53 protein-coding genes and 1 CRISPR repeat array (2 of these 54 only partly in view) are annotated in these 57,671 nt (G+C 34.8%); of the genes, 10 read left to right on the top strand and 43 right to left on the bottom strand.

Annotated features, from left to right (window positions below; genetic code table 11):
* The 3 genes in view from JNUCC72_RS02820 to carB are tightly spaced (at most 13 nt apart) and all read left to right on the top strand, a layout consistent with a single transcriptional unit that may run on beyond the window.
* Positions 1–825 carry the 3' portion of a uracil-xanthine permease family protein gene (locus JNUCC72_RS02820; RefSeq protein ID WP_454144654.1) on the top strand. Its footprint begins 441 nt before the window's first position, so only the last 825 of its 1,266 coding nucleotides appear in the window; its start codon lies beyond the left edge, outside the window; the stop codon is at positions 823–825.
* A gap of 13 nt (positions 826–838) precedes the next feature.
* Positions 839–1,921, top strand: a complete 1,083-nt coding sequence (locus JNUCC72_RS02825) for a carbamoyl phosphate synthase small subunit (RefSeq protein ID WP_454144656.1) — start codon at positions 839–841, stop codon at positions 1,919–1,921.
* Positions 1,914–5,090 (top strand): carbamoyl-phosphate synthase large subunit, encoded by a 3,177-nt coding sequence (carB, locus tag JNUCC72_RS02830; protein ID WP_454144658.1) that lies wholly within the window; start codon positions 1,914–1,916, stop codon positions 5,088–5,090. The genes JNUCC72_RS02825 and carB overlap by 8 nt, the downstream gene beginning before the upstream one ends.
* Positions 5,091–5,105: 15 nt before the next feature.
* Here the strand turns inward: carB and JNUCC72_RS02835 are convergent, their stop codons facing one another.
* Positions 5,106–6,899, bottom strand: coding sequence for a putative glycosyltransferase family protein (locus tag JNUCC72_RS02835; protein ID WP_454144660.1), 1,794 nt, complete (start codon positions 6,897–6,899; stop codon positions 5,106–5,108).
* A gap of 88 nt (positions 6,900–6,987) precedes the next feature.
* On the bottom strand, positions 6,988–8,676 hold the full coding sequence (locus JNUCC72_RS02840; RefSeq protein ID WP_454144662.1) for an Rqc2 family fibronectin-binding protein: 1,689 nt from the start codon (positions 8,674–8,676) through the stop codon (positions 6,988–6,990).
* Positions 8,677–8,815: 139 nt separating this feature from the next.
* Here JNUCC72_RS02840 and JNUCC72_RS02845 point away from each other — a divergent pair, with 139 nt between their 5' ends.
* Positions 8,816–9,712: a DegV family protein gene (locus JNUCC72_RS02845; protein WP_454144664.1), complete on the top strand. Its 897-nt coding sequence runs from the start codon at positions 8,816–8,818 to the stop codon at positions 9,710–9,712.
* A 314-nt stretch (positions 9,713–10,026) separates the two neighbouring features.
* Here the strand turns inward: JNUCC72_RS02845 and JNUCC72_RS02850 are convergent, their stop codons facing one another.
* The 12 genes from JNUCC72_RS02850 to parE all read right to left on the bottom strand — a co-directional run bounded on the left by JNUCC72_RS02850 (position 10,027) and on the right by parE (position 23,539).
* On the bottom strand, positions 10,027–13,128 hold the full coding sequence (locus JNUCC72_RS02850; RefSeq protein ID WP_454144666.1) for a putative mucin/carbohydrate-binding domain-containing protein: 3,102 nt from the start codon (positions 13,126–13,128) through the stop codon (positions 10,027–10,029).
* A gap of 178 nt (positions 13,129–13,306) precedes the next feature.
* Positions 13,307–14,161 (bottom strand): SPFH domain-containing protein, encoded by an 855-nt coding sequence (locus tag JNUCC72_RS02855; protein ID WP_454142709.1) that lies wholly within the window; start codon positions 14,159–14,161, stop codon positions 13,307–13,309.
* Positions 14,162–14,182: 21 nt separating this feature from the next.
* The gene (locus tag JNUCC72_RS02860) at positions 14,183–14,509 is read right to left on the bottom strand and encodes a toxin-antitoxin system HicB family antitoxin (protein ID WP_454142711.1); all 327 of its coding nucleotides are present in this window, start codon (positions 14,507–14,509) and stop codon (positions 14,183–14,185) included.
* A 75-nt stretch (positions 14,510–14,584) separates the two neighbouring features.
* Positions 14,585–15,037 (bottom strand): hypothetical protein, encoded by a 453-nt coding sequence (locus JNUCC72_RS02865; RefSeq protein WP_454142713.1) that lies wholly within the window; start codon positions 15,035–15,037, stop codon positions 14,585–14,587.
* A 27-nt stretch (positions 15,038–15,064) separates the two neighbouring features.
* Positions 15,065–15,466, bottom strand: a complete 402-nt coding sequence (locus tag JNUCC72_RS02870; RefSeq protein ID WP_454142715.1) for a hypothetical protein — start codon at positions 15,464–15,466, stop codon at positions 15,065–15,067.
* Between the two features lie 80 nt (positions 15,467–15,546).
* The gene (locus JNUCC72_RS02875) at positions 15,547–16,008 is read right to left on the bottom strand and encodes a hypothetical protein (protein ID WP_454142717.1); all 462 of its coding nucleotides are present in this window, start codon (positions 16,006–16,008) and stop codon (positions 15,547–15,549) included.
* 35 nt (positions 16,009–16,043) lie between these two features.
* Positions 16,044–16,490 carry a hypothetical protein gene (locus JNUCC72_RS02880; protein ID WP_454142719.1) on the bottom strand — a complete coding sequence of 149 codons (447 nt, stop codon included), beginning with the start codon at positions 16,488–16,490 and terminating at the stop codon, positions 16,044–16,046.
* 21 nt (positions 16,491–16,511) lie between these two features.
* On the bottom strand, positions 16,512–16,949 hold the full coding sequence (locus JNUCC72_RS02885; protein WP_454142721.1) for a hypothetical protein: 438 nt from the start codon (positions 16,947–16,949) through the stop codon (positions 16,512–16,514).
* Positions 16,950–17,053: 104 nt separating this feature from the next.
* Positions 17,054–17,989 (bottom strand): manganese-dependent inorganic pyrophosphatase, encoded by a 936-nt coding sequence (locus tag JNUCC72_RS02890; protein WP_454142723.1) that lies wholly within the window; start codon positions 17,987–17,989, stop codon positions 17,054–17,056.
* 19 nt (positions 17,990–18,008) lie between these two features.
* On the bottom strand, positions 18,009–18,974 hold the full coding sequence (locus tag JNUCC72_RS02895) for a LysR family transcriptional regulator (RefSeq protein WP_454142725.1): 966 nt from the start codon (positions 18,972–18,974) through the stop codon (positions 18,009–18,011).
* A 118-nt stretch (positions 18,975–19,092) separates the two neighbouring features.
* Positions 19,093–21,576 carry a DNA topoisomerase IV subunit A gene (gene parC, locus JNUCC72_RS02900; RefSeq protein WP_454142727.1) on the bottom strand — a complete coding sequence of 828 codons (2,484 nt, stop codon included), beginning with the start codon at positions 21,574–21,576 and terminating at the stop codon, positions 19,093–19,095.
* Between the two features lie 28 nt (positions 21,577–21,604).
* Positions 21,605–23,539 (bottom strand): DNA topoisomerase IV subunit B, encoded by a 1,935-nt coding sequence (gene parE / locus JNUCC72_RS02905; RefSeq protein ID WP_454142729.1) that lies wholly within the window; start codon positions 23,537–23,539, stop codon positions 21,605–21,607.
* A gap of 110 nt (positions 23,540–23,649) precedes the next feature.
* Between parE and plsY the strand changes: the two genes are divergently transcribed.
* A complete protein-coding gene (gene plsY / locus JNUCC72_RS02910) occupies positions 23,650–24,261 on the top strand; it encodes a glycerol-3-phosphate 1-O-acyltransferase PlsY (protein WP_454142731.1) in 612 nt (203 codons plus the stop codon).
* 29 nt (positions 24,262–24,290) lie between these two features.
* On the opposite strand, the gene hslU is transcribed toward plsY, so the two are convergent.
* From hslU to JNUCC72_RS02955, 9 genes are all read right to left on the bottom strand, one after another.
* Positions 24,291–25,700, bottom strand: coding sequence for an ATP-dependent protease ATPase subunit HslU (hslU, locus tag JNUCC72_RS02915; protein ID WP_454142733.1), 1,410 nt, complete (start codon positions 25,698–25,700; stop codon positions 24,291–24,293).
* 13 nt (positions 25,701–25,713) lie between these two features.
* Positions 25,714–26,238, bottom strand: a complete 525-nt coding sequence (hslV, locus tag JNUCC72_RS02920; RefSeq protein WP_454142735.1) for an ATP-dependent protease subunit HslV — start codon at positions 26,236–26,238, stop codon at positions 25,714–25,716.
* The gene (gene xerC, locus JNUCC72_RS02925; RefSeq protein ID WP_454142737.1) at positions 26,225–27,151 is read right to left on the bottom strand and encodes a tyrosine recombinase XerC; all 927 of its coding nucleotides are present in this window, start codon (positions 27,149–27,151) and stop codon (positions 26,225–26,227) included. Before xerC ends, hslV begins: the two co-directional genes overlap by 14 nt.
* 11 nt (positions 27,152–27,162) lie before the next feature.
* Positions 27,163–29,235, bottom strand: a complete 2,073-nt coding sequence (gene topA / locus JNUCC72_RS02930) for a type I DNA topoisomerase (RefSeq protein WP_454142739.1) — start codon at positions 29,233–29,235, stop codon at positions 27,163–27,165.
* 87 nt (positions 29,236–29,322) lie between these two features.
* A complete protein-coding gene (dprA, locus tag JNUCC72_RS02935; protein WP_454142741.1) occupies positions 29,323–30,174 on the bottom strand; it encodes a DNA-processing protein DprA in 852 nt (283 codons plus the stop codon).
* Positions 30,175–30,208: 34 nt separating this feature from the next.
* Positions 30,209–30,964 carry a ribonuclease HII gene (gene rnhB / locus JNUCC72_RS02940; protein WP_454142743.1) on the bottom strand — a complete coding sequence of 252 codons (756 nt, stop codon included), beginning with the start codon at positions 30,962–30,964 and terminating at the stop codon, positions 30,209–30,211.
* On the bottom strand, positions 30,954–31,805 hold the full coding sequence (gene ylqF / locus JNUCC72_RS02945) for a ribosome biogenesis GTPase YlqF (protein WP_454142745.1): 852 nt from the start codon (positions 31,803–31,805) through the stop codon (positions 30,954–30,956). Before ylqF ends, rnhB begins: the two co-directional genes overlap by 11 nt.
* Before the next feature lie 55 nt (positions 31,806–31,860).
* Positions 31,861–32,088 (bottom strand): YozE family protein, encoded by a 228-nt coding sequence (locus JNUCC72_RS02950; protein WP_454142747.1) that lies wholly within the window; start codon positions 32,086–32,088, stop codon positions 31,861–31,863.
* A 12-nt stretch (positions 32,089–32,100) separates the two neighbouring features.
* A complete protein-coding gene (locus tag JNUCC72_RS02955; protein ID WP_454142749.1) occupies positions 32,101–32,946 on the bottom strand; it encodes a DegV family protein in 846 nt (281 codons plus the stop codon).
* A gap of 126 nt (positions 32,947–33,072) precedes the next feature.
* On the opposite strand from JNUCC72_RS02955, the gene trhA reads away from it, so the two are divergent.
* Complete coding sequence (gene trhA, locus JNUCC72_RS02960; protein WP_056974998.1) at positions 33,073–33,738, top strand: PAQR family membrane homeostasis protein TrhA; 666 nt, start codon at positions 33,073–33,075, stop codon at positions 33,736–33,738.
* Between the two features lie 39 nt (positions 33,739–33,777).
* Here trhA and JNUCC72_RS02965 read toward each other — a convergent pair whose 3' ends face one another.
* The 13 genes from JNUCC72_RS02965 to JNUCC72_RS03025 all read right to left on the bottom strand — a co-directional run bounded on the left by JNUCC72_RS02965 (position 33,778) and on the right by JNUCC72_RS03025 (position 49,464).
* On the bottom strand, positions 33,778–34,329 hold the full coding sequence (locus JNUCC72_RS02965) for a hypothetical protein (protein WP_454142751.1): 552 nt from the start codon (positions 34,327–34,329) through the stop codon (positions 33,778–33,780).
* 64 nt (positions 34,330–34,393) lie between these two features.
* Positions 34,394–34,762 carry a hypothetical protein gene (locus tag JNUCC72_RS02970; RefSeq protein WP_454142753.1) on the bottom strand — a complete coding sequence of 123 codons (369 nt, stop codon included), beginning with the start codon at positions 34,760–34,762 and terminating at the stop codon, positions 34,394–34,396.
* A 102-nt stretch (positions 34,763–34,864) separates the two neighbouring features.
* A CRISPR array of direct repeats spans positions 34,865–37,028; the repeat unit is 28 nt; unit sequence GGATCACTCTCGCGTGTGCGAGAAAAAG.
* A 20-nt stretch (positions 37,029–37,048) separates the two neighbouring features.
* Entirely contained in the window at positions 37,049–37,957 is a 909-nt protein-coding gene (gene cas2e / locus JNUCC72_RS02975) for a type I-E CRISPR-associated endoribonuclease Cas2e (protein WP_056974995.1), read from the bottom strand.
* A gap of 13 nt (positions 37,958–37,970) precedes the next feature.
* Complete coding sequence (cas1e, locus tag JNUCC72_RS02980; RefSeq protein ID WP_056974994.1) at positions 37,971–38,924, bottom strand: type I-E CRISPR-associated endonuclease Cas1e; 954 nt, start codon at positions 38,922–38,924, stop codon at positions 37,971–37,973.
* Positions 38,925–38,927: 3 nt separating this feature from the next.
* A complete protein-coding gene (gene cas6e / locus JNUCC72_RS02985) occupies positions 38,928–39,560 on the bottom strand; it encodes a type I-E CRISPR-associated protein Cas6/Cse3/CasE (RefSeq protein ID WP_454142756.1) in 633 nt (210 codons plus the stop codon).
* Between the two features lie 4 nt (positions 39,561–39,564).
* Positions 39,565–40,296, bottom strand: a complete 732-nt coding sequence (cas5e, locus tag JNUCC72_RS02990) for a type I-E CRISPR-associated protein Cas5/CasD (RefSeq protein WP_454142758.1) — start codon at positions 40,294–40,296, stop codon at positions 39,565–39,567.
* A gap of 11 nt (positions 40,297–40,307) precedes the next feature.
* Positions 40,308–41,396, bottom strand: coding sequence for a type I-E CRISPR-associated protein Cas7/Cse4/CasC (cas7e, locus tag JNUCC72_RS02995; protein ID WP_454142760.1), 1,089 nt, complete (start codon positions 41,394–41,396; stop codon positions 40,308–40,310).
* Positions 41,386–42,147 carry a type I-E CRISPR-associated protein Cse2/CasB gene (gene casB, locus JNUCC72_RS03000; RefSeq protein ID WP_454142762.1) on the bottom strand — a complete coding sequence of 254 codons (762 nt, stop codon included), beginning with the start codon at positions 42,145–42,147 and terminating at the stop codon, positions 41,386–41,388. Before casB ends, cas7e begins: the two co-directional genes overlap by 11 nt.
* A 6-nt stretch (positions 42,148–42,153) precedes the next feature.
* Positions 42,154–43,776: a type I-E CRISPR-associated protein Cse1/CasA gene (gene casA, locus JNUCC72_RS03005; protein WP_454142764.1), complete on the bottom strand. Its 1,623-nt coding sequence runs from the start codon at positions 43,774–43,776 to the stop codon at positions 42,154–42,156.
* Positions 43,777–46,536, bottom strand: a complete 2,760-nt coding sequence (cas3, locus tag JNUCC72_RS03010) for a CRISPR-associated helicase Cas3' (protein ID WP_454142766.1) — start codon at positions 46,534–46,536, stop codon at positions 43,777–43,779.
* Positions 46,537–46,804: 268 nt separating this feature from the next.
* On the bottom strand, positions 46,805–47,302 hold the full coding sequence (locus tag JNUCC72_RS03015) for a dihydrofolate reductase (RefSeq protein WP_454142768.1): 498 nt from the start codon (positions 47,300–47,302) through the stop codon (positions 46,805–46,807).
* A 4-nt stretch (positions 47,303–47,306) separates the two neighbouring features.
* Positions 47,307–48,263: a thymidylate synthase gene (locus JNUCC72_RS03020; protein ID WP_454142770.1), complete on the bottom strand. Its 957-nt coding sequence runs from the start codon at positions 48,261–48,263 to the stop codon at positions 47,307–47,309.
* On the bottom strand, positions 48,256–49,464 hold the full coding sequence (locus JNUCC72_RS03025) for a CCA tRNA nucleotidyltransferase (RefSeq protein WP_454142772.1): 1,209 nt from the start codon (positions 49,462–49,464) through the stop codon (positions 48,256–48,258). Before JNUCC72_RS03025 ends, JNUCC72_RS03020 begins: the two co-directional genes overlap by 8 nt.
* An 89-nt stretch (positions 49,465–49,553) precedes the next feature.
* On the opposite strand from JNUCC72_RS03025, the gene JNUCC72_RS03030 reads away from it, so the two are divergent.
* Positions 49,554–50,450, top strand: coding sequence for a YitT family protein (locus tag JNUCC72_RS03030; protein WP_454142774.1), 897 nt, complete (start codon positions 49,554–49,556; stop codon positions 50,448–50,450).
* Positions 50,451–50,793: 343 nt separating this feature from the next.
* On the opposite strand, the gene JNUCC72_RS03035 is transcribed toward JNUCC72_RS03030, so the two are convergent.
* A complete protein-coding gene (locus tag JNUCC72_RS03035) occupies positions 50,794–51,207 on the bottom strand; it encodes a cytidine deaminase family protein (protein WP_454142776.1) in 414 nt (137 codons plus the stop codon).
* Between the two features lie 188 nt (positions 51,208–51,395).
* On the opposite strand from JNUCC72_RS03035, the gene JNUCC72_RS03040 reads away from it, so the two are divergent.
* Complete coding sequence (locus JNUCC72_RS03040; RefSeq protein WP_454142778.1) at positions 51,396–51,971, top strand: DUF1989 domain-containing protein; 576 nt, start codon at positions 51,396–51,398, stop codon at positions 51,969–51,971.
* 37 nt (positions 51,972–52,008) lie between these two features.
* Here the strand turns inward: JNUCC72_RS03040 and JNUCC72_RS03045 are convergent, their stop codons facing one another.
* Complete coding sequence (locus JNUCC72_RS03045) at positions 52,009–53,010, bottom strand: alpha/beta hydrolase (protein WP_454142780.1); 1,002 nt, start codon at positions 53,008–53,010, stop codon at positions 52,009–52,011.
* A gap of 107 nt (positions 53,011–53,117) precedes the next feature.
* Between JNUCC72_RS03045 and JNUCC72_RS03050 the strand changes: the two genes are divergently transcribed.
* The gene (locus JNUCC72_RS03050; RefSeq protein WP_454142782.1) at positions 53,118–53,552 is read left to right on the top strand and encodes a MerR family transcriptional regulator; all 435 of its coding nucleotides are present in this window, start codon (positions 53,118–53,120) and stop codon (positions 53,550–53,552) included.
* 46 nt (positions 53,553–53,598) lie between these two features.
* Here JNUCC72_RS03050 and JNUCC72_RS03055 read toward each other — a convergent pair whose 3' ends face one another.
* Positions 53,599–53,796, bottom strand: a complete 198-nt coding sequence (locus JNUCC72_RS03055) for a cold-shock protein (RefSeq protein WP_056975039.1) — start codon at positions 53,794–53,796, stop codon at positions 53,599–53,601.
* 260 nt (positions 53,797–54,056) lie between these two features.
* On the opposite strand from JNUCC72_RS03055, the gene JNUCC72_RS03060 reads away from it, so the two are divergent.
* Complete coding sequence (locus JNUCC72_RS03060; protein ID WP_454142784.1) at positions 54,057–54,254, top strand: DUF3923 family protein; 198 nt, start codon at positions 54,057–54,059, stop codon at positions 54,252–54,254.
* Between the two features lie 26 nt (positions 54,255–54,280).
* Here JNUCC72_RS03060 and JNUCC72_RS03065 read toward each other — a convergent pair whose 3' ends face one another.
* The 4 genes from JNUCC72_RS03065 to JNUCC72_RS03080 form a co-directional block, all read right to left on the bottom strand.
* The gene (locus JNUCC72_RS03065; protein WP_454142786.1) at positions 54,281–54,490 is read right to left on the bottom strand and encodes a DUF6897 domain-containing protein; all 210 of its coding nucleotides are present in this window, start codon (positions 54,488–54,490) and stop codon (positions 54,281–54,283) included.
* A gap of 97 nt (positions 54,491–54,587) precedes the next feature.
* Positions 54,588–56,072: a metal ABC transporter solute-binding protein, Zn/Mn family gene (locus tag JNUCC72_RS03070; RefSeq protein WP_454142788.1), complete on the bottom strand. Its 1,485-nt coding sequence runs from the start codon at positions 56,070–56,072 to the stop codon at positions 54,588–54,590.
* A 155-nt stretch (positions 56,073–56,227) separates the two neighbouring features.
* The gene (locus JNUCC72_RS03075) at positions 56,228–57,487 is read right to left on the bottom strand and encodes a tetratricopeptide repeat protein (protein WP_454142790.1); all 1,260 of its coding nucleotides are present in this window, start codon (positions 57,485–57,487) and stop codon (positions 56,228–56,230) included.
* A gap of 79 nt (positions 57,488–57,566) precedes the next feature.
* On the bottom strand, positions 57,567–57,671 hold the 3' portion of the coding sequence (locus tag JNUCC72_RS03080; protein WP_056974976.1) for an HU family DNA-binding protein. The gene runs 171 nt beyond the window's last position; 105 of the gene's 276 nt are visible here — the last part of the coding sequence; its start codon lies off the right edge, out of view; the stop codon is at positions 57,567–57,569.

Consider the following 57,671-nt stretch of genomic DNA (forward strand, 5'->3'; position numbering starts at 1 on the left):
ACAATGGTTAATAACAACTATGACTTAAAATCGTTTGCAGTCGCTATTGTGACATTGCTACTAACAATTAGTTTTACAATTTTTGGTAAAGGCTTTATTAGCCAAATCGCCGTACTATTAGGGATTGTATGTGGTTATATCTTATCTCTACTTGTTGGATTAGTGGATTTCACACCAGTATTGAATGCTAACTGGTTCCAAGTTCCTAATTTTGAAGTCTTGTTTATTAATAGCCATCCAGCTATTAACTGGGGAGCAATCTTAGGTATGGCACCCATTGCATTTGTAACAATGACGGAACATATGGGGCACATCATGGTATTAAATGACTTAACAGGCCGTAATTTCTTCAAAAAGCCTGGATTAGATCGTACACTTGTTGGTGATGGGGCAGCTTCTATTGTTTCTGGACTAGTTGGAGGTCCTGCAATTACCAGTTATGGTGAAAACATCGGAGTTATGGCAATTACCAAAATTCATTCGGTTTATGTTTTGATTGGTGCGGCAGTATTTGCAATCCTATTCAGTTTCGTAGGTAAGTTATCGGCTCTTATTCAAAGTATTCCTGGAAGTGTTCTAGGTGGGGTAAGTTTTCTACTATTTGGGGTAATTGCTTCTAGTGGTCTTCGTATCCTAGTTGAAAACAAAACAGATTTCAATAATCGTCGCAACTTGATGATTGCTTCTTCTATCTTAGTTATCGGGGTAGGAGATGCTATGTTACAATTGAACCCACAATTAAGTTTTTCCGGTCTAACAGTTGCAACTGTTATCGGTATTGGATTAAACTTAGTATTACCGAAAGATATCGAATCTAAAAAGTAAAGTAGGCTCAAAAATGGATAAACGTTATTTGATTTTAGAAGATGGTACTTATTATTCTGGAATCAGATTTGGTTCAGCAGTGACGACAACTGGTGAACTTACTTTTCAAACCAGCAATTATGGCTACCAAGAAGCGATCACTGACCCAACAAACAGTGGTCGTATTTTGGTTTTTACAACACCTATTTTAGGAAATGCTGGGATTTCAGCAATTGATTATGAGTCCATTGACCCAACTGTAAAAGGCGTTGTGATTAACCAATTAGATTATAATCAAGGAATTCACAACGATTTATTTAACCTAGATGCATTCTTAAAAGAAAAGAATATTCCGGGGCTATATAATGTTGATACACGTAGCTTAGTTCGTAAAATCACACGTCAAAATGTGAAAAAGGCAAGTTTTATGGATGCTAATGACCAACATGCTTTTGATCAAATTAAAGCATTGGTTTTACCTAAAAATCTGGCATCAATGGTATCAACTAAACAGGCATATGCCGCACCTAATGTCGGGAAAACGGTTATTGTTTTAGACTTAGGAATTAAGCACTCATTATTGCGTGAACTTTCGCTTAGAAAAATTAATACGTTAGTTTTACCATTTAATACAAAGCTTGAAGAAATTATGAGCTTAAATCCCGATGGTGTGATTATTTCTAATGGTCCCGGGCACCTAAAAGATGTTTCTGCAATTAAGCCTGTAGTAGAAGCTTTAATGGGTAAAGTTCCCGTGATGGCGATTGGACTAGGGTTTTTGGTAGCCTCTGAATTATTAGGGTTGTCTTTAACTGATAAAACACGAATTGGCTTTTATGGCACAAACTTCCCAATCATTGATCAAAACAAACAAGAAAAGCTTAAGCAGACTTCGATGAACGTTCAACAATTGGTTCAAGCTGATAAACGACTAGACGATTACGACTTTAAAGAGGTCTATTATGAATTACATCACCAATACGTTGCAGGATATGAACTGAGTGAAATTCCTTTACTTGCTGTTGCTTTTAATCCAGAAGCTGCTCCGGGAACAAAAGAGGCGGTCGTTATCTTAGATGACTTTTTGAGATTAATGGAGGAACAAAAGAATGTTTAGTAATAGTATCAAAAAAATATTAATCTTGGGTTCTGGTCCTAGTATTGTCGGAGAAATCGCTGAATTTGACCTAATTACTAAGCAGGCCATTAAATCCTTTCAAGAAGAAGATAAGCAAGTCGTTATTATTAATCCTAACCCAGCAACTGTTGCCACTGATCATGATGACAATGTTACTGTTTATTTAGAACCAATGACTAAAGAGTTCTTGAAGCGAATTATTCGTATGGAAGAACCTGATGCCATTGTTTCTATTTTTGGTAGTAAAGTCGGCATGAAAATGGCTTACGAACTTCATGAAGATGGGATTTTAGAAGAGCTATCAATTAAGTTACTTTCTTTGCCACTACAAACATTGAAATTCACTCAGAATAAATATGACTTTAATACTGCCTTACATGAAGCAGGTATTTTTGTTACGCAAAAGCAACGTTTATACCCAGCAGATAACGACCTAGATGAACGTATAGAAGAAATTAACTTTCCTATTGTACTTAAGCCTGAAAAATACGATGCCCATTTAGGATTTAGACATTTGAATAATTCAGACGAATTGCGAACAATTATCAAAGAAGAAAGACGAAAAGAATTGAGCTTACAAAACTCATTTGAAGTTCAAGAAGATTTGTCTGACTATACCGAATATACAATTGATGCACTTCGTGACAATAAAGGCCAAATGATTGTTTTGAATTATGCTGAAAACATTAACCCAGCGGGGATTAACGCTGGAGATGCTATCAGCGTTTCACCAATTCAGACCTTGAATGATCACAAGGTTCAGGTTCTAAGACGTTATACCAAAAAAATCATCGATTCACTTGAAATTGTGGGAGTTGTCAGCGTTCGCTTTGCGGTGAAACCTTTAACTGATAAGCTACGTTTCAGGGTAATTGGTATCTATCCAAGAGTAACAAGAAGTAATCTACTGGCTTACCGAACAACTGGTTATAACATTGGCTATATTTTAGCCAAGCTGGTTTTAGGCTATACATTAGATGAAATCACAAATCCTGCAACCAATCTTAGCGCAGCTATTGAGCCAGTATTAGATGCTGTTAGTGTCAAGACTCCAATGTGGTCTTTTGCTGATTTGGGTGAAAATCACTACCTATTGAATAATAAGATGCACTCCAGCGGTGAGAGTGTTGGAATTGGCCGAAACTTCGATGCTGCCTTGATGCAAGCAATTTTAGCAACTAATCAAGTTTCCAAAGTGCTGAACTTTAAATTCTTTGCTAACTTATCTGAAAAAGAATTGATTAAACAATTATCTCATCCGAATGAAAACTTGATTTTTGTTATTTTGGCCGCATTTAATAAAGGATTCTCATTGCAAGATGTACACAACTACACTAGAATTCATCCAACTTATCTAGAAAAATTTGCTAGATTGACTGATTTATTGCAAGAAATCTTAGAGCATCCCTTTGATGCTGAGGTTCTAGATAGGGCAAAGCATCGAGGAATTGCAGATGTCATTATTGCTAAATTATGGCGTTGTTCAGAACAAAAAATCCACCAATTTAGACACCAAAATCAAATTATTCCGAGTGGACTTTATGTTGAATCAACGGCTGGTTTTTATCCAACATATAATAATGCCGTCTTTCATGCTTATCAAGCTAGAAATGAAATTGTCCCATTTGATCAAGCTAAACCAACTATTTTGATTATTGGGTTAAGCCCATTCCAAATTTCACAAAATTCTGAGTTTGATTATATGCTTTATAACGCTATTCAAGAAATCAAGGCAAAAGGGTACCGAACAGTACTATTAACCAATAACTCAGAATCAATCAGTGCAGACTATCAGTTAGTTGATCGTCTTTATTTTGAAGCTGTAACACTTGAAAATATTATGGAAATTGCAAATATTGAATCGCCTAAATACGTCTTAACACAATTTAGCGGTAAAATGGCAACCCAGTTATTACCGGTCCTACATCAAAATAATCTAGAAGTTTTAGGTGGTAGTGAAGAAATAAATGACCTTGTTGGTCAAAAACAAAACTTTAGTCAATTACTTAATGAACTGGGCTTTCCCGGCGTTTCAGGGTTAACAACTAGTCACAATTCAGTTGCTATCAATTTTGCTGAAGAGGTTGGCTATCCGCTACTAATCGGTGGTAAAAGGGCGCATAAAGTTAGAAAATCTGCTGTGGTTTTTGAAAAAGATGCTCTAGAACAGTACCTTAAAGAATCTGATGTCTCTGATATTTCAATCAGTAAGTTTATTGAAGGGCATAAGTACGAAGTAACAGCTATTAGTGATGGTGAGCAAGTAACAATTCCAGGGATAATCGAGCATTTGGAACAGTCGGGTAGTCATGCAAGTGACTCTATTGCTGTTTTTAATCCTCAAAACTTGTCCTCAACTCATCAAAGACAAATAAGAGATATGACAATTGCGCTTGCTAAGAAATTGAAGGCTAGAGGATTTCTAAATATTCACTTCTTGATTCAACAAGATACGGTTTATGTTTTGCAAGTTAAAAACTATGCCGGACACAACGTTGCCTTTTTATCTAAGTCACTTAAAAGAAACTTATCTCAAATCGCGATGAAAGTTTTATTAGGCGAAAAGATTAAGGACTTAGGATTTTTAGAAGATATTTGGTCAAATAACCAATTAATCCATGTTAAAATGCCCGTTTTCTCAAGACTAGGTTTCACGGGAGAAGATATTTTTGACTCAGTAATGAAAGCAAGTGGTTTTGTGATGGGACGTGACACAGAATTACCGAAAGCGCTTTATAAGGGATATGAAGGAGCAGGGCTCAAAATCCCAAGTTATGGAACTGTCTTTATTTCTGTTAATGATGAAGATAAAGACAAAGCAATTAACTTAGCTCAACGGTTTAGAAGATTAGGATTCAAGCTTATTGCAACAGAGGGAACAGCCGATTATTTAGCTGAACAAGGTATTACCGTTCGAGTTGTTGCAAAACTTCAAGGAGGCAATCCTTCCCTAATTAACAAAATCATTGCAAATCATGTCAATATGGTTATCAATACGACTAACTTTTCTGAACCCGTTAATCGTGCCGCTATTAAGATTCGAGATGCAGCATTAACGCATCATGTTCCGGTATTTTCACGCTTACAATCAGCAGAATATATCTTAGAAGTATTAGAATCTCAAGCTTTAACAACTCAACCTATGTAAAAAACCTTACGGCTTTTAATTAAGCTGTAAGGTTTTTTTAGATTTGCTTTTTTTGATTAAATAAATACAAAAGGTACCAATAAGCGTTAGTAAGAAGAGTACTTGTCCTACCCAATCATACCAAGCAGGAACATATTGTATGCCTATCTCAATTGATTTATCAGTTGGATTTTTGATGTAGGGAACATGTTCATGACTAATATCAAAATCAACTTCTTGATTATTAACAGTTACTCGATAATTATGATTATAAGCGATAATCGGAATAAATAAGTAGTCACCTTGACGGTTATCTTCAACATTAAAAACCAGTTCATTAGGTTCAAGTGTTAACTTTGTACTGTATTCTGTATGACTAGCCTGAGATAAATGAGTTGTGCTTGTGCTCATTACCATATGTTTTTTTAGATCATTAATAACTGTTTTGGTTCTTTTGGGTAGATAATCTAAGACATAGGGTTGAACAGCAAGTTCTTGTGCAAGATTTTGATTATCTAATTTTTTGCGCATAGAAGTGGGTTTACTTAATGTATCCGCATAGTTAACTGAAACGCTGTACCAATGATTAACTACGTTAATACTTGTGAACACGAATAATAGGGCAGTCGCTGCATAGTAAAAACTAGGTTTTTTTATCCAGGTAAATTGTTGGTAAAAGTCATTTTTTGGTAAGTAAACAAAGATAAACCAGCAAGTTAACCAAACAATTATAACGAAGTAAAGTTCATTAAATCGCCAAGAGAATTGTAATTTTTTGGATAAAATAGGAATAATTTTATCAATTGGTAGGATGGTTGTTTGAACTAGCACCATCATAATGGTAAAAACACTAAAGCTTTTTGTCCAAAAAGGTGCTTTTTTACTAAACAAAAGAATAACCGGTATAACTATCAGTAACAATAATAACCAGCCATTATAGAAATAACTACCGTCTAAGTTTCGTTGAATAAAGCTGATAATATCTAGACTTCTATAAACTTCTCCTTGGTCAAAAGACATCGTTAAAGTATCGTGTAGTACTAGCATATGTGAAATTAGCGGTAACCAAGTCACACTTGTTAATAACAATAAAAGACCTGTATTTTTAGCAATAGTTAAAACAAAATGACGTAATCTTGATTCTTTAATACGACCAATTTGATACTGATAAATCAGATGACAAAATTGAGCTAATAAAAGAACAAAAAGCGTGATTACAACTAAAATAATGCTCAACAAATGGCTCAAAGCAACACCTGTAAAGCCGAAAACAAGTAACCAATTGATTTTTCGGCTTTCATTTTGATTAGTTAAAAATAGTACTAATCCACCTATAACAGCAGGCAAGAATGCTTGTGCTAATAGTTCTCCCAAATCAAATCTAATGTAGATATTATTCATTCGATAATTGGCAAAGTAGTATAAAATGGAAAAACTAACTGCTCCCAACCGATACCATTTATGACTTGGAAACGCCCGACGAAAACTGTAATCAGCGATTATTAACGTCATAAAATTAATAACAAATAAAAAGACATAGGTACTAAATACAAAGTTATGTGTCAGCCACAATAATAAGGCTAAAGGATATAATAAAAAGCTAGGATAAAAAGCAGTTATCATATTACCTAAAGAACCAAAGGTGTAAGTGTTAATGTAGGGGAGCTGAAGATTATTTTGCGATAATTCATAAGCTCTTGAGAGATGAAATCTCAAATCATCCCCATACATCAGCGAGTTGTGACTCATACTGTAAATAAAAAACGTTGTCAAAATAGCAATAAGTAAATAAATGACGAACATTACTTTTGCGGAAAAAATTTTCTTCATAAAATCTGCCTATTCTTATTTTTTATATCTTAAATATAAAAGAATGCTTTGAGTTTTAGGCTCAAAAGCATTCTTCTATATTTAGTAATTAAAGTTTCATTTGATCAATTTTAGATGCCTCTGGTGTAACTTCAATCGAATTTTGTCCGGTATAAATCACAAAGCCAGGTTTGGCGCCGTTTGGTTTTTTCACACGTTTAACTTCAACATAATCAACTTGAACGTGAGCTGAACTTTGTGCTTTTGAATAATAGGCTGCAATTTCTGCAGCTTCTTGAATTTCAGCATCTGTCGGTTCAGTTGTTTGTAAGATAACATGTGATCCAGGAATGTCTTTAACGTGGAACCAGTATTGTTTTTTCTGAGCTTTTTTGAAAGTTAGCCATTCATTTTGGAAGTTGTTTTTACCAACTAAAATAGGATTGCCTTCAGAACTTTGATATTTAGTAATATCTTGCTCAGATAATTTTTTATGGTTACGTGTTTTTTGTTGTTTACGGTTTTTCTTAAGATAACCTTGTTCACGGAGTTCTTGTACAATCTGTTCGATATCATTAGGCGTTGCAATTCGCAAGTTTTCTTCAATTCCTTGGAAATAGTTCAACTCAGCACGCGCAATATCTAACTGTTCTTGTACATATTTAATTGAATTACGCAATTTTTGATATTTAGAGAAATACCACTGTGAATTTTTAGAAGGGGTTAATTCAGGCTTAAGATTAATTTTAATCAAATTATTTTCGTCATAATAGTTAGGTAACTCAATTTGAGTCATCCCGGGTTTGACTTCATGCAAATAAGTCGTTAACAATTCACCCTTGATACGATAATCTTCAGAATTTTCAGCTTGATCTTGTTGTTTAATCAACGCTTTAATTTTCTTTTTCAATTTTTTAATCTGATTTTTAGTTAATGTATCAACATGAGATGACCGTTGTTTAACCCATTCACTATTTGCTTTTCTTTGATAGAAGTTAGCTAGCAAGTCACTTAAAGAATCATAACTAATGATTTCATCATAGCAATCAGCATCAATAGGCAGAATAGGGGCAAAGGAAGGTTTTCCTTTGACAATCATTTCAGTTGCTTTAGGGGAATTAAACTGAGCAAAAAATGCCGTAAATTCTTGGTAAGATTTTCCCTTTTTGTCAAACCATAAATTAAGTTCATTTTTTGTTTGACCACTAAGACCACTTAAAGTAGATAAATTATCATTATCTTTAACTGATTCATTAAACTCTTCTAAAGAAAGATCAAAAGGATTTTTCTGATCAGTCAAAGGAGGGAGTTCATAATCTGCTTTAGGAAGTAGCAAACGTGCACGGTTTTTGTCCGGTGCAATTCGTTTAATTAAGTCAATGATTTTATTAGTACGTTTGCTGTACAAAATAATATTACTGTGACGTCCCATGAATTCCGCAGACAACACCAGTTCTTCTTCATCACCGTATTCATTACGAGTTAAAAAGTAGAAGTTGACAATTCTATCATTACCAACTTGTTCGATTTTAAATAAGAAACTTCCTTCAAGATGCTTTCTCAAAACCATTGCAAATGTAGGAGGAACAGTTGGGTTAGTGAATTTTTCATCAGTTAAATTCATACGATTATATTGTGGGTTACAAGAAATCAACAATTTTTTGTTTTGTCGATTAATTCTAAAAACGAACACCAGTTCGTGTTCAAAAGGTTGATACACTTTTGAAACTTTACTATTTACTAGTTCGGGTTTTATTTCAGTCAAAAGACTATGGATAAATGTTCCATCAAAACTCATATAAAAAACCTCCAATCACTTAATTTTACTATTTTTAGCAAGGTAGATAAAGGGTAATTAACCTTTATTAGTAGATTATCACTATAAATATGATATAATTGGAATAAATTCTAAAAAAGATATAGGTGAGGATTACACAGTGAAAATAGCACTTGTTACAGATAGTACGAGTTATCTAACTAAAAAAGAAATTGAAGATAACGAGATTGTAGTTATTCCTTTACCCGTTTTTATTGATAATAAGGAATACTTAGAGAACGAAACAATCACTGCAGATGAACTTTTTGAAATGCAACGTCAAGGTGCTAGTTATCCAAAAACAAGTCAACCTTCAATTGGACAATTAGTTGAACTTTACCAAAAATTGCACGACGAGGGATTTGAAGCCATTATCTCAATTCACTTAGCAAGCACTATCTCCGGTACTGTTCAAACACTTGAAACCATCAAAGAAACTCATCCAGAATTGAATTTATATCCATATGATTCACGTATCACAATTCGTTTAATGGGGAATTTAGTTTTAGCTGCTGCTAAAATGATAAAAAACGGATTTACACCTGATCAAATTATTGAACGTTTAGATCAGATTAGAGATACAACTGATGAGCTGTTTGCTTTAGACGATTTAAAAAACCTAGTTCGTGGTGGCCGTTTAAGTAATGCTTCAGCATTTGTTGGAACAATGCTTAAAATCAAGCCACTGTTAACATTTGATGATGAAACTTATAAAATCGTTTCATTTGATAAAGTTCGTTCAACTAAAAAAGCAGTTAAGCAAATTTTTAACTTGATGAATAACAAACTAGAATCATTATCTTATCCAGTTAAAATTATGGTTTACCATAGTAGTAACCAAAAATTAGCTGAAACACTATTTGCTGATGTCAAAGAACAATATCCTAATGCATCAGTTGAAATTTGTGAGTTTGGTCCAATTATCGGCGCTCACTTAGGGGACAAAACAATAGCGTTGACATGGATGGTTGATATTGATAAAATCAATTTAGTTGATGGTAAGAAACCGCTATATTAATATAATAGTGAGTAGGGGGAAAAGCATTGAAAAATGCTTTTTTCTTATATATTTAGGTTAACATAATATATATTATCGGAAGTAATGTTTTTGTAGTTGAAAATCATGGTGATAATTAAGATTGTTTTTTGATACCAATTAATACTAAATTGTTTTGTTTAATTAGATTGAGTATTCAAACTAAATATAAAAACACTATAATGTTAATTATTAAACATTTAATCTGTTTCGATGTATTGTTAGATAAAAAAACGAACTCGTGCTTAGAATGTTTCTCTCAGCACGAGTTCGTTTTTAATTATTTATATTTTTATTCAGATAATAACTAAATAACCATTTTGTATAACAAATATTGCTTGTTTTTGCTTTGTATTAAATTGATTAAATGTACTTGTCATTGAATTTGATGAGCTACTTGAAAGTTTAACTGTATAGTTATCTTTCAAGTCAATAACTTTAGATTCGTTAATAACATCATTATTACCAACAACTTGATCAAGCACTTGATTACCATTTTCATCTAAAATTTCAATTGTAGATGTTGTTCTTGGTTTGTTAGCAGTAATATCTAATTGCATTTTATTTTGGTTTTGGTTAGTTGTTAATTGAATAACAGATTTTTTGTTGCGTCCATTTATTGTAATTGTATCATCTGTAATATTAGTCTGATTTAAATCGAATTGATTCATATAATTACTTTTATCCGTATTAGATAAATCGGATTGTGCAATTTTTCTAGCCAATTGTTTTTTTGCACTTAATTGCTTAGATTTTGACAGCTTTGCACTAGTTGCATTTTTCCCTGCACTGATGATTTCATCTGTTGCAGATTTTGTTGTTTGGCTAATTAATTGATTGTCTTGGACATAATAAATTTGAGCACCTTGAACTTTTTGAGATGAATTTTCAATATTTGATGAATAATTATCAGGTTGTGTTAATTTAATTTGGTAACCTGATTTTAAATCTAGCTCATCTGTTATCGCTTTTGATTGACTGGAAATAAGATTTTGATAAATAGATTTACCATTTTCATCTAAGATTTCAATATAGGCATTTAATTTAGAATTAGATAAGTCAGTTAACTGAAGCGCTAAGTCACCGTTTGTTATATTTGTTTTGATTGTTGCAAAATCAGTTCCTAGATTGTCAGTTAATTTGATACCTGATGTATATTCTTTAGCCGGTGCTTTAATAGTTAAAAGTTCTGCATTATTTCTAAGTATTTCATTTTTTTCATCTTGCGTTAATAAGTTTAACCCTAAAATAATATTCTTTTTCAACGTTGACGTATTTAACTGTTTAAGTTGATTATCATTTCTTAAATCTTGAATTGCTTGATTAATTGTTTCTCGGATACCGTTGTTATGTGTTTCGACATTCTCCAAGTAACCTTTTTTTACAACAAATTTATTAGTATTATTCTTAGTAGGGTTAACAAGTGATGAAATGTTAGATTTTAACCTTGTTTGAGTTTCAGTGTGGTAAATTTCAATCTGATACCCCTCTTTAATCGGTACATTAACTGATTCAGCTGCATTGTTCACTTTACCGTTAAACTCTTTATCAAATATAACGTTTCCTTTGTCATCCATCACTTTTACTTCTGCATAACGATCGAAGTATGGATGTAATTGATTAATTTTTAGTGTATTAATAGTTAAGCTGTTAGCATCAAAATCGGGTGTAACATAGGCAAAATCTCCATCACTTATCCCTCTCAAAATAATTGGTTGATTGAATAGTGTTCCATAATTATTGTCAGAAATAGAAATGTTAGCTTGATTTTGACTTTCTTTAACAAAAACATAGTTAGTATCTAATTTAATGTTAATTGGTGTGTTAATAATTTCGATCGAGTAAGAGCCATTATCAACTTTGCCAAAATCAATAATGTTACTGTTAATTTTAGCTTTTTTAATAATATTTGAACCGTCTTTTAAGACAACTGTCTTCCCTTTTAACTTATTAAGTTGATCAGAATTAGCACTTAAATTAAGTGTCAGCGTTCCACCATTTAATCCTAATTGCTTCAATTGTTGATTAGTTACTAAATTAAAGATAGAATCTGTTATTTGTCCAGTTAAGACCGATGATGCTTGATTAAGTTGATTTTTAGGAACAACACTAGAAAGCGGTGAAACAATTTCTCTTGCCTCTCGGTTAATTTCTGATTGATTGATTTGAGTTAAACTAATGCCGAATTGGCTAAATACAGGTGTATAATCGTGCCCCGTTGCCTGACTATAGTACATATTTAATAAATCTGGTAGCGGTAACTGTGTAATCGGATTATTTTCATTAATTGATTTACGATACCAATCATTGAAGTCTGTCCAAACACTGATATCAGCACTTTGAATAATATTTGTCAAAATAACCAAACGTTCTCTTTGAGTTATTGGTAGTTGTGAATAAGATTGCTTTTGCTCAACTATACGTTGATAGACTGCTTCTTGTGTCTTATCTTTTTGACCATTATCGTATAGCCAAGCGCTATCAACTTTTTCTTTCCCAAAGTGTGTTAACAAATACATGTTACCTAGTAAGTTATTCGATACCTCACCTGTATACATTGAGGATTTATTGTTAGAGTTGCTGTAATTAGGTTGATAACCATGACCGAGCTCGTGTAGCGTTTTCCAGTTTGCTTTTTTCATCCAGCTGTCTACAACTGATTTACCACCATTGGCAGTGTAGTTAGTATCATAATAGGCACCAACACCTGCACTAGTATCGGCTTTTAGGAAAAAGCGGTTTTGGGGCATTTTGTTGTAACTTGTACTAGTTTCACTTAACCCCATTATATGATCATAATATGTGATTAGTTCATCTTGATAATTAATATAGTCATCAATGTTAGCAAAATCGTTTAGATTTTTCAGCTTATCTTGTTCACCGATATTAATCATTAATTGAAACTTGTTGCCTTGTATAATGGCAAAACTTGCTTGTGATTTTTCCCATTTAGCTAAAAAGGCAGATTGATCATCACCTTTTTTATAAATAGGTAGCTCTGTTGTTTGTCCCTGTACATCGTATTCTATTTCCAAATTGCTTTGACCATAAGGTGTATTAATAAATGGAACAGATGTATTGTCAACTGTTATTGTTTGCCAATCCTTTGTTAGAGTATATGATTTTTCCGTTTTGTTATTATCATTTAACAGCCATAATGTGGCATTATTATAACCATCATTAGTTGATGCTTTTCGAACCTTTATTTGAGACCCTTTATTCATTACAAACCCTAAATCTTGTCTATCATGGTTCATACCACGAGTCATTCCAGTATCGAGTACCCAAGAAGGTTTTTCTAAGCTAGTAACATCTTTAGTTGCAGCATCCACTTTATTATTGAATAATAATAAACTTGTTAGCGCAAGACCTGCACTTAGTATTACTTTTTTGTTCAAGTTGTATTCCTCTTTCTTCATGTGAAAATAATTGTATTAGAGAATAATAACATATAAAACGAACTTTAATCAAATTAAATATAAAAAGTGTTTGTCTTTTACACATAAATAGTAATGAAAACCCAGTAAAAATTAATTTTACTGGGTTTTTTTATTACTATTGAACAAGATGTTGATTTTAGTTATTTTTTTCGCCTTTTTTCGTCTTTTTATCTTCTTTTGTGCTTTCTTTAAATACCTTAGCTAGTCCTGGGATTTGACCATAAGTTTGAGCATTGTCACTTGGAACTACAACCATATTTGATTTTGACTTAGCTAAATCTGAGTAAGCATTAATTGATTGGTTTTGGAAGTAACGATCATCAGCGTTAGCAAGTCCTTCTTGAATGGTATCGATACGATATTTTTCAGCGTTTGCACGGATTTTAGTAGAGTCAGCTTCAGCTTTTGAGGTTGCAATCATCGCTTCATTTTTAGCTTTTGTAGTCAATTCAATTGATTTTGCTTCCCCTTCGGCTTTAGCAATTGAAGCAACTCTTTCACGGTCAGCTGTCAATTGCTTATCCATAGCTGTTTGAATTGCTTTTGATGGTGTTAGCTCATCAATATTAATTCTATCAACATTGATACCATATGTATTAGTTAAATCTCCAATAGCAACTGCTAGTTCTTGATTAATTTTAGCAGTTGACCCTAGGGCTTCGTTCAAGTCCATACGTCCGATGATATCACGTAAATGACCACGAACTAGCTGTGCCATAGACTCTACTGAGTCAGTATTTTCGTATTGATATTTAACCGCACTAGTAATATGGTAGTTCAATGTCACACTGGCTGAAACGTCAGCGTTGTCTTTAGTGATGATAGAATAATTAGGTAATGATAATGGTGCCATTGCTAAACTGACATTACGAATACGTTGAATAAAAGGAATGTAAAAATGTAATCCAGATTCAACACTGTGACTATATTTTCCTAGCGTTTCTACTAGTCCTTGTGAGTTTTGTTGTACGATTTTAATTCCAAATGCCATAATATTGTCCTCCAAATAAATTTAATTATGTAATTGTTTTAAGTAAAGCTGATTGCCATCATTGTTAATGATCTGATAATCATATTGCTTTAGTTCATTTTGATAAGGGTTTTCTAAATGATAACGGTAATAAATCCCTGATACTTCTACTAGATTATTGACTTCATCCAGTTTTGAACCCTGGATAATACGTCCAATAATTTGACGTGACTCGAAACTTGGATTAGGTAAATTTTCGACAACTAATCTGCGAACATATTCGCTTACTGTTAAATTCTTAGAATTTGCAATTTGAACAGCTTGTTCGTATGTTTTCTCGTCTAACTGAATAGTAAATTCCTTTGTCATCACACTTTCCTCCTTTGATAGCCCCTATTATAAAAGTTCTTATCATTAATGCAACTAAAAGATTCGAAATATAGTTTATTGCTTAACCTTCATGCTTATTTCTTCACTATCTGTCATTTGCCAGTCCTTTTGACCATTAAAATAATAATTTCTATCAAAATAAACAGTATTAGTTTTAGTTGATCTTAATCTTAGTGTGATTGTTTTACTGTCATCTGCTACACTAGCGGTCACTGCGGTATAATTGCCTATAGAATTTTGGCCTAAATTAACAAAACGTGTATTTGGTACTTCCACACCAACCTCTGGACTACCATCATTAAATTTGGGAAAAAATCTAACAACTGTTTGCCCTTCTTTATTTTTAGTAAATCCTTGATTGATGACCTCAATTTGTCCAGTGTTTGGGATATCAACTATCTCTTTACTCAGATAATGTTGAGGCAACTGAGCTTGATTATTGATTGAACAACCAGTTAGCGCTATTACGACTAATAAAAGGACCCCTAGAATTGATTTCTTCTTCACTTTAATTATCCCATAAAAAGTATGTACTTATTCAAATGCTCCTGAATACAAGTTAGGATAATAATTTTTTTGAAAAACAACTTTATTATCAACATTAATAGTATAGGTAATTGGTACATTTTCGTCTTCTACAGGAACTTCATCTAATTCAAGGGTATCTCCTCGAACATAAGTAACACTAGCAGGAACAACTTTACCATTTTGAGTAAAATCAGATGATTTATTTTTAGATTCGGAATAAAAATTATTTAAATCTATTTTAAATCTCATTACCAGTTTATTATTTTGATTGGATGTTATAATAGTAGCTTGTCCTTTGCTAGGAACTTCTATAGTTTCTTTTTCAAAATAATTTTGTTCATTAGTTGAACATCCTACAAGCAAAAATCCCATTAAAATTAATAACCCCATTGTCACTAATCTTTTCATTTTTACCCCTTTCTTACACTCCAAGAGCAACTAATTTGTCTAACTCTACCAAGATTCATGGGTAAAATCAAATTTATAACTTAATCACTAAACGTTTCAGGATCTAATCCCAGATTCAATTTAGGATTGATAACAGGATAGTAATATCTATCAACATAAACCGTCCCATCTTTAAAGTTCTTCATTTGAAATCTAGCTGGTTCGGTTTCTCCCTTTTCGTAGACTGTATAATAACTATAGTATCCGCTTGCTTCAGTTGGTAAGGTAACCGATGGATAGTTTTTGCCCTCTTTTATATCAGAACTTGCCAAGAATGGCTGAAGCTCACTACTTGCCTTAACTAATAGATTCAAAACAATTTTGTTGTTATATTCTTTATTTGAGGCGCCTTGATTAATGATTGTTATTTCACCTTTATTAGGAATTTCGATAGTTTCTTTACTCAGATAATCTTTGATTTCAGTCTCGGTGTTAGTAGAAGTACAACCTGTCAGCAAAATTGTTGCTAATCCACAAATACTTAAAATCGATAGTTTTTTCAAGTTAACTTCTCCTATCTATACTTAATTTGTAGCAATTAAAATGTCAAATTTTTAGATGAGCCAGGATAATAAGCTCTTTCATAGATTGTTCTTTTTTGTCCATCTGAATCAAGATAAGCAGATAATGTTACTGGATTTTCATTATTTTGGAGAGGAATACGATATCTTTGAGTACCTTCCTCATCAATAACAGCTGCTGATATCACTTGCCCATTTTGTTTATATTCTGTAGTAATATTTGGCTTTTTATTTCCCAAATATTCGGTCTTAATATCAAATATCATAGATGGTTCAGTTTTAGAAACACTTTTGTATGTGATTTCTATTTTAGACTGGTTGACTAATTCAGTATTTGTTTTGTCGATATAATCAGTAGTCTGTTCATGATTATTTTCGGTTTGATTGTTGCTACTAGCTGAACATCCAACTAAACTAACACCCATTAAGCAAATTAATCCCACACTCACTATGGCTTTATTCATATAAATCCTCCAAGTTAAAAATTAGGTATCAAGATAGTAATTACGTTTTACTAACGCCTCACCGTTTTCTCTGATAGTAAAGGTAATTGGTGCTTTATTATCAATTAGCTCCAGTATCACTGTTTTAAATTGAGAGTCAGAATGAGTGATACTTGATTTCAAAACACCTTTGTTATTTTGGTTTAAGTACAAAGCTCGTTTTGAATTCTTATCATTATAATCAGTCTTATATGAAATTTTGTAAATATTTTTTCCTTGATCATCTTGACTAACACCATGTGTCAGAATAGTTATTTTTGCTTTTTGAGGAATTGTAATCTCATCTTTTGTAAGGTAATCCTGATTATCCAGTATCCTATCTGCTGTTTCAGCATCAGATTGCTGACTATTATTATTTGTGGAACACCCCATTAAAAGTAACAAACTAGCTATAGCTATTACGGTACTTATTTTTTTCATTTATACTCTCCAAATAGTAATCTTATAGTTAACGTTATCACAGTTAACCTAATAAACGCAAAAAAAATAACCTTTCACATTTAAGTGAAAGGTTATTTTTAACTTTATTTAGCTAATTGTTCAGTTAACTGAGGAACAACTTGTTTTTTACGAGAAACAACACCTGGTAAGTCAGCATGGTTGTTTTCAAGTGAAACATTGAAAGCAGTTTCAAATTTAGCAGCTGCATCATCATCACCTAAAACAATTGCAATTGAGTTGCTATTCAAGATATCTGTCACAATTGTCACAAATAATTGGTAGTTATTATCTGCAATTTCTTTTTGCATACTTTCTTCTAAAGCAGCACTTCTTTGCATAACATTATCTAAATCTACAGCATTGATTTGGGCAATACGTACACTATTTGAACCCATTTCAAAACTTTTAGCATCAATATCAATTAATTCTGCTTCTGACTTGTCAGATAAGTCAGCACCAGCTTTTAACATTTCTAAACCGTATGATTCAACATCAACATCAGCAATACTTGCTAGTTCTTTAGCAGCTTCTTCATCAGTTGGTGTCGTTGTTGGAGATTTAAATAATAATGTATCTGAAATGATAGCTGAAAGCATCATACCAGCGATTCCTTTAGGAATTTCGATATTACTTTCTTTGTACATTTTCCAAAGAACTGTACTTGCTGCACCTAATGGTTCAGCACGATAGTATAAAGGATCAGCAGTGTGGAAATCGCTAATACGGTGGTGATCCACAACATGTGAAATTTTAACATCTTCAATATCAGCAACGCTTTGACCAAATTCATTGTGGTCAACAAGCATAACTGAATCAACTTCAGCACCAGCTTTTTCAATTACTCGAGGTGCTGTTAAACCAAAGTGGTTCAAAGCAAAGGCAGTTTCTTTGCTAGGTTCACCTAATGCAACTGCTTCTGTATCAAAACCTTTTTGGTTAGCAAGGTATGATAAAGACATTGCAGCTCCAATAGCATCTGTATCTGGATTTTGGTGTCCAAAAACAAGTTCTTTACTCATAATACAATCTCTCCTATTGTTACTTTTTATACTTCTCTTCTAATCTACTAAAATATGACTGTTTTGCCAAGAATTTCTCAAAAGAATCAATAAAGTTTTTAATTCGAGGGATTTGATATTTTTCGTTACGAAAAATAATTGACGTTTCAATTTTTAAATTTTCTCCCAATGAATAATGATTCATCTCATTATCAGGATGCGTCATACAAACTGATTTAGGCACAAAGGTATCATAATTTGTTTTTTCAGCAAACTGCATCAATTGTGATGGGCTTGAAAAGTAAATATCACTTTCAGGCTTAACAAGATCATTCATACGATACTGAACAGCTAATTTTTTAGCAAAGTAAGCATCGTTAGGATATTGAACTAATGGGTGACCTAAAGTGTCTGCCATTGTAATATTACCATTTGAATCTTGCGCATCTGATAAATTGTGATGTGATAAGTAAATCAATTCATCTTCATAAAGTGTTTTGACATTGTAAGACTGCCAATGACTAACGTTTTCACTAATCAATGGCAAAATCACGATATCTACTTCGTTCTTATCAAGACGATTCCATAGTTCACGTCGACTTGAATTCCAAATGTTCAACTTCAAATCGGGATATTGTTTACTAAATTTAATAATGAAATCTTCAAAAATACTAGATTCTAAAGATTCTAATATGCCAACTGAAATTGTTCCGATTTTTGAATCACTATTCTGTTGAATTTCATCGACAGCAGTATTAACGGTATTAAACAAATCATTAGCAACCGTTTGCATACGTGTCCCTGCATCGGTTAGATAAAGTTTTTTACCAATTTGACCAAATAGTGGCGCACCAACTGCACGTTCGATTTTCTTTATTTGTTGTGTCAATGCAGGTTGTGTAATTCCAAGAATTTGTGAAGCCTGTGTATAACTCATGGAATCAATCAACTGCAAGAAGTATTTTAATGACTTTGCTGAAAGAACAGCATCTGTTTTTGTTTTCAATGGGTGATCCCCCTTCTTATATCTCTCACCCATATCATAACTATAATGTCATGATTCAACAAATATAAAGTCTTGGATTAATACTTTTTTAATAAAACCATTTAATTAATTTAATTTATTAAAACAAAGTTGGTTCATCAATTCGGCTATTATTATCGTTTAATTCCGCTAATAAGCTTAAACTTTCAGGAGTCCCTTGCTCTTTCGTATCTAGAATGAATGACCCATTTGAATAACGATCACTAATCGGATAATTCTCTGTCAATAGTTCAATCGTTTCTTGTTGATCGGTTAAAACATTGAGTTTAGCTTCTCCATTAAATAAAACGGTCGAAACAACACGATGTGGTTTAGACTTCAATTCTCTTAAAATCAAAATACCGCGTTTAGCACGAGAGAACTTTTGAATTTCATCTAATCGTAATTGCTTGTAAGCCCCACGTTGAGTCACCACACCCATTTTTGTATTTTGACTATCTGAATTAATTAACTTAACGTCACTAACGAAGTCTTTATCTTTCAAGTTAATTGATTTAACACCTACTGCTTTAGGTCCTACAGTTGGGACTTCATTCAAATCATATCTAAGCGCATAAGCGTGACTAGTGATAATCAAGACATCTTTGTTATCTGTGTTATCAACATAATCTACAGAAACAAGCGTTGCATCCCCTTGCTTCAACTTCATCACAGTCGCTGCATGACTACGGTAAGTACGACCTGGTTTAATATCTTCTAACTTAACTTGCTTAATGTAACCGTTATCCGTGGCTAATACAAATTGACCATCTTGACTTAAATCATTAAATGTGAAGACTTGGCTAAAGTACTCATCTTCTTCTAGTCTAAGGTCTTGAGAGATATGATGACCTGTGTCTTTCCACCTCATATCTTCAATTTCATGAACTGGACGATAAACAACATGTCCCTTATTTGTAAAGATAAATACATGATCCAACGTTGATAGCGTCTCATTAAAAATCTGACTATCTTCTTCTTTTAAACCATTTTCTGCTTCTGAAGAAGATTGGTAAGAACGAAGTGAAGAACGTTTCATGTATCCATTACGTGAGATTAACACACGTGTATTTTCTTCAGCAATCAAAGCTGTTTGATCAATTTCAATCTTTTCAACTTTTGCTTCAATTTTAGACAGTCTCTTAGATGGGAATTCTTTTTGTACAGCCAATAGTTGATCTTTAATCACTTGGTATAAACTTGATTGATTGTTAATAATATCATTAAAACGGTCAATTTGAGCTGAAAGTGATTGGTTCTCATCTTCTAAGGCATTAACGTCTGTATTAGATAAACGATAAAGAGGTAAAGAAACAATCGCTTCTGCTTGATTATCTGTAAATTGGAACTGTTTAACCAAGTTAGCCTTAGCTTCTTTTTTATCATTACTTGCTCTAATGGTCTTAATCACATCGTTTAGAATAGATAACCCTTTAATTAATCCGACAACGATATGCTGACGCTTCTTCGCTTTTTCTAAATCAAACTTAGTACGACGTAAGACGACTTCTTGTTCATGATCTAAGTAAGATGACAAGATAGTCTTCAATCCAACTTGCTCAGGGCGCATCTTATTAATTGCGACCATATTGAAGTTATAAGAAACTTGTAGGTCTGTGTTTTTGAACAAGTAATTCAAAATCACATGTGGATCAACTTGTTTCTTAAGTTCAACAACAATTCTTAATCCTGAGCGGTCAGACTCATCACGAACTTCACTGATACCCTCTACCTTTTTGTTAATCCGGACCTCGTCCATCTTCTTAACCAAATTAGCTTTGTTCACGTCATAAGGAATCTCTGAGATAACAATTTGCTGACGATGACCTTTTAGTTCTTGGATATCAGTTTTTGAACGCACCATGATTTTACCTTTACCGGTTTCATAGGCTTGCTTAATTCCGTCAACACCTTGAATGATACCACCAGTTGGAAAATCTGGTCCTTTAACGTATTTCATTAACTCATCTACTGTGGCATCTGGATTATCTAACAAGTAGATAGTCGCATTGACCACTTCAGTTAAATTATGCGTTGGAATATCAGTTGCATACCCTGCTGAAATACCAGTAGCGCCATTAACCAGCAAATTAGGAAAACGCGCAGGCAATACAGTAGGTTCATTTTCAGTATCATCAAAGTTCAAGACCATATCAACAGTATCTTTATCAATATCAGCTAATAAGGCATTGGCAATTTTACTCAAACGAGCTTCGGTATAACGCATTGCAGCTGGGGGATCACCATCAAGTGACCCATTGTTTCCGTGCATTTGGATTAAGGGCTCACGTAGTTTCCAGTCTTGGGAAAGTCTAACCATTGCTTCGTAAATCGAACTATCGCCGTGAGGGTGAAAGTTCCCCATAACATTACCGACAGATTTAGCTGATTTTCTAAATCCTTTGTCATAAGTATTATGGTCTAAATTCATCGCATATAGAATACGACGCTGTACGGGTTTTAATCCGTCTCGAATATCGGGAAGTGCACGCTCTTGGATAATATATTTAGAGTATCTTCCAAAACGTTCTCCCATAATCTGTTCAAGAGACATCTCTTGAATTCGTTCCGTTTGTTTGGGCATGATTAAAAAATCGTCCTTTCAACTGAGTTTAGTCGCGGGTTGTTTCTAAGATTGACCCTTCTTCTTCTAACGTAAACTTAACGTTTTGTTCAATCCAGGCTCTTCTAGCGCTAACCTTGTCACCCATTAAAGTTGTGACACGTTTTTCAGCAATTGCGGCATCATCCATTGTGACACGAATAAGTGTTCGACTACTTGGATCCATGGTTGTTTCCCATAACTGATCAGCATTCATCTCACCAAGTCCTTTAAATCGTTGCAACTGATAATTCTTACCGTATTGAGCCACTAACTTATCAAGTTCTTCATCTGTCCAGGCATAATCGATTGCTGATTTCTTTTGTACTTTGTAAAGTGGTGGCAAAGCAATATAAACTTTCCCTGCTTCAATCAACGGTCTCATATAGCGATAGAAGAAAGTCAACAGTAACACTTGAATATGGGCACCATCGGTATCGGCATCGGTCATGATAATAACTTTGTCGTAATGCGCGTCATCCAAATTAAAATCAGCACCGATTCCAGCACCAATCGTGTAAATCATGGTGTTAATTTCTTCATTTTTGAAGATATCTTGTAGCTTAGCTTTTTGAGTGTTCAGTACCTTACCTCTAAGTGGCAAAATAGCTTGAAATTTACGGTCACGTCCTTGTTTTGCAGAACCTCCGGCTGAATCCCCCTCAACTAAGTAAAGTTCATTCTTCTTAGCATTACGAGACTGTGCAGGTGTTAACTTACCAGATAACAGACCATCGTTTTTCTTGCGTTTTTTGCCATTTCTTGAATCATTACGGGCTTTTCTGGCAGCAATACGGGCATCCCTAGCTCGGATGGCTTTTTTTACAAGCTCTTGGGCAAAATCACCGTTTTCCATCAAGTAAAATGATAGTTGTTCAGACACTAGCGCATCAACAGCACCACGTGCTTGAGAAGTTCCTAGTTTACCCTTAGTCTGTCCTTCAAATTGTAGCAATTCTTCAGGGATGCGAACCGAAATAATCGCACTTAGTCCTTCACGATAATCTGACCCTTCTAAGTTCTTGTCTTTTTCTTTTAAAAGACCGACTTTGCGAGCGTAATCATTGAACGCCTTAGTAAATCCTGAACGTGCACCACCTTCATGAGTTCCACCATCAATTGTTCGTACATTATTAACGAATGATAATAGGTTTTCTGAATAGCCATCGTTATACTGTCCGGCAAATTCAATCTCAATATCATTTTTAGTCCCTTCAAAATAAAAGATATCTCCCATTGTGGTTTTTTCTTCATTCAAGTAAGACACAAATGATTTAATCCCATCTTCAAAGTGGAATGAGACAGGCTCATTATCTCCTAAGTGGTCAGTTAGCGTAATTTTAAGTCCTTTTAGTAAAAATGCAGATTCACGTAAGCGTTCCTTTAAAGTATTAAAATTAAACTTAGTTGTTTGAAAGATGCTTTTGTCTGGTTTAAATGTAATCGTTGTTCCGGTTTTTCTTGAGGTGTGACCTTTGTTCTGCAAACCTTCTGCTGTTGGATGTCCCCCATCTTCAAAACGTTCCGTGTAAAGTGTATTGTCACGGACAACTTCAACTTCCATATAAGAAGATAGTGCATTAACAACAGATGACCCTACCCCATGAAGTCCACCAGATGTTTTGTAGTTATTTTGGGTAAATTTACCCCCTGCATGTAAAACAGTTAGAATAACTTCGATTGTGGGTTTGCCACTTGCATGCATCCCTGTTGGCATCCCACGACCAAAGTCTGCCACACTAAGACTGCCGTCTTCATTGATGGTCACGTTAATTTCATTTCCATATCCAGCTAGTGCTTCATCAATTGCGTTATCAATAATTTCATACGCTAAGTGATGTAATCCTTTAGAATCAGTCGATCCTATATACATACCAGGTCTTTTACGAACAGCTTCAAGACCCTGCAGTATCTGTATTGATGAATCGTCATATTGTTTACTCAAGTTATGATTCCTCCATTTTTGTCAATTTCTAATTTATGTCTTCTCTAAAATCGTGTAAAATGTTCTATATACCAATTTAGGGAGGTCCATTTGTTATTTTAAACATTTTAGTGTTAGGCGTTTTAGCCTATATCATCGGATCATTTCCGACGGGTGTTATCATTGGAAAAGTCTTTTTCCAAAAAGATATCCGTGATTATGGAAGTGGTAATACCGGGACAACTAATACATTTCGTGTTCTTGGCTTTGTTCCAGGAACGGTTGTATTAGTGATTGATATCTTAAAAGGGACTTTGGCTGGATTGCTTCCTGTCTTATTTTATCAAAATACACATTTTTTTGTATTATTATTTGGCGTAATCGCTGTAATCGGACATTGCTTCTCCATCTTTCTAAAATTTAAAGGTGGAAAAGCCGTAGCTACTAGTGCCGGAATTGCGTTAGCTTATGATTGGCATTTCTTCTTGCTATCAGCTGTGATTTTTGCAGTTATCTTATGGTTAACAAGTACCGTGTCATTAACTAGTATCATTTCTTTTCCGCTGTTTACACTAGAAGCTATTTTGTTCAATGATTGGCTTTTGGCTACAATTGCCGCATTGATTACAGCATTTGTCATCTATCGACATAAAGCGAATATTCAACGACTGCTGAACGGTACTGAAGAACCACTTCATTTTGGTCTTCGCTATAAGCTCAGCATTAAAAAAAGTCACAAATAAAAAACTAGGATAATTATCCTAGTTTTTTTTTATAAAATAAATTTAGTCAAATCTTTGTTAGTTAAAATATCTGCTAATTTATTTTCCACATATGCTTGTGTGATTTGAATTTCACCCATTTGCATATCTGGACCTTCAAATAATAATTCTTCTAGAAGTTTTTCAAGAATAGTTGCCAATCTTCTAGCTCCGATATTATCTGTTCCCTGATTAACATCATAGGCAATTTCTGCAATCTTTTCAATAGCTTCTTTTGTAAATGATAGTTTAATATCGTCAGCATTTAGCAAGGCGATATATTGTTTAATCAACGAGTTTGAAGGATCTGTTAGAATTTTGACGAAATCTTCTCGTGTTAACGCATTAAGTTCTACACGGATTGGGAAACGTCCTTGTAATTCAGGAATCAAATCACTTGGTTTTGATTCAGCAAACGCACCAGCTGCAATGAATAAAATGTGGTTCGTATCAACTGGACCGTATTTGGTGTTAACCGTGTTACCTTCAACAATTGGTAGGATATCACGTTGCACACCTTCACGAGAAACTTCTCCAGATTGTTTCTTTTGACCTGAAGTTACTTTATCAATCTCATCAATAAAGATAATACCGTTTTCTTGTGTACGTTCGATAGCACGTTGATAAATTGAATCATAGTCTACTAATTTCTTAGCTTGTTCTTGAATCAATAATTCACGCGCGTCTTTAACTTGAAGGGTACGTTTGATTTTTTTCTTTGGACGAAGTGAGCTCATCATATCACTCATATCCATGCCCATTTGACCCATCATGTCATTCATTGGATTAACTTTCTTTTGTTCGTCCAATTTGATTGTCACGTAATCGTGTTCAAGCAATCCTTTGTCTAACTTTTCTTTTAAAGATAAACGTTTGTTACGTGTTGCATCGTCCACTTCTTCTTGGTCTTCATCTTCTTGATCAAAACTTGGCATGTCGCCACCGCCACCATTGAACATTCCGAATAAATCTTGCATGTTCATTTGGTTATTTTTTTCTTTTTTCTTACCTGGTGCAAGTGCTTTAACTAAAATTTTGTCTACTTCTTTAAGTGCATCAGTACGAACAGACTCAAGTTGTTTCTTTTCTTCCATTTGAACAGCATTTTCAACTAAGTCACGTACCATTGATTCAACGTCACGACCAACGTAACCAACTTCAGTAAATTTTGTTGCTTCAACTTTAATGAAGGGTGCTTCTACTATCTTAGCTAAACGACGTGCAATTTCAGTTTTACCAACCCCTGTTGGTCCTGCCATTAGTAGGTTTTTAGGGGTGATTTCTTGTTGCAGTTCACCGTCAAGTTGCATACGGCGATAACGGTTGTATAGTGCAATACTAATCGCACGTTTTGCTGAGTCTTGTCCAATTACATAATTATCTAAAATAGAAACTATCTTCTTTGGTGTTTGAACTGTCATTTAGCAATCTCTCCTATAAACTATCTGTTAAAATATTGTGGTTTGTATAAACATCAATATCAGCTGCGATATTGATTGCTTCTTTTGCGATTTCTTCAGCTGTCATTTCACTACTGTGACGAGTCATTGCAACTGCAGCTGCTTGGGCAAAGTTACCACCTGAACCAATAGCAACAACGGCTTCATCTGGTTCAATCACTTCACCATTACCTGAAATCATTAATAAGTCATTTTTATCAAAAGCAATTAATAACGCTTCTAATTTTTGTAAAGTAGGGTCTTTACGCCAGTCTTGTGCAAGTTCAACGGCGGCACGTTTTAAGTCACCACCAAAACTTTCTAATTTCTTTTCTAACCAGTCTTGTAAAGTAATCGCATCGGCTACACCACCAGCAAATCCAACAACAACTTGATTGTTGTAGATACGTCTGATTTTGTGTGCTGATTTTTTGGTGATAAATTTTTCACCCATTGTAATTTGTCCATCACCTGCAATAGCAGTTTGGTTGTTATGTTTTACGGCACTAATTGTTGTCATTAGATGCACCATCCTTTGCTTGATTTCTTTGGAAAAACTTCTGATAGTCTTTTTGTAAATGATCCATTGTGACATGCGTATAAATTTGCGTCGTCGACAGTGATGCATGTCCGAGTAACTCTTGAACTGTCCTCAAATCTGCACCATGGTTTAATAAATGCGTCGCAAAAGTATGTCTTAACATATGGGGATGCATATCAGAAGTTAGTGCTGTTTTATTAATTAGCTCTGATAGGATATATCTTATACCTCGAGATGTCAATTTCTTCCCGTATTGATTAATAAAAACATAAGAATGTGTTTGATGGTATTTAGTCATCAAGTCCCGTCTAGCTTCTTGAAAATAATCTTCCAAAGCGTTTTTGGCATGAAAGCCAAATGGGACATACCGATCTTTATTTCCTTTACCATGAACTAATATCACACGCATATCAAAGTCTATTTGCGACGTGGTCAACTCACTCACTTCACTCACACGCATCCCTGTAGCATAGAACAATTCTATCAAAGCTGCATTACGCTGTCCAAGTGGTGTGGTTGTATCTAGTGAATCAAATAAAACTGCCATTTCATTTTCGTAGAAAAATCGTGGCAGTTTTTTTTCGTTTGAACGTAGTGTAATCGTTTCAAACGGATTTGCCTCAACAACTTTGTAGCGAATTAAATAATAATAAAACGAGCGTAATGATGAAATGCGACGAGCTATTGTTTTTCGCTGGTAACCTGCGTCAGACATATCAGCTAGAAAAATCTCAGCATCGCGCAATCGAACAGCCTCATACCCTTCAAAACCGCCATTGTTCTCCAAAAAAGTCGTAAAGTTCTTTAAATCTTCTTCGTAAGCATCAATGGTATGTTCAGAGTAGTGGCGCTCATTTCTTAAATAATTAAAGTATCGTGTTGACCAATCCATTTAAAAACCTCTTATTTTTGTGCTTCTTCTTCGTAATCACCATTTGGACAAACCACTTGTGTCCCGCCCTTGATTTTCTTTTCAACCAAGAAATGTTGATCAACTGGACAAAGTCTAGTCAATGGTTTATCCCATGAGACAAACTCACATTCTGGATAACGTGAACAACCATAAAAAATACGGTTACGTTTTGATTTACGTTCAATCACTTGACCTTCACCACAAGTTGGGCAAGGTACACCGATTTCTTTCACAATAGCTTGAGTGTTACGGCAATCAGGGAAACGCAAGCAAGCATAAAACTTACCATAACGCCCCATTTTAATCACCATTGGAGCTCCACAAATTTCACAATTGAATCCTGCAGGTTCATCTTTGATTTGAATTTTTTCGATTTTTTCATCGGCATTAATAAGCTCTTTTTCAAATGGGCGATAGTAACGGTCAATGACATCTGTCCATTGTTCTTTTCTTTCTGCGATTTCGTCTAAATCAGACTCAAGCTGTGCAGTAAAGTCAATATTGACGATATCAGGGAAGAATGTCTCAATTAAGTCATCTACAATTTCTCCCAATTCAGTTGGCTCAAAAGCACGACCATTAAGTTTAACATAGTAACGCTTTTGAATAGTATCAATTGTCGGGGCGTAAGTTGACGGACGACCAACACCATTTTCTTCAAGAACTTTAACTAACGTCGCTTCGCTATAACGTGCAGGTGGTTGTGTAAAGTGCTGACTTGGGTTGATGGCATTTAATTTAACTTGTTCACCTTCTTTTAAAACAGGTAGCTTCGTGTTTTTCTTGTCAGTATCTGTCTTATAGACCTTGGTAAACCCTTCAAATTTCATTTGAGAACCATTTGCTCTAAAAGTAACTCCGTTTTGCGTTAAATCTGCACGAACGGTATCAAAAACAGCTGGTGTCATTTGGCTCGCCACAAAACGCGACCAAATCAATTGATACAATCTAAATTGATCACGAGAAAGCACTTCTTTCAGGCTTTCTGGTGTACGCATAACTGATGTTGGACGGATAGCTTCGTGGGCGTCTTGACTATTTTCTTGTTGTTTTGCCTTCTTAGGATTGTGAGAAGCGTATTCTTCACCGAATTCATCATGAATAAATGTTCCAGCTTCGTGTTTAGCTAAAGTTGAAATACGAGTTGAATCAGTTCTCATATAAGTGATCAACCCAACAGTACCTTCTTTTTTACCTAAGTGAATTCCTTCATATAATTGCTGCGCAATCATCATTGTCTTTCGTGTTTTAAAGTTCAAGCGTTTGTTGGCTTCTTGTTGTAAAACACTGGTTGTAAAAGGTGCTTGTGCATTTCTTTTACGTTCTTTTTTAACAACTTCTTGAATATCGAACAATTGTTCTTTGTCCACTTTTTTCAAGATTTCTTGTACATCTTTTTCATTTGACAATTCTTTTTTCTTGCCATCTAAAGCTTGGAAAGACGCATCAAACTTAGATTTTCCTTTGGTAAATGTTGATTCAATTTTCCAATATTCTTGTGGATCAAATTGCTGAATTTGCTTTTCTCGATCAATGACAAGTTTCAAGGCAATTGATTGCACTCGTCCAGCACTTAATCCTTTTTTAACCTTACGCCATAAAATTGGACTGATTGAATAACCCACTAGTCTGTCTAAAATACGACGAGCTTGTTGTGAGTTCACAAGGTCCATATTAATTGCTCTAGGTTCTTTGAAGGCATTCTTAACAGCATCTTTTGTAATCTCGTTGAAAACAACACGGTTCTTTTCTGTTGGATCTAATTTCAAAATATGAGCTAAGTGAAAAGCGATGGCTTCCCCTTCACGGTCCGGGTCGGCTGCTAAATAAATATTTTTAGCCTTTGAAGCAGCTTGTTTCAATTTCTTGATTGTATCGCCTTTACCTCTGATGGAAATATACTTTGGTTCATAATTATTGTCGACATCAATCCCCATTTGTGATTTCGGTAAATCTCGAATATGTCCCAGACTGGCAATGACTTTATAATTGCGACCCAAATACTTCTCAATTGTCTTTGCTTTTGCTGGTGACTCAACAATTACTAAGTTTTTCTTAGGCATGATAAGCCCCTTCCTATGCGTTCAGTGAAAATCGTAACTAGCATATTCTACAAAAAACCGAATGTCAAATAATTTTTAATACTAGCATTAGCAAAGCTGGCCCATATTTGAAAATAATAACGGTGTCGCACCACTCTCAATCAACTCGTTTGTCCCTTGTGAAAGCTTGCTAGTAATTGGTCCCGGAATGGCAAAAACATTGCGGTTTTCTTGCAAAGCTAAATTAGCTGTAATTAAAGAACCGCTTTTTTGTCTGGCTTCTGAAATAATGATATTTTGACAAAGTCCAGCAATAATTCGATTACGCTCTGGGAACCGATATCGAGTCGGTGGCGTATCAGGTAAATATTCAGAAATGAGTAAACCAGACTGCTTGATTTCATCAAATAATCCTTCATGGGCTTTTGGATAGCAATGTCTTAACCCATGTCCAAGTACGGCAATCGTCTTGCCACTTTGCGTTAATGTTTGTCGATGGCAAAAACCATCTACCCCTTTGGCTAGACCACTACAAGTTGTTTGGTTTTGTTTAACTAAGTGTGCGATAACAGGACTAAGGCAGTCTTCACTATACTGCGAAGAAAATCGTGCACCAACAATCGAAGTTATTGGTGTTTTCAAAAGACGTTTATCGCCCTTTAAAAACAATAATACCGGTGGATGGTACACTTCTGCTAACTGGTCAGGGTAATCTTCGTCAAGTAGACTGATAACGTCACAAAAGCGCAGTACCTGCGTCACTTGATAATCTAGGTGACTTGAGTACAAAAGCTTGAGTAATTTTTGCTTGATTAATTGAATTTCTAAAGTTTGGTCGAGTAGTTCGACAAACTCGGTTTTAGATGTACATTCGGTAAGTAGGGATGCCACTAGTAGATTCTGTTTGTAAGTAAATTGTTTTGAAAGTTGCATTTTTAATAAATATAAGGTTTTATTCATTTAACTAATCCTCCTATTTATTAAAATACGCAAACTATAGATATTCCATGACAGGTGAAAAAGTTTTTCGGTGGATAGGTGTTGCTCCTAATTGTTTTAACCCAGTAAGATGTTTTTGCGTACCGTATCCAGCGTTGTGTGAAAAATCATATCCCGGATAAGCCTGGTCATAAGTTATCATGAGACGATCACGAATCACTTTAGCTACAATGCTGGCAGCCGCAATTGAGTTACTCTTAGCATCGCCTTTAATCAACTTAGTTTGTGGAATATCCACTGGAATAACCATCGCATCAACTAATAGATGATCTGGTGCTTGTTGTAAGTTTAAAACAGCGTCTTTCATAGCTAGCCGTGTGGCTTGGTAAATATTGACTTCATCAATCACCTGCTCACTTTTAATACCGATGCTGACATCAATTGCTTGATCTAAAATCTGATAAAACAATGATTCTCTTTTTTCAAGGCTAAGTTGCTTTGAGTCATTGACCTCAATTACGTCAAAGTCATATGGCAAAATAACAGCTGCACAAACAACAGGTCCTGCAAGAGGTCCTCTTCCGACCTCATCAACACCTGCTACTTGTCTCGCCTTACCTTGCCAAAGTTGTCTTTCATAGTTAAATCGCTCGTCAAAGGCTTGCTTGAGCTGTTGCTGTTTTAACAGGCGATTTTGATAGGACTTTAGCGCTTGTTGAACACCTTTTCTAGTATCTTGTGCTAGCTCTTTTAGAACTGCTGGGTCCACTTCATCAGTTTTCAACAGTTGCTTAATTTCACTAATTGTCATGATCAACCTCTTTTAAGAAATCAAAGGTGATTTGACCTAGTTTTAGTTTACGAACTTGTTGAATAAAATGGTAACTATAGCGGTCATAGTCGTCTCTGAATCCAAATTTTTGAGTCATTGTCATCAATAATTCTGGTAAATTATCATCGAATTCAATCGTATTAAGGTATTTATCCAACTGTTTAGGATAAAACGCATGTAAGTAATCTAATAAAAATAGCGCAACATCATCAAATTGGAAAACAGTTTCCTTGATAGAACCAATTGCAGCCAGCTTCATCCCTACCTCTGGATCTTCAAATTTGGGCCACAAGATACCTGGTGTATCTAACAATTCAATTTGCTGGTTAACCTTTAACCAGTTTTGATTTTTAGTAACGCCGGGTTTATTTCCAACAACTGCCACATTTTTACCCACTAAACGATTTAAAATGGTGGATTTACCGCAGTTTGGAATTCCGACACAGATAGCACGAATTACCGGATTTACAACACCCTTTTGAGTTAATTTTTCGATTTTTGAAGCACTAGCTTGCTTGATTGCTTTTAACAATTCAGGTAATTTGCTATTGTGTTTTGAATCTAACGATACAACAACTGTTGTGTCATTTTCGTAATAATTTTTCCATCTTTTAGTTAATTTAGGGTCTGCTAAATCACTTTTATTTAAAACTATTACTTTAGGCTTGTTCTCTGTTAATTTTGCAACGACTGGGTTGCGAGATGATTCAGGAACACGTGCATCTAAGACCTCAATAACAACATCTACTAAACTTAGACGCTCTTCAATTTGGTTCTTGGCTTTGTTCATATGTCCTGGATACCAGTTAATTTTTTGCATGAATAATACCTCCAAAAATAATTAAAGGTGATGCATTATGCATCACCTTTTTGTTTTATACATTTCCCATTTGGCTGAGATAGTTTTGAAAAGCCTCATCAAAGACACTCATTTCTAAAACGTAATCCCCGCTGAGTTCCAAGTAATCTGAAAGCTCATCATAATCTTCAGATAATTTAGGAAAATCATGATCTAAGAATGCGTTTTGTGCAAATTGTGCAATAGGATCATGAGAGCCTGGATGACGCTGTGTCATTAAATATTGATAAAAACTTTGTCGCATAAATTAGCCTTCTTAATCTTCAGTATAGTAGATAATAGCGAATGCACCAAGACCTGTGTGTGTTGCCACAACAGGTGTTGTTTCATATGACAGAACGGGAACATCGGGTTTTATTTCATGCATTTGATCTTTTAGTTCGTCCATTTGATCTTTGATGTCAACGTATGAAATACCGATACTTTTAACATTTTCGTTCTTAATTTTTTCTAAGCGGTCATTAATGAATTGTTTAACAACTTTCTGTCCACGTCCACGACCAACGATGTCTAAATTACTGTCTTTCACTTCTAAAACAGCTTTAATATTTAGCATTGTGGCAATACGTCCTGTCACTTTACCTAGACGACCACCTTTGATAAGGTTATCCAAGTTAACAACCACTAGTTGTAATTGTGTATTTTGTCTAACCTTGTCAATAATAGCTAGTGTTTCATCAAGTGATTTACCGGCTTCAATTGCTTCAGCAGCTTCAAGAACCTGAAAGGCTAAAGCACGGTCGATAAAAGTACTATCTACAACATGAATTTTGTCAGGGTTAACCATTTCAGCAGCTTGACGAGCAGAATCTACGGTTCCACTTAAACTTTTGGTCATCGTTAACACTAACAGTTCACTACCGTCTGCCATCAGTTCTTCAAAAACCTCTGCGAACTGCCCAATAGGGGGTTGACTTGTTTTTGGCAAATCTTCACTTTCTTTCATTTTTTGAACGAAAGTTTCACGGTCAATATCAACACCATCAACGTAACTTTGACCATCGATTGTAATGGTTAATGGGACAACTGTAATATTATGCTTTTTTATTTCTTCATCTGTTAATTGGACAGATGAGTCAGTAACTATTTTTATTTTTGACACAATCTATTCTCCTAAATATATAAATTATAGATAATGAATTACTAATGTGATACGATAATATTAGTATTTTACTGTGTTAAGTATAACAGAAAATAAAAATTCTTTTTAGTTTTAAGGTGAAAAAATATGGAATTAAAAAAACTATTTCAAAAACCAGAACACGTTTCAAAGAGTTATAACATTCTCAATGAAGTATTTGGTGCTGTAACGCATGGAATTGGTGTTTTGCTATCTATCGCTGGTTTGGTATTTTTAATCATGAAAGCAGCACAAACTGGAGATGCCCTTCGCATTATTTCATTTATTGTTTATGGATGTTCACTTTTAACTCTATACCTTTGTTCAACACTTTATCATTCGTTATCGTTTACAAAGGCAAGACATGTTTTTAGAATATTTGATCATAGTGCAATTTTTATTTTAATTGCTGGTTCTTATACGCCCTACACGTTAGTTGCTATTGGTGGTGCTAAAGGATGGTGGATGTTTGGAGCTGTTTGGTTCCTTGCCATCTTTGGAATTATTTACAAAATATTTAACTTATCTAAGCACAAAATAATCGATGTTTTATTATACATTGGACTAGGTTGGGTTATTTTACTTAGCGGTAGCGATCTTTATTACAGGCTGGGTCCAACAGGATTTTGGTTGCTACTGTTAGGTGGAATCACTTATACAGTTGGTGCTTTGATATACAGTATGAGAGGTATTCCTTTTATTCATGTCATCTGGCATGTATTTGTTATGATTGCTTCTATTTTGATGTATTTTTCAATTTTATTTTATGTTTAAAACAAAAAGGCAAGTTACAAATGTAACTTGCCTTTTTTATTATCTTCGTGACCTAATTGTCGGTGTTTTGTAACTTTTAGGATTACTCTTGTAGCTTTTATTTGGCTGTTTATAGCTCTTCGTATCTGTCTTATATGATTTAGACGAAGTATTATTACTCGATTTTTGTGCTGTTTCTTTTTTATTATTTTTAATAATTTTTTCGCTAAAATTCTTGCTGTTTGACTGTTTTGTACGCGTAGCATTAGTAGTTGTGTTTTGATTGTAGCTTGAATAATTGACGGGATTATGAATCGTATTGAAGCGGTTAGACATCAACGAGCTAATAAGCATGTAGTTTAGTATTGTTGAACCAAATGAAGATTGATGCGTCTGAAAAGGTATACCATTTCCATATAAAGGCTGCGTACCATTTGTAGTATTGCTTACAATATCTTGATGGCCTAGATCAGCAGAATCTAAATCAATACCCGTCGTATTCTGTGGCGCATTAGCCTGTTGTTGGTTGTCACTCCCACCAAATAAATTGTACAGCATCGCACCTGCTACAATAAAAACAATAATAACGCCTACGGTTCTTAATTTTTTCATAGTTGACTCCTCAATATAAAGTAGATTCAATTTTACCATATAAAAAGAAGAAGTATAGAAAATCCTATACTTCTTCTTTTATGTCTTCATCTGCATAAACAAAGGAAATACTAGCCTTTGATTGTACTGTTGTTTTATCCCCTACAACAGTCGCTTGAGAGTCATTTCCTATTTTAGTTAATGTTTCTTGTTTTTCTAAACGTAATCTCTTTTTTTCTTGATTTCGTTTAGCTTTGTCTGGTATTTTATTAATCTTAGTCAACTCATTTTCAAAAAATTGTGGCAATTGTCTTTTTGAATTTTGTGATTGATTCATCGCATAGACATTTTTCATTTCTTTTTGATATTGATTAATACAAATAGTAAACAAGGCTAAACAAAATCCTAGTATGATACCTAACAGTTTGATTTTTTTATACCTAATATTCCCCAACTACACACTCCTTAAAATTATTCATAAATAGTATATTAACAAAAATAAGCAATATATTCTAGGTAAAATTATAAAAAAATTAATATGTTAAAACTAATTGAAAAATAACTCTCGCGTGTGCGAGAAAAAGGCATCAGCAGAGCCAATGATTTTTTCCGCTCTAGGATCACTCTCGCGTGTGCGAGAAAAAGGAGTAAACGTAGTGTAGCGTTTCGATATAGTTAGGATCACTCTCGCGTGTGCGAGAAAAAGCTCATCATGATGACTGTGCGACAGTCCGGAACGGGATCACTCTCGCGTGTGCGAGAAAAAGTTGTCAACATCAGAACGCACACCGTTAGCCATAGGATCACTCTCGCGTGTGCGAGAAAAAGAAAATTTGTTCTGTCATAATTTTCTCCTTAGTAGGATCACTCTCGCGTGTGCGAGAAAAAGTACAAGCAGGTTCGCCCACGGGTATTTCATCAGGGATCACTCTCGCGTGTGCGAGAAAAAGAATTCTGCAGGAATTGAGTGTGGAACGTGGCAAGGATCACTCTCGCGTGTGCGAGAAAAAGAAAGATTTTACAGAACCTATTCCAGTAAACGCAGGATCACTCTCGCGTGTGCGAGAAAAAGAGTGGTTGAGTGCGACAGGGCAATATATAGATAGGATCACTCTCGCGTGTGCGAGAAAAAGATAAAGTTTACTCTAAAGACCGCCAGTATATCAGGATCACTCTCGCGTGTGCGAGAAAAAGTGTAAGCCATCTCTTATGAGGTGGCTTTTTTTAGGATCACTCTCGCGTGTGCGAGAAAAAGATAAACTAAAATGGTAAATCATCATCTGTTACAGGATCACTCTCGCGTGTGCGAGAAAAAGTTATTAATTGGTTGTTTTAAAATTATTTGAATTAGGATCACTCTCGCGTGTGCGAGAAAAAGGACTATCTACCTGATGAGAGTGCCAATTATCCGGGATCACTCTCGCGTGTGCGAGAAAAAGGCTTAAAATTTTAAACAGGCATTACGGCAAGCAGGATCACTCTCGCGTGTGCGAGAAAAAGCGCTGGCTTTAGTTTCTAGTTCGCTGCTTAGTAGGATCACTCTCGCGTGTGCGAGAAAAAGTTGAATTTAGGGATTGTATCACTCATGAAGTCAGGATCACTCTCGCGTGTGCGAGAAAAAGACTCCCACTTACGTGAGATATACCAAGATTGCAGGATCACTCTCGCGTGTGCGAGAAAAAGAAATCAACTTCTAAAATAGTGTTCTTTTTGTTAGGATCACTCTCGCGTGTGCGAGAAAAAGTACCATAAACACCATAATCATCTTTTGTTAGTGGGATCACTCTCGCGTGTGCGAGAAAAAGAGTGACACCAATTATTCAAAAAGTAGCACAATAGGATCACTCTCGCGTGTGCGAGAAAAAGAAATTATAAGTGGAGTAAAGAAGATTATGAATAGGATCACTCTCGCGTGTGCGAGAAAAAGTGGCTGAAATTATGTCTGACGAAAACGGAAAACGGATCACTCTCGCGTGTGCGAGAAAAAGCGTTTAATTTTTGCCCATACGGATAAAGCTTCAGGATCACTCTCGCGTGTGCGAGAAAAAGCGTTTAATTTTTGCCCATACGGATAAAGCTTCAGGATCACTCTCGCGTGTGCGAGAAAAAGATTAAATAAAGTTATTGCAATTGCATAGGAGTGGGATCACTCTCGCGTGTGCGAGAAAAAGCGAAAACCTTTTGCAAAACATAATTTTATAAAAGGATCACTCTCGCGTGTGCGAGAAAAAGGCATAATTTCATCTCTCAAGTGTCGCCAAGCTGGGATCACTCTCGCGTGTGCGAGAAAAAGCTGATATCATTAATATTTATGTTGATTTAATTAGGATCACTCTCGCGTGTGCGAGAAAAAGCCAGCTTTAAAAGATTGATAAACGACTGGCAAAGGATCACTCTCGCGTGTGCGAGAAAAAGGTCAGTATTTAAAAATAATGGATTTGGAAAACGGGATCACTCTCGCGTGTGCGAGAAAAAGTATCGGGTTATTAATTTGTAACCATGGTACACAGGATCACTCTCGCGTGTGCGAGAAAAAGACACTTGACGAACACCAACCACAGTTAGAGTTAGGATCACTCTCGCGTGTGCGAGAAAAAGGTTTTTGAAACATTTAAAAAGAATAAACAAATAGGATCACTCTCGCGTGTGCGAGAAAAAGCCTTTAGATAAATCAACGTAACCATTCTTAGTGGGATCACTCTCGCGTGTGCGAGAAAAAGACTAAAAAAATCCCTTTAGATCAACGTTTGTTATTTAACATTCTATCAAATCCAGACACTTTTGTCGCTAATTGATTTGTTAATTTTGCATCAAATAATGCTCTGTGCGGAGCTTCATCGTCAATACCATACTCTTTCAATATCGTATTTAATTGATAATTCTTAGCAAAAAGCTTTTCACGTTTAACCAATTTCAACAAATCAATACGGTTATTCGTAATTAACGGGTAACTTAATTTATCTAAATTATAATTGATAAAATCTAAATCAAAATTAACATTGTATCCGACCAAAACCGTTTCGCCCACAAATCTGCTGAAATTTGATAGAACTTCACTCAATGGCTCTCCGTATTTAACTAATTCATCATCTGTTATTCCTGTTAATTCAACAATTTTTGCAGATAACCTGCTATCTTGATTATGCTTAATCAAAGCGTGAAAATCTTGAGTATTATCAGACGAAACTTTCACTGCACCAATTTCAATAATTTGGTGATTATTTTTGTCTAGTCCATCTGTCTCAATATCAATTACAGTATAGGACGTGTTGACCGTTCTAGGTTTAGACATTGATAATTGATGAATCTTATGAAATTTAGCTGCTTTACTCTGTCCGAACTTGTATTCAGGGTTAGCAGCGTTTTTAGAATTCGGAATAAGAACCAGCGGCACACCTTCTTGGTCAATAACTTCCCGATAAGTATGGTACGTTTTGAAGTCATACCCTACTTCCCCTTGTCGAGCATAACTCATTGTTGCTTGACCCGTTCGGCTAACGTTTTCTGTAATTCTTTCCCACAATTTTTCTCTGACTTTAACATTGAAGTTCCCCACATACACACCTGTTGCAATTTCTTGCATCCACTTGGTTAAATCACCTTTCAGAGATGCTGGGACTTTTGTTAAAGTCACAACCGTCATCGGCATAGTTTCCCCCTACTTACTCATTAAACTCATGATAAGACACACCGTGTTCTTTTAACTTGCCTTGATCATCCCACAAGTGAATAGTTTCGGATTCAAGATAGTCATCATCCCCAGGCTTGATTCCGAGAAGTTCTTGAATATCTTTAACCATTATTTTGATTAATTTACCACTTACAAAAGCATCTCTCACACGCAATCGAGTAATTCGACCAATGTCATCATCTTGTGTATATTTGGATGCTACTTCAAAGGCAATAGGAATTGTCAACCAAGCTTTATAGAGATCTGCAATATCATAGACCAAAGATAAGTCATGATGATAATGTACAAAGCCAAGACCAGGTGCTAGCCCCAACCCCACAATTACACTGTGAACTAGCCCATATAGAGAAACATGTGCTGCTGACAGTGCCTGGTTAATGACAGAACCGTCTTCAAAATTCTCTACCTTATATTCTCGATGATGCCAGTCTACACCGTATTTTTTTGCTTGTTCACGATAAACCCTACGAATCCTAGCTCCTTCACGACCACGAAGTTTTTCAGTAGAAAGTGTACTGACGTCTTCATTTTTGAATCGCTTTTGGTACATTAAACGTGCCACTTGAACACGTTTTTTAGAATTTGATACTAGTTGTGCTTGTATCTCTAAATAACGCGTACTGTGAGCTAATGGTCTACCGTGTGCGTAATGTCTGACACCTTGTTCACCGACCCATAAAATACTAGTACCAGTATCACCAATTAGTTCCATCGCACGATGTGTGATTTCCGTTCCTGGTCCCAGTAGCAAAACACTAATCATTGCTGCCGGAACTTTTATAATTCCCCGATTATCAGTAAACGTCACTGCGCTATCTTGTCGATTAATTTTGGCGTGTTCGAAATAAACAAAACTGATTCTATCGCCTATTCTTGGTAGTTCTGGTAATTCTGTTTTCTTAGCCCCACTTTTGTTCGTTTTCATAATTTACTCCGGAATAATAGTCATTAGACCACATCCATATGCTTTCTTTTGACCCATACCTTCACAAAGCATTTGTTTAAACTGGTCTAAATCTTCGATAGTTAAACGCCCTTCAAAACAAACTTGCCTAACAACTGTTCGTTTCAGGCCTTTTTTGTGAAGGCGGTTAGCTTCTACATTAGTTATAGTATATTCGGGTTCAATTAAGCTAAATCCATTTATTTTAGCACGTTTCTCCAAATAGCTAATTTGTGAGTCGTAACTTAGACAATCTAATCGTTTACCCCTCATACCAGATTGCTTGCCTGTACTTTTTGAATAAGTAGGATTAACTAACAATTTAAATCGTGCTGTCATACCCGTTTTGAGTTTAGCTAAGAATTGGTCATAATTAACAATCTTGGCTGTACCCCGTACCCCATATTTTTCCAACGTGTTTTGATCAGGTTCATTTGGGCTCAAGACAATTAAATAAGATTTTTGATTAAGATTGTCTATTCGCCAAAGCTTTCTTGTTTGCTGTTTTGTTTCATTGGGAAACAAGCTTTCAACCCAGTGATGGTAAGCTCCTAGATGAGTCAACTCACGCAAAATATTTTGGTTTTGTGTATCTATTTCTACTCTTGATAAGTACATTTAACTACCCTCCCATCTTGTTATTTATTGCGACATAACCAAATCCAACTGGACGCAACCGATATTCACGTCTGTCAGAACTGTTACATTCAGAACGAGTTCGGCCTTGCGCAAATGACTCAACATAATCGCTTACCATTTGCACAGCATCTGTTTCGAGTAAATCTTCATCCGCACAAAATTCTAATCTAGTAACATCAGAATTGTAATTTTGGTAATTTTGATGAGCCTGCCACGATGTTTGTTCAAGCGCTGTGACAACATCAGTTGGTAGAGGTTCAATAACACCATCTTTTGTCATTAAAGTTAAGTAGTCCCAATTAATTGGCAAAGACCGTCTTCCCAAAAATAGTTGGAAATAAGGTTGTTTTAAAGCAGTCAAGACTTTATTAAGTAAAGTGTTATTCTCACTACCCAATGCAACGACAAAAACTGCATCTTGCAAATAATAACGATTAGTTACATAACTTCTTAACTTATCTCCATTTGGCTTATAGCTTGTGGCAATTTGAAAATCCCTAAGTAAATTACCAGGTTGATCTTTTCTAACAGCAAAAGATAACTCATTTAGTTCAGCTAGTTTCTCATTTTCATCTCGTCGATAACCTAATGCTGCAGCAAGCATCCCAATTACCGCACTTTTTGAAGGAAAGGCATCTGTTTGTCGGGTTTCATAATGAGACTTAGTGCCCCAGGACTGCATAGGAGCTGAAAATTTAAGTAATAAGGTTTGCATAGCTAACCTCCTTACGCGTTTTCAAGTTGTTCAGTTAATACTGCAGACAAGTCGTCTAATAAATCACTTAGTGTTGTTTGCGTACCATTTAAATCAAATCCAACAGTATAATTTTTCACAGGTCTCTCAACAAAATCTGCTGTTTGATTAAATTCGTTAGTTAATTTTTCAATAGATTTTTCAACATAGCCATCAGTTGATAATACTGGTTTTTCAAACGCTGTAACTAAACTAATTGGACGATCAGTTCTAATTGTTACCATTAAAGCTTGTGGCAATGTTTGGTTAGCAAAACTATTAATTTTTCCAGTAGGCATTGACTTAACAAACGATTCAATAAATAACTTAATAGCCTGTGCTGCTTTTTGTGCATCCCCCAATTGATGAGTTAATTCATGGCCGGCAATATTAGCATAACGATAAAGTGTTGAAGAGTTGTATTCGGTCGTTCCAAGCATTCCAGCTCCAGTAGCTTCTCTTTCAGTATATTCATCAGTCGCTGTGAAGAAGTCAAACTCAGGTTGAATCGCATGTGTTGAAATTGCGTGACCTACTTGCGCTGAAGCATCTTCATTAAGCATTGGATCATCAGCTACCATTCGACCAAATAAGGCAATGTCAACAGCAGGATTATCTTTTAAGATGGCTTGTAGTTCTTTTTTGCTATCAACACCATCAACAACAGCTTGAGCTAGATTAGTTGCTTGTTCATCTCCAATAAAGAATAAAGCTTTTAACAATTTGTGCTTTTTGCCATCAGCATTTGCTTTAGAGTCAGTAGTCTTTAGACCGATTTTTTTAAGTGCTTCGTCGGCTTTCTTCATGGCATCTTCTTTTTCGATTGAGTCATCAATGTCTTGGATTTTACCTGCTAAATAGCTAACAACTTCAAGTGTTCTGATTCCTAGTTCATGTTCATCCATATGATCAATAAAATATGAACGCATTGCTTTTTTCCAAGCTTGTGAACTGACTCTTGAACGAGTTGTGCCGCCATATTGAGCTGTTTTTGGACTTCCTGTATCATCGCGATTAATGTTTGCTGGTGGTACTGTTTGTAGTGCGTGTACGTCGATAAATAGATTTTTATTATTTTTCATTTTTAGTTTCCCCTTTTTTTTCTGATCTGTAATAGGATTGGCTCCATGCTAGTTTGATACGTTCTTGATTAGCGACGGACTTGTTAAATTGACACAAATCATCGGCTAACTGTGCATAATCAACAGTTTGTGATGTATTTGATTTTAAAATACTAATTAAATGACGTAGATGAGTGATTAATTCGTTATAACTATTAGCTGTAATCATCGCATTAAAACGACGGTCAAACGCTTTTTTGTCTTCATTCATTAATCGATAACGACGTAGTGCGTGACCGATATTTTGTGTATAAGTTTTTTTGTAAACATCAGATGATGTCAGTTCTTTTTTGAACTGATCTAGTTCACCAATAGCCTCATCTATCTGTTTGAAATATTTAGAGTGAGTCCTTTCATTAATGGTGACAGTAATGACACCTGAACCATCGTCATTAGCTGATACAGTAAAATACTGTGGTGTGATAAATTCCGTATTTTCATTGACTGTTTGACTGTTTCCTTGTTGATGTAAGGCGTAAAGTTGTAACGCTGAAAAAACTGCCTGCGTTTCTGGCGTCAAGTCACCAGATTCACTTAAATATTGCTCGGGTAAACGGCTAAACACAAATGCCCATGCTAAGCCTGTTTTATTTTGATTTTGCGTGATTGAGTTTCTAAAATCAGCTAATAATGCTTTAGAAGAACTTGACTGCAAATCTGCTTGAATTTCTTGTAAAAGATACTGTGTTGTTGTGTAAAGTAAAGTTGCCATACGCTACTACTCCTCTCCTTGTAATAATTGATTTAATCGCCATTTGAATTTCATATACTGAGTGACAACATTTTCCATTGACTGTGTTTTATCGTTTGGCACACCCTTCAAATCTCGAACGGTTAATGGATGAATTAATAAATCTGCTTGTTGAAGTAAGATAGTTTTTAATTGCTTTCGCCAAATCAATCTATAACCATTCATTCTAGTGCGAGGCATAATATTTACTAGCCAATTTCTAAAAGGTGTATCAACAGTATAATAAGATTGTTCTACTATTTTCTCAGGTAAAGTAGCATCTGAAGCATTTCGTATTTTAGTAATATCTTTTGCCAGATATCCTAACAAGCCAATTGCTTTCTTTGTTGTTTCAACTTCAAGGTTTATTTGATTTAAAGTTCGTTTGTTTTTGTTAGCATCTCCAATAACACTATCCTGCATAACAAATTCATCATACAACTCACCATTGGGCATACTTGAAGCATCTCGGTTATAAGACATTCCCACAGCTGTTATTTTCACTGTTTTTAAATCTACAACTTCACGAACAGTTTCACTTCTATACCAGGATAGAATTTCAGGTTGAGGACTGGAACCCTCAGTTGTTTGATCAATACCCCCAACCAGACCAAATGAGCGCCATAAAGATTGTCCTGGATTATGTTGTTTTGGAATGGTATTGCCTTTGTTAGTCCCTGTTTTAGGTATTTGCCACATAGTCATCGGCTCATACTTACTCATTGCATCTGAATCTAGTTTAGGCTTTTGAACAGCTTTGATTTCAACATCCTTTTTTGTTAAGTCAGTTTGAGGGTCAATCACTAATAATCTTGAACAATTGGTATAAATTTCTGCATAGTTTTTTGGAATATAAGCTTCATCAAGCTTTAATTTTTCATCTATTGCCCATTCCCAAGTTGGATGTTGAACGGTTTGATTTTCAAAGATAAAGTTCAGCATTAGGGTTTGAAATAGGTTATCACCTTGCAGATAGATAATGCCAAGTCCTAATAACCATCCTTTGCTAGCGGAAGCTTTCATTTTCGGTAACTTAGCCTTATCACCAGTTCCGGTAAAGTTTTGAAAGGCCACTACCCATCTAGCAAGTAAATCATCGGTTAAACTATTACGATATTCTTCCGCTGTTGGCGCAAATAACTCCGATTTATTATTACTTTCAGAAATCAAACGGTTAATTAGCTTTCCACTAATTGAACCTGTTTTAGTCACTTTGGCTTTTTCTAAATCGGCTTCAGTCACCTGAAGAAACGGTGATTTTTCGTCATACAGGTTGAATTTATCAGATTGACTATTTAAATAGTCTGTAATTACCGCATGAGGGAACTCTTGATTCTTCCAAATCGTTTGCCATGTTTCCTTTACATCTTCTTCACTTAAGCTATCTTTTTCTACCTCACCACCGTCTAAATCATAACGATTAAAAACAGTATGTAAAACAGCTAACAACAATCTAATTACCGCAAAATCTTGCGAAGTTGTTTCACCAGCTAATCGTTTATATTGTGGTGCATTTTCAAAAATGTCTAAAAGTGATACTTTTTTTGTTTGACTACGGTCATTTTCAACAACCTTGATCCAAGGTTCTTGTAATAAATTGTACCTTCCCAATTAGTCGCCCTCCTTTTTATTAACAATTAATCCTAATTTTGTATCATAGGTTAGTTGATAGCCTTCTAACTCATATTGTCCGTGTTGATCCAACTTAATCCCTAGTTCGCCTTTTAACCACGAACTAGCTTGCCATGAATCAAAAATTGAATTTGTTTCTTTTTCTAATTTGTCGATTGTTTTATCAATAGAGTAAGATTTCGAAAAAATATGCGGCAGTCTCAATGTTTGTTTAGCTAGTTCTTTTGCCACTTCTTGATTTTGACTATCTATCTCGGTAGCAATATTAATGTCTTTACCAATCATTGTATATGCTCTTTCGTCAGCTAATTCTTGAACTAGAATAACCTCGATACTTTCTTCAGTATCTCGAACTTGAGCTAACCCTTGTGCATCTTGAGTGTTATCAGCATTTTTAAGCCAACCAATAAGGTTATTCGGTGTTTTGTTATACTCTTTCAAAAGATAAGTTTGGGCCTTATGCTTAGCTCGCTTCATTCGTATTTCATGTTCTCGTTTGGCATCTTCATAGTGTTCCACATACGATTGATTCATATCAATTTCAGTATCAAAATCATAAACTTTTTGAACTAAAGTTGAGATATCGATTGGCAATTGTATTTGATCAGGTAAGCAATGCTGTGTTCGCATTAACAAATAATCGCCATAAATGAAACTTGAACCTGAATCATAAGTATAATCATCGGTTGTTTGCATCACGTAAACAGTTGGCTCTTTCAAAGTACCTGGTCTATACTGATTATTCTTTGGATGACGGTGCAATCGCCCAATTCTTTGTAGTAATAAATCCATTGGAGCAATATCCGTGAATAACACATCAAAATCAATATCTAAACTTTGCTCTAGCACCTGTGTTCCGATAATAATCTTTCGTTTAGGTCTATCACCATTTTTTCCAATAGTACTAATCAAATTAGCTTCTTTTTTAGCCCGATGAGTCGCAATAAAACTAGAATGCAACACTTCTATACCTTCGCCAAAAATTGGCTGTAACTCCTGAGCCAGTGCCTGAGATCGTCCCACTGTATTGACAACAATCCCGGCAATTCCCCCATCTCTCAGCAATGTTTGTAACTGAGAAACCAGTTTATCTTCTTCGAATGGTGTGACAGCGACAGATTTTGAAGACTTAGTTTCAAAATCTGTTAGTTGGTTAACTTGCTCACCATCAGTATAAGTCACTAATGGATAAGCTAGATTAGACTTTATTTCATCTGCATTAACATCTACTTTTCGGCCTTGGTAAGCATCAATTAATTCGATTCGTTTATCTGCAGGTAGTGTCGCAGACAAGATAACAACTGGAATATTGTAATGACCTAGCCATTCTAAAGCCCTTGTTAAATACTGTTGCATATAAGTATCGAAACTATGAGCTTCGTCAATAACAACTACTTTCTTAGAAAATCCTAAGTGACGTAGAGCAAGATGTTTTTTCTTCAAAGCCATTAGTAACAATTGGTCAATTGTTCCAACCACAAAATCATCTAGGATAGCTGTTTTACTTCCAGAAAACCATTCATTAACTAAAACTCCCGCCTGATGCTTATTTTGGTCGTCATCAACATCAATATTGATATAACGCGGTAGTTTTGTGAAATTCTCATTTAGAGCTGCTTTACCATGCACCAATCTAATTTGTTTGTTACTATGTTCTTGAGTCGCAATATCAGACAACCAATTTTCAATTCGCGAAAATATCCCGTTCGTTGTCGCTTGTGTCGGTAAACAGTAAAACAAACCTGTTGATTGTGACTTTTCCATTAATTGTTCAACAGATGCTAAAGCTGCTTCTGTTTTACCAATCCCCATCCCAGCTTCAATAATTATCATGCCAGGATTTTGAGTATGGTTAAGTATTTCAAATAATTGCAACTGTAGACTATTAGGAGTAAATCCAAATCGCTCTGAATAGTAACTATCACAGTCTAATTGTAAATCTGGAATTTCTTGCGGAGTCCGATACCATTTTTTAAATCCTGTTTGATATCGTTGATTTAGATTTTCAGTTTCAAATTGATTCATGTTAAACAATGGAAAATAATTTTCATTACTAGCAATCCAGTCAGCCATAATCAACAAGCCTTCTAAAATAACTTGTGCAGAGACATCTTTGATTTCTGGTAATTCATCAACTGTATTATATCCACTAATATTTAATGACCATTCAAATAATTCTTGATGAATCGCTTTCCAATTTTGGTATATTTCAGTATCTGGAAATTCTTCGAAATAGTAATTATCAACATATTCTTCTATTTGTGATTCAACAAAAAATTGTTCATCTATCGGTTTTCCATGATGACCACCTATTATAGCCGCAATATCTTTTTGAACACCTAAATAGTTAAGAATAGCTTCTCCAGCTAACGCATGAGGAGATTTTTTATCATCCATTAGTTCATAATCACTGTAAAGATTCTCTCGTATCAGATTTTCTTTTACCCATTCATCTAACTCTGCTATCCCTTGATAACTTGGTTTGATTTGAAATACTGGTGTGGCTTTCCCAATGTCATGAGTTAAAGCAATAAAGCTAATAAGTTGTTCAGGTTCAATCTCCGAATCAACTGATATTGAGTGCCGTATAACCTGACGCTGATTTTCACTTAAATAAAATCGATACAACAATTTGATTACAGCTTGCGTATCTAATAAATGTTGCTGAAGCGGTAGCCATTTAGGTAATCCGTCATCCCCCTGAGCTTTTTTAGCCCATAAAACTTTTGTTTTATTCATTTCATCCCCCCTTTCTGTTTTATATCATACAATATTATATTCCAAAAAACAACTGTGATTAAAAAACAGCTATTTTATAGCTATTTTTTTCTCTCGCGTTTGCGAGATATAATATTTAAGACTTAGTCTCATCGTACAATATTATTGGATCACTTTCGCGCTTGCGAAAATAGTCGTTGTAAATTTACGACGATAATTATTATATCAAATTTCAATACGCTACCATACAAAAAAGGTTCTAAAATCAGGTGATTTTAGAACCTTTTTATTATTTTCTTTTATAAATTAAATAGGTATGTGGATATTCATTCTTATCATCCACAGGACCTTCTTCTTTTGAGATTAACTCATAATCTGAATAATCAATTTCAGGCATATGGGTATCCCCTTCAAAAGCATGGTGGATCTGTGTTAAGTAAAGTAAATCAACATCATCAAGTAATTGACGATAAACCTGAGTTCCACCAATTATAAACACAATATCTTCAGACATGTCACGCAAACTGCGTAACAATTCATCTTTATCATTAAAAACTTCAACACCTTCGTGAGACCAGTTTTTATCCCGAGTCAAGACGATATTTTTTCTGGCTGGTAAAGGTTGAATATTCAAACTATCAAAAGTACGGCGTCCCATTACAACAGGATGCCCTTTAGTTGTATCCTTAAAAAACTTTAAATCCGCTGGCAAGAACCAAGGGATGTTACCGTCTTTTCCAATCAAATGATTTTGATCTTCAGCCCAAATAAATGCTAGTTTTGACATAATATTATACCGCCACAGGTGCTTTAATCGCACCTTGTGGTTCATATCCTTTCAACTTAATATCTTCTACTTCAACATCAAAAATACTCTTGCCATTCAAATCAAGTTCCAATTGAGGCCCCTCATTTGGCGTGCGACTCAATTGTGTTTCAATTTGATTGAAATGGTTTTGATAAATATGTGCATCCCCAAACGTATGCACGAATTCACCAACTTCAAGACCTGTTTCATGTGCAATTAAATGCGTCAAAAGGGCATAGCTCGCAATGTTGAACGGCACACCTAAAAAGATATCCCCACTACGTTGGTAAAGCTGACAAGACAACTTTCCTTCACGTACATAAAATTGGAACAAGGTATGACAAGGTGGTAATGCCATACTTGGCACATCCTCAGGATTCCAAGCACTAACAATCAAACGTCTAGAGTTAGGATTTGATTTGATTTGTGCAATCACATCTTTAATCTGGTCAATAAAACCACCTTCTCTAGTTTGCCATTTACGCCATTGTTTACCGTAAACATCACCTAGATTACCGTATTTTGCAGCAAAATCATCATCTTCTAAAATACGATCTGTGAATTTTTTCTTTTCTGCTTGATAAACTTCAGCAAATTCTGCATCTTCTTGTGAACGAAGACCGAAATCAGTCATATCTGGTCCTGTGTAGTCATCACTTTTGACATAACTTTCAAAAGCCCACTCATCCCAAATATGGTTATTATATTTCAATAGATATTGGATGTTAGTGTCACCTTTTAAAAACCATAGCAATTCACTTTTGATTAGTTTAAAAGGGACACGCTTTGTTGTTAGAATTGGGAAATTTTCAGTCAAGTCAAAACGCATTTGATAGCCAAAAATACTCTTTGTTCCTGTTTTGGTACGGTCATCTTTAAAATGACCCGTTTCCATTACATGTTTTGCAAAATCTAGATATTGTTGTTCGTTTTTATTCATGGAAATCTCCCAATTCAATATAATTTTTGATAGCTTTTAAATCATTTTCTAATTCATGATTCAAAATAGCCTCTTCAACCTCATACAAAATTTGACCAATAGCAGGACCTGGTCTTAACCCTAAGTCTTTAATCAAAATTTTGCCATCAATGGCTAATTCATCACGTGATTTAATCAATAATTGCTCATAACGGTCAACTAATAAAGTGGCATTAACTTCTTCGCCAAACATTCGCATTAAATCAATTGTCTGTAATAAAGTTGTTAGTCCATAGTGATAAAGTTGACGGTTAGTTGGTTCTTTCGCCATCATGATGTCAAACAGCTCAACAACAGCCAATACTTCTTCTTTCACCTTATTAGAGTTCTTCCACTGTACTAAGAACTTTCTGATTTTTGCCAAAGGTAATTGACAAGAAACCGCAATCATAGACCAAAAAACAACTTCATTAGCTGGTAAGAAGTTAATGCCAAGCAAGCGTCTTAGTTCAGCTTCATAGACATTAAGCACAGGAACCTGTTCAAACAATTTGAAGTCGATAAAACTTGCAAATCCTTTTTTGAATCCCTGCCCTAATCCAAGTTTTAAGAATTCATCACGAACACGTTCAACTGCAATTTTAGATAACAGTTCATGGTGTTCAATAATGGCTTCTTTAGTCTGTTGCTCAATACCAAAATCCAACTGGCTTTGGAAACGAACCGCACGCATCATTCTTAAAGCATCTTCATGAAAACGTTCACTCGGATTACCAACAGCTTTAATCACTTGATTATCTAAGTCGTTTAAACCACCAAATAAATCAACAATTTCACCAGTTTCATCCATTGCTAGTGCATTAATTGTAAAATCTCTTCTTTTTAAGTCTTCAGTCAAGCTTTTAACAAACGTCACCTTATCAGGACGTCTAAAATCTTGATATTCAGATTCTGTTCTAAATGTTGTCACTTCATAAGTTTGTTTATTTTCAATAACAGTTACGGTACCATGTTCTATCCCAGTATCAACTGTCTTTTTGAAAGTTTGCTTAATCTCTTCAGGATAAGCACTTGTTGCAATGTCAATATCATTAATTGGGCGGTTGATTAGCAAGTCACGAACTGACCCACCAACAAAATACGCCTCAAACCCATTATCTCTTAAAGCTTTTAAAATCGGGGCAGCTTCTTCAAATAATTCAGGTAATTTTTCTACTCGCATAATCGTCGTCACCTCTTACGTTGATAGATTTATATTATCAAAACTGGTATGCTTTTCAAAGAGCCGATTCTTTATTAGGGGGGAATTTTATGAAAAGAATAAATCTCTATCGTACGTTGGTTGACCTGTTCATGATTACTTTGGGAACATTTACATATGCTTTTGGAATAGTTGCGATTAACATTCAAAACAACTTAGCTGAAGGTGGTTTAACTGGGATTACGTTGATTATTCGCTATTGGTTGCATGTTGACCCTGCCTATTCAACAATTATCTTGAATATTCCAATTTTGATATTGGGTTACTACTTCCTAGGTAAAAAAGCTATTTTTTATACCTTATGGGGAACAGCATCCCTTTCAGCAGGACTTTGGGTCTGGCAAAGAACTTCTCTTGCCACCGCCATTAACCTTGATCACGACTTATTTATCTCAGCTCTTTTAGCTGGACTTTTTGCAGGGGTTGGGCTTGGTATCACCTTCAAGTTCGGTGGAACTAGTGGTGGTGTCGACATCCTAGGTAAAATCCTTGAAATCAAAAAAGGAATTTCCATGGGTAAATCACTACTACTATTTGACTTATTTGTACTTTTAGCTTCACTCAGTTACCTAGATGTCAAACACATGATGTACACACTTCTTGTTTCGTTTGTCTTCTCAAAAGTTGTGAACTTCGTACAAGATAGTTCCTATAATGCCAAGGGAACTTTCATTGTCTCCGAGCATTATACAGAAGTAGCTGAAGCTATTAAATATAATTTGGATCGTGGTGTGACATTTATGGATGCTGAAGGTGGCTATAAAAATCACAAAAAGAAAGTCATCTACTGTATTGTTCGACCAAATGAGTTACACAATTTGAAAACGGTTGTTCATGAAGTCGATGAAGCAGCTTTTGTTTCAATCTTTGATGTTAATGAAACCATCGGAAACGGCTTTTCTTATCAGCCACTAAAGAAAAAACGCTTTTTTAAAAAAGCAAATTAAGAAGTCTTAGAGGCTTCTTTTTTAGTTAAGCATTAAATTAATTATCAAAACATGCTAGCATTAGATTAGATGTAGTGAAGGAGTACTTACATATGAAAGATAGCCCTAAAATTATTAAAATTTCTACACTTAGCACCCTAATTTTGCTAGTAACTTATTTGATACTGAGCTTTTTTGATTGGCACAACCCAACAGCTGACACTGTAATTGGTCTACTCTTTGGTTTTCTCTTTCTTTTTAATCTAGTTCTTTTTATTAGACAAATTAGAAACAATCAAGAATAGACTCTTTATATAGCAAAAGCACATAGTACCTTAAAGTACTATGTGCTTTTTAATTGCTATTAACTTCTCATTTCGCCCCACCATTTTGGTAATAATTCCGCTAATTTAATAGTTTCTCTCGTATCATAATCAACCATAATTTCTGTTTCAGCGTTTTCCTTATTTAACTGCATCAAGAATTCACGACATGCTCCACATGGCATCCCACCTACACCTGAAGGTGCCTCATCTCGAAAAGCAATAATTCGCTTAATCTTTGTCTGTTTACTAAATTGGTACATATTAAAAGCTGCTGCACGTTCAGCACAAAGATGAAAGACACCCGCTGCTGCCTCAAAACAGTAACCAGTATAAATTTCGCCATCCTCAGCTTCTAAAGCACAAACAACATGTTCAGCGTAGACAAACGGCGAAACATCATGTGGATTGTATAATCCTTTCGCACTATCAAATAGTCTTTCCCAAATATCCATACAAAAATACCCCCTTATATTTCCTAATAGTATAACAAATATACAAATGCTTGATACCTTTTAATCGACCCTTTATTACAGAAGCTTACATGCTATTTTACAGGAAGTTTTAGAATATAGTATAATATTTGATTAAAGTAATATTATATTTTTTATTTTAATATAATTTGAAAGGATCACTGTAATTAATGACAGAATATTTAATCAAACCATTTAGCGGACAAAGCTTTAAAATTAAAACTGGAGAAACTTTAACTATAATTGACGTAGAAGGTGGACAAGTTGCCGACTTCTTTGCTGAAAAATCGTCAGATAAAAATGAGTTTTTATCTTCTGCCGTAACCATCGATTGTAATGAATCAGTTAAATTAAATGTTAAAGATACGATATACTCGAATGTTTATAATCAGATGTTCACAATTTTAGAAGATGAAGTAGGCGAACATGACTTATTGTTCCCTTGCTGTAGACCAGAAATGTATGATTTTCTTTATGAAAACGGCGATAATCATCCTAATTGTTTTGATAATATCAATCACAGTCTTAGAGAATACAGACCTATTATTAATCCAATCAATATATTCATGAACACAAAAATTGATTCCAACGGAAAAATTACAATTAACACTCCTCTTTCTAAAGCTGGTAGTAAGATTGTTTTAGAAGCAAAAATGGATATGACAGTTGCCGTTGCATCTTGTAGTGTATCTGAAGCAGATACTAATGGCACAAAAAATACTCCTATCAAAGTAATTATTGACTAGTAAAAAAGACTGCTAATAAAAATGGCAGTCTTTTTGTCTATGATTTAAGATTGTTTTCAAAAAATGTTTGAAATTTTTCAAATGGGATAAAATCAATCTGATCATACAAATCAGTATGAGTAGCGTTAGGTATAATTACTAGTTCTTTTAGTTCATTCAATTTATCAAAAGCTTCTTCTGCCATATAGCGTGAATGCGCGTTTCCCCCAGTTACAATTAGAACAGGACGAGGAGAAATCGTATCAATTTTTTGTTGTAGTTGAAAGTTATAATAACCCCATGGACTTATGGCGTTCCATGCACCATTTGAATTGACAGAACGGTCATGAAATGCACGTTTTTTGTAGTAATTAACGAATTCTACTGCGACAGAGTCCATATCACTTGAGACTTCATCGGGTAAAATGTTATCCAGTTCGACTGGATTGTTTTTTTCATCAAACGGTAATTCATGTAACCCCGCTATTTCTTTATGATTTTCTGCTATTTCCCATCGTTTTTCACCAAGATAATCTCTTTCAAGGTCTCTTTGAGTACTGGTTTTGGAATTGTTAAGTCCCTTCCACATCGAGTCTGACATGTCGTACATAACACTAGTTACAACTGCTTTAATTCTTTTATCAATAGCTGCTGCAGTCAATACGTGACTTCCTAAACCACAAATACCGATTGCACCGATACCTAATTTTTGGATGCCGAGAAAATCAACAGCAGCTGAAAAGTCCTCCACAAATATATCTGGAGATGCCATGTTTCGAATAATTCCTGAACTTTCTCCAGTTGTTGATTGATCAAACGCTAGTGTAATAAATCCACGCTCAGCCAGACTTTGCGCGTATAAGCCACTCGCCTGTTCTTTCACGGCACCAAACGGTCCAGATATGATAATAGCACTATACTTTTGAGAATCGTCAAATCCCGCAGGCATATAGAGATGCCCAGCTATTGTGAAACTATATTTATTCATGAAAGTCACATTTTGAACATCAATCTCAGGATTGATAGAAAAAACTCTGCTATCGTTTGCCAGTTTTGTCATAGTTAAACCCCTCTTTATTTAAATCTTCTGTGACAGTTAAAAACGTTTACAATATGATGTTAATACCTAAACATGACTTCAGGTCAAGATTAAGATGGAGGTTTTTTATGTACACTATAGGAGAGGTTTCAAAGCTATTTGGTATCCCTATTTCAACTTTACGTTTTTATGATAAAGAAGGACTTTTTCCTTATATTCAAAGGGTTTCGGGCATTCGTCGATTTTCTGAAACTGAGTTAGAAACGTTGCGTGTTATTAATTGTTTAAAGAGATCTGGATTAGAAATAAAAGATATTAATCAATTTATGAAGTGGTGTGAACAGGGAAATGATACGCTTTTGAATCGCAAACAACTTTTTGAGAAGCAAAAAAAAGCTGTTGAAGAAGAGCTAGCAAAGTTAACAGAAGTTTATAACATGATTCAATTTAAGTGCTGGTATTATGGTGAAGCATTGAAATACAATAACGAAGATCTTGCTTCTGCCAAAATCCCCCATGATTTACCCGAAAATGTTAAAACTTTTTATGATATATCCCATTAAAAGGACACAAAAAAAGGAGCTCAATGAGCTCCTTTTGCGTTTGTTACTATTTTTGGATGTTAACTGCTTGAGGACCGCGGTCACTTTGTTCGATATCGAAAGTAACTTTTTGTCCTTCGTCTAAAGTTTTGAATCCATCTGATTGAATAGCTGAGAAGTGAGCAAACACATCTTCACCATTTTCTTGAGTGATAAAACCAAAACCTTTGTCTGCGTTAAACCATTTAACTGTTCCGTTAACCATATATAATTTCCTCCTGTTGCATAATTTAATATGCGTTTTGTTGCAATGAATATTTGATAGGCAAAAGCAAGAATTATACATGTATATAATGTTACAGTTTACGTTTCAAAATCAATTACTTAACTAGTATAACACGGGAATTATACTAATGCTACCCTTTTTTATTAATTTAGTACTTATAAACCCAAAAATCTCCTATTAGTTGCACTATTTTGGCTCAGGGACTACTATAGTGTTACTTAATAATAGGAGGTATTGATATGAAAGTACTGGGTTATATTTTGTCATTAATTTTTTTAGGGGTTTCGCTTTTTCTATGGTTTAGAGGCGCTGATGGCAGTGGCTTAGCTAATACTATGCAAGTCAAACTAGTTTCTTTAACGATATGGATTGCTTTTTCTTTAATTGTTCTAGCAATTTACCTCGTAACTTACCATTTTATCCGTCGTCGTTCTTAATTAGTCCATCAAAAAAGCCCTTTTCTCTAAAAAATAGAAAAGGACTTTTTATTTTGTGCCCTATCTGGCACCTGATTAACACTGATAATATATTTAATTGCAATAAATTGTTCTAACTGTTTTGTTTTTAAAGTCAAAATTCCAGATTCAACCGCTTTTATTTCACCCACAAAGTAAGTTTTTAATGTGGTAATACTACATTGTTTGCCTATCATGTCTTCTAATACTTTATCCACTAGTCACGCCTCCTTTTTATCTTTCCTCCACTCAAACTCTCCTAAATCTTATCAAAATAAAAAAGTCTTAACAACAATCGTTAAGGCTTTTAGTCATTTAATGTAAGACCATTTCTTGGGCAACTTCAAGACCTGATAAGTTGCTCTTATAGTAAGTTGGCCAATTATCCATTTCTTCAAGTAGTTTTTGTTGGCTTTCACCACCAAAGAAAATGTGGAAGTGTTCGGTCTGCTGTGGCGCAATACCATGATCACTAAACTGAACATACTTAAAGCGTCCAGCATTTGGATCATCTGTTGTAAACGTAAAGCGAACGCCACGATTTCCCTTTTTGTAATTCAAAATTTGGTATCCATCGTAATGATAACGATATTTATAATGATTATTACCGACTATAAACTCGATGCTATCAGCATCTATTACTAGTTGGTCGACATCTGTTTTGTAGCCAATGTCATAATAATTCTTGTAATCTTCAGCCGTCATCGTTTGACTTGCTTTTGCTTTATAATCAAACACTGGATTAAGCGTGCCATCTTTTAAGTATGGATAAACGGATTGAAAATCACCCGCATAATCACTTAAATTTCGATCTTTAACAGCTTCATCTTTAAAGTATCCTTGTGCAACAGTCTGTTTGGATTCTGTTGGATTTTCAGATGGAATAGCTTGACCATGAGTTGCTGTCGTTTTTTGAAGAGCTGCTAAATTTTCTTTCATCAGTGTTAAGTAATCTTTTGAACTTGCTTGTTCTAACGGGTTGAGAAATTCAACTTGAACACCCGCTTCACGATTCATTGTATTTTTGAAATCTTCTGTTGTTTCTTGGTCAAAATAGATATAAGGAATATGATTTGCAGAAACATAGTTTTTCAACTCAGCTAATCGACTAGTTGATGGCTTAACATCCGGGTAGATATCTGTAAGCTTAACTTGAGTTAACCCATAATCAAGCGCTAAGTAAGTAAAGCTATCATTTTGTGTAACAAAACTTTTCTGCCCAGCTTCTTTGAATGCCTTAGTATAATCAGCATCTAATTGGGTCAATTGTGCAATATATTTAGAAGCATTTTCTTCAAAAATTTGTGCTTTTTCTGGATAATACGCAATCAACTGATTTTTGATTGTGTTAACTTCTGTAATCGCTCTTTGTGGTGATAAATATGTTCTGACATCAAGTGCGTGCGCATGGTTATGTTCATCTTCTCCATGACTGTGACTATGATCATGCGTTTCACTTGTGCTGGCTAATAAAATAGCATCTTTTGTTCCTGAAACTAACCTAGGTGCTTGATTTCCCCAGTCTTTTTGAGCTTGAGTAAGCCATTCTTCTGATCCTTCACTTTGATAAACCAAAACATCGGACTGTTTTGCTTTCTCTTTATCTTGTTCAGTTAGCTCTGTTGACAATAGACTTACTTCTGCTTCATCGCCTACGATATTCTTCGTAAACTCAGATACTGGATACATCGTCGTTGCAATTTGTATTTTATCTTGATGATGCTTTTCTCTTTCTGTAAGGTAGGCCCCAAATATTAGTAAAGCTACTAAACTAATAATTAATATATGTATTTTTTTCATTAATACTCTCTTTCCCATCTTTTTTTGTAGTAGTTTTCAAAGGTCAATTCACCCTATCTAAATGATAATTATTATCATTTAGATATTAATCATAGCACATCCTTACTTTTTGTCAATATAAACAAAAAAATCCCTTTAATATAAAGGGATTTTTCTTATCTATCTTGTAAATCGTCCAACTCATTTTGCATTTGCAAATCATCAGGATTAACTTTTAAATATTGTTGCATTAATAATACTTGTAGTTCTTGATCTGCCATTTCTCTAGCAAAATTAATCATTTGTTTCAAGAAATCATTGTCTGTTGAAAAAGCACGATAAGCTAATAAGTATTGCGCTTTTGCTTGTTCAAATTGGTCGGTTTCTTGATAAGCTCTAGCAAGATCCCAATTCATCTGAGGTGTTAATTGATCTTCATCAAGCTGTGTCAAAAACTCGATTTCAGCTTGATAGCGATGTTGTCTCAAGTAGGTTTGACTCAATCCTGCTTTTAAAACTTGACTCTCTTCATTAATGGAAAGCCCTTTTTCAAAGATTTTTTGCGCTGTTTCATACTGTTTGAGATAAAGTGCAGATTCTCCAGCAATTTGATATAAAGCCTCATCAAATTCAGTATATGAAAGCCCTGCTTGAGCAGTGTTGAGTGCTTCTTCATTTTTACCAAGATGCTGTTGTGCCATTGCTAAGGGTGCATAGGCGCTGATATAGTCGGGCATTTCATCAACAACGGCCATTAGATACGATTCAGCTTGTTTATCATCATTAACTTGTAGTGATAATAGCCCTAATTGGTAATTAACCTCAGTATCTTTTTCTAAATCATTTAAATCTTTTAATTCGTTTAGAGCTTCTTCATAATCACCCATTTTAGCTAGGGCTAACCCTAAACGTTTTTGGATGTTAGTGTTTGCAACATAGTCTTCTCCACCATCAAGCAATAAGCTGTAGTACTCCGAAGCTGGTTGAAATTGGCCCATAGAGTAATACAGTTCAGCTAAACCAAAGATAATAACGGGCTCTTCTGGGTCAATTTGATGCGCTTCTTTCAATTTTTGCTCTGCTGCCTCAAACACACCCTCTGTTTGATAATAGTCCGCTAAGACAAGCAATGTTTGCAAGTAAGCGTCTGATTCTTCTTTAATATCGTATAAGTAACTTAAGCCTTCTGTTTCCTTATTTTCATTGAGTAATAATTCTCCTAAGAAGACTTTGAAAATGTCTTCACTTGGATGTTGCTTAATCAAAAAGCGATAAACTTGCTGACTTTGATCAGTAAATCCCATTGCATATAATTCTTCTGCCAAACTACTTAAAGTTTCACTATCATCTTCTTTGAAAGCGTGCTTCAAGTTAGTTTGTGCTTCTTCTAGGTTATTATCGCTTAGATTTTGTAAAACTTGTTCTGAATATGACATTTTGTGTCCTCCTTTTTAATGGAAAAACAAAAAGAGGGATACTTAAAAGTATTCCCTCTTTTTTTAGTTAAATAATGTCTTATTTAACAGCATCCTTTAAAGCTTTACCTGGTTTGAATGCAGGTACTTTGCTTTCTGGAATTGTAATTTCTTCACCTGTTTGAGGGTTGCGACCCTTACGTGC

It is taken from the genome of Holzapfeliella sp. JNUCC 72, from assembly GCF_053668685.1.

What these genes read in the sequence shown, in the direction of transcription:
- carB (WP_454144658.1), top strand. Translation starts at nt 1,914, where the DNA reads ATGTTTAGTAATAGTATCAAAAAAATATTAATCTTGGGTTCTGGTCCT.
- cas2e (WP_056974995.1), bottom strand. Translation starts at nt 37,957, where the DNA reads ATGCCGATGACGGTTGTGACTTTAACAAAAGTCCCAGCATCTCTGAAA.
- trhA (WP_056974998.1), top strand. Translation starts at nt 33,073, where the DNA reads ATGGAATTAAAAAAACTATTTCAAAAACCAGAACACGTTTCAAAGAGT.
- cas6e (WP_454142756.1), bottom strand. Translation starts at nt 39,560, where the DNA reads ATGTACTTATCAAGAGTAGAAATAGATACACAAAACCAAAATATTTTG.
- JNUCC72_RS03075 (WP_454142790.1), bottom strand. Translation starts at nt 57,487, where the DNA reads ATGTCATATTCAGAACAAGTTTTACAAAATCTAAGCGATAATAACCTA.
- JNUCC72_RS03020 (WP_454142770.1), bottom strand. Translation starts at nt 48,263, where the DNA reads ATGAATAAAAACGAACAACAATATCTAGATTTTGCAAAACATGTAATG.
- JNUCC72_RS02950 (WP_454142747.1), bottom strand. Translation starts at nt 32,088, where the DNA reads ATGCGACAAAGTTTTTATCAATATTTAATGACACAGCGTCATCCAGGC.
- JNUCC72_RS03070 (WP_454142788.1), bottom strand. Translation starts at nt 56,072, where the DNA reads ATGAAAAAAATACATATATTAATTATTAGTTTAGTAGCTTTACTAATA.
- cas1e (WP_056974994.1), bottom strand. Translation starts at nt 38,924, where the DNA reads ATGAAAACGAACAAAAGTGGGGCTAAGAAAACAGAATTACCAGAACTA.
- JNUCC72_RS02840 (WP_454144662.1), bottom strand. Translation starts at nt 8,676, where the DNA reads ATGAGTTTTGATGGAACATTTATCCATAGTCTTTTGACTGAAATAAAA.
- rnhB (WP_454142743.1), bottom strand. Translation starts at nt 30,964, where the DNA reads ATGACAATTAGTGAAATTAAGCAACTGTTGAAAACTGATGAAGTGGAC.
- JNUCC72_RS03040 (WP_454142778.1), top strand. Translation starts at nt 51,396, where the DNA reads ATGACAGAATATTTAATCAAACCATTTAGCGGACAAAGCTTTAAAATT.
- JNUCC72_RS03050 (WP_454142782.1), top strand. Translation starts at nt 53,118, where the DNA reads ATGTACACTATAGGAGAGGTTTCAAAGCTATTTGGTATCCCTATTTCA.
- cas5e (WP_454142758.1), bottom strand. Translation starts at nt 40,296, where the DNA reads ATGCAAACCTTATTACTTAAATTTTCAGCTCCTATGCAGTCCTGGGGC.
- JNUCC72_RS02860 (WP_454142711.1), bottom strand. Translation starts at nt 14,509, where the DNA reads ATGACAAAGGAATTTACTATTCAGTTAGACGAGAAAACATACGAACAA.
- topA (WP_454142739.1), bottom strand. Translation starts at nt 29,235, where the DNA reads ATGCCTAAGAAAAACTTAGTAATTGTTGAGTCACCAGCAAAAGCAAAG.
- JNUCC72_RS02825 (WP_454144656.1), top strand. Translation starts at nt 839, where the DNA reads ATGGATAAACGTTATTTGATTTTAGAAGATGGTACTTATTATTCTGGA.
- JNUCC72_RS03045 (WP_454142780.1), bottom strand. Translation starts at nt 53,010, where the DNA reads ATGACAAAACTGGCAAACGATAGCAGAGTTTTTTCTATCAATCCTGAG.
- JNUCC72_RS02885 (WP_454142721.1), bottom strand. Translation starts at nt 16,949, where the DNA reads ATGAAAAAAATAAGTACCGTAATAGCTATAGCTAGTTTGTTACTTTTA.
- JNUCC72_RS02855 (WP_454142709.1), bottom strand. Translation starts at nt 14,161, where the DNA reads ATGGCATTTGGAATTAAAATCGTACAACAAAACTCACAAGGACTAGTA.
- casB (WP_454142762.1), bottom strand. Translation starts at nt 42,147, where the DNA reads ATGGCAACTTTACTTTACACAACAACACAGTATCTTTTACAAGAAATT.
- JNUCC72_RS03030 (WP_454142774.1), top strand. Translation starts at nt 49,554, where the DNA reads ATGAAAAGAATAAATCTCTATCGTACGTTGGTTGACCTGTTCATGATT.
- dprA (WP_454142741.1), bottom strand. Translation starts at nt 30,174, where the DNA reads ATGAATAAAACCTTATATTTATTAAAAATGCAACTTTCAAAACAATTT.
- JNUCC72_RS03060 (WP_454142784.1), top strand. Translation starts at nt 54,057, where the DNA reads ATGAAAGTACTGGGTTATATTTTGTCATTAATTTTTTTAGGGGTTTCG.
- JNUCC72_RS03035 (WP_454142776.1), bottom strand. Translation starts at nt 51,207, where the DNA reads ATGGATATTTGGGAAAGACTATTTGATAGTGCGAAAGGATTATACAAT.
- ylqF (WP_454142745.1), bottom strand. Translation starts at nt 31,805, where the DNA reads ATGCAAAAAATTAACTGGTATCCAGGACATATGAACAAAGCCAAGAAC.
- parC (WP_454142727.1), bottom strand. Translation starts at nt 21,576, where the DNA reads ATGCCCAAACAAACGGAACGAATTCAAGAGATGTCTCTTGAACAGATT.
- hslV (WP_454142735.1), bottom strand. Translation starts at nt 26,238, where the DNA reads ATGACAACAATTAGTGCCGTAAAACATAACAACCAAACTGCTATTGCA.
- xerC (WP_454142737.1), bottom strand. Translation starts at nt 27,151, where the DNA reads ATGGATTGGTCAACACGATACTTTAATTATTTAAGAAATGAGCGCCAC.
- JNUCC72_RS02965 (WP_454142751.1), bottom strand. Translation starts at nt 34,329, where the DNA reads ATGAAAAAATTAAGAACCGTAGGCGTTATTATTGTTTTTATTGTAGCA.
- JNUCC72_RS03025 (WP_454142772.1), bottom strand. Translation starts at nt 49,464, where the DNA reads ATGCGAGTAGAAAAATTACCTGAATTATTTGAAGAAGCTGCCCCGATT.
- JNUCC72_RS02870 (WP_454142715.1), bottom strand. Translation starts at nt 15,466, where the DNA reads ATGAAAAGATTAGTGACAATGGGGTTATTAATTTTAATGGGATTTTTG.
- JNUCC72_RS03015 (WP_454142768.1), bottom strand. Translation starts at nt 47,302, where the DNA reads ATGTCAAAACTAGCATTTATTTGGGCTGAAGATCAAAATCATTTGATT.
- JNUCC72_RS03055 (WP_056975039.1), bottom strand. Translation starts at nt 53,796, where the DNA reads ATGGTTAACGGAACAGTTAAATGGTTTAACGCAGACAAAGGTTTTGGT.
- cas3 (WP_454142766.1), bottom strand. Translation starts at nt 46,536, where the DNA reads ATGAATAAAACAAAAGTTTTATGGGCTAAAAAAGCTCAGGGGGATGAC.
- JNUCC72_RS02890 (WP_454142723.1), bottom strand. Translation starts at nt 17,989, where the DNA reads ATGAGTAAAGAACTTGTTTTTGGACACCAAAATCCAGATACAGATGCT.
- hslU (WP_454142733.1), bottom strand. Translation starts at nt 25,700, where the DNA reads ATGACAGTTCAAACACCAAAGAAGATAGTTTCTATTTTAGATAATTAT.
- JNUCC72_RS02880 (WP_454142719.1), bottom strand. Translation starts at nt 16,490, where the DNA reads ATGAATAAAGCCATAGTGAGTGTGGGATTAATTTGCTTAATGGGTGTT.
- JNUCC72_RS02835 (WP_454144660.1), bottom strand. Translation starts at nt 6,899, where the DNA reads ATGAAGAAAATTTTTTCCGCAAAAGTAATGTTCGTCATTTATTTACTT.
- cas7e (WP_454142760.1), bottom strand. Translation starts at nt 41,396, where the DNA reads ATGAAAAATAATAAAAATCTATTTATCGACGTACACGCACTACAAACA.